The 57,301-nt window shown below is 70.9% G+C and carries 50 protein-coding genes (1 of these 50 cut by a window edge); 19 read left to right on the top strand and 31 right to left on the bottom strand.

The window, feature by feature from the left end; genetic code table 11:
- Both ACWDAG_RS31665 and ACWDAG_RS31660 read left to right on the top strand, forming a co-directional pair.
- Nucleotides 1-580: the 3' portion of a cytochrome P450 gene (locus ACWDAG_RS31665; RefSeq protein WP_450698963.1), read on the top strand. Its footprint begins 725 nt before the window's first position; the window shows 580 of its 1,305 coding nt (coding positions 726-1,305); the start codon falls outside the window, past its left edge; it ends in the stop codon at nt 578-580.
- A 110-nt stretch (nt 581-690) separates the two neighbouring features.
- The gene (locus ACWDAG_RS31660; RefSeq protein WP_450698962.1) at nt 691-837 is read left to right on the top strand and encodes a hypothetical protein; all 147 of its coding nucleotides are present in this window, start codon (nt 691-693) and stop codon (nt 835-837) included.
- Nucleotides 838-858: 21 nt separating this feature from the next.
- Here ACWDAG_RS31660 and ACWDAG_RS31655 read toward each other — a convergent pair whose 3' ends face one another.
- From ACWDAG_RS31655 to ACWDAG_RS31610, 10 genes are all read right to left on the bottom strand, one after another.
- A complete protein-coding gene (locus tag ACWDAG_RS31655; protein ID WP_450698961.1) occupies nt 859-3,903 on the bottom strand; it encodes a BTAD domain-containing putative transcriptional regulator in 3,045 nt (1,014 codons plus the stop codon).
- A gap of 365 nt (nt 3,904-4,268) precedes the next feature.
- Nucleotides 4,269-4,934, bottom strand: coding sequence for a response regulator (locus ACWDAG_RS31650; protein ID WP_450698960.1), 666 nt, complete (start codon nt 4,932-4,934; stop codon nt 4,269-4,271).
- Nucleotides 4,931-6,322: a sensor histidine kinase gene (locus ACWDAG_RS31645; protein ID WP_450698959.1), complete on the bottom strand. Its 1,392-nt coding sequence runs from the start codon at nt 6,320-6,322 to the stop codon at nt 4,931-4,933. The genes ACWDAG_RS31650 and ACWDAG_RS31645 overlap by 4 nt, the downstream gene beginning before the upstream one ends.
- 103 nt (nt 6,323-6,425) lie before the next feature.
- On the bottom strand, nt 6,426-7,109 hold the full coding sequence (locus tag ACWDAG_RS31640) for a response regulator (RefSeq protein ID WP_450698958.1): 684 nt from the start codon (nt 7,107-7,109) through the stop codon (nt 6,426-6,428).
- A complete protein-coding gene (locus ACWDAG_RS31635) occupies nt 7,106-8,488 on the bottom strand; it encodes a sensor histidine kinase (RefSeq protein WP_450698957.1) in 1,383 nt (460 codons plus the stop codon). Before ACWDAG_RS31635 ends, ACWDAG_RS31640 begins: the two co-directional genes overlap by 4 nt.
- Nucleotides 8,489-8,671: 183 nt before the next feature.
- Nucleotides 8,672-9,853 carry an acyltransferase family protein gene (locus tag ACWDAG_RS31630; RefSeq protein ID WP_450699036.1) on the bottom strand — a complete coding sequence of 394 codons (1,182 nt, stop codon included), beginning with the start codon at nt 9,851-9,853 and terminating at the stop codon, nt 8,672-8,674.
- Between the two features lie 139 nt (nt 9,854-9,992).
- Nucleotides 9,993-11,012, bottom strand: coding sequence for an alpha/beta hydrolase (locus ACWDAG_RS31625; RefSeq protein WP_450698956.1), 1,020 nt, complete (start codon nt 11,010-11,012; stop codon nt 9,993-9,995).
- A 312-nt stretch (nt 11,013-11,324) separates the two neighbouring features.
- Nucleotides 11,325-12,209, bottom strand: a complete 885-nt coding sequence (locus ACWDAG_RS31620) for an alpha/beta hydrolase (RefSeq protein ID WP_450698955.1) — start codon at nt 12,207-12,209, stop codon at nt 11,325-11,327.
- Between the two features lie 209 nt (nt 12,210-12,418).
- Nucleotides 12,419-13,621, bottom strand: a complete 1,203-nt coding sequence (kynU, locus tag ACWDAG_RS31615; RefSeq protein ID WP_450698954.1) for a kynureninase — start codon at nt 13,619-13,621, stop codon at nt 12,419-12,421.
- Nucleotides 13,614-14,459: a tryptophan 2,3-dioxygenase family protein gene (locus ACWDAG_RS31610; protein WP_450698953.1), complete on the bottom strand. Its 846-nt coding sequence runs from the start codon at nt 14,457-14,459 to the stop codon at nt 13,614-13,616. Before ACWDAG_RS31610 ends, kynU begins: the two co-directional genes overlap by 8 nt.
- A 250-nt stretch (nt 14,460-14,709) precedes the next feature.
- Between ACWDAG_RS31610 and ACWDAG_RS31605 the strand changes: the two genes are divergently transcribed.
- Nucleotides 14,710-15,192: an SAM-dependent methyltransferase gene (locus tag ACWDAG_RS31605; RefSeq protein ID WP_450698952.1), complete on the top strand. Its 483-nt coding sequence runs from the start codon at nt 14,710-14,712 to the stop codon at nt 15,190-15,192.
- A gap of 54 nt (nt 15,193-15,246) precedes the next feature.
- Here ACWDAG_RS31605 and ACWDAG_RS31600 read toward each other — a convergent pair whose 3' ends face one another.
- From ACWDAG_RS31600 to ACWDAG_RS31565, 8 genes are all read right to left on the bottom strand, one after another.
- On the bottom strand, nt 15,247-15,660 hold the full coding sequence (locus ACWDAG_RS31600) for a DUF3151 domain-containing protein (protein WP_030942162.1): 414 nt from the start codon (nt 15,658-15,660) through the stop codon (nt 15,247-15,249).
- Between the two features lie 91 nt (nt 15,661-15,751).
- Complete coding sequence (locus ACWDAG_RS31595; protein WP_450698951.1) at nt 15,752-17,218, bottom strand: MFS transporter; 1,467 nt, start codon at nt 17,216-17,218, stop codon at nt 15,752-15,754.
- A gap of 82 nt (nt 17,219-17,300) precedes the next feature.
- A complete protein-coding gene (fbaA, locus tag ACWDAG_RS31590) occupies nt 17,301-18,323 on the bottom strand; it encodes a class II fructose-bisphosphate aldolase (protein ID WP_450698950.1) in 1,023 nt (340 codons plus the stop codon).
- Nucleotides 18,324-18,513: 190 nt separating this feature from the next.
- Nucleotides 18,514-19,065 carry an orotate phosphoribosyltransferase gene (gene pyrE, locus ACWDAG_RS31585; protein ID WP_450698949.1) on the bottom strand — a complete coding sequence of 184 codons (552 nt, stop codon included), beginning with the start codon at nt 19,063-19,065 and terminating at the stop codon, nt 18,514-18,516.
- Nucleotides 19,066-19,075: 10 nt separating this feature from the next.
- Nucleotides 19,076-19,882 (bottom strand): aldose epimerase family protein, encoded by an 807-nt coding sequence (locus tag ACWDAG_RS31580; RefSeq protein ID WP_450698948.1) that lies wholly within the window; start codon nt 19,880-19,882, stop codon nt 19,076-19,078.
- 33 nt (nt 19,883-19,915) lie between these two features.
- On the bottom strand, nt 19,916-20,821 hold the full coding sequence (locus ACWDAG_RS31575; protein WP_450698947.1) for an SRPBCC family protein: 906 nt from the start codon (nt 20,819-20,821) through the stop codon (nt 19,916-19,918).
- 182 nt (nt 20,822-21,003) lie between these two features.
- Complete coding sequence (locus ACWDAG_RS31570) at nt 21,004-22,638, bottom strand: polyamine aminopropyltransferase (RefSeq protein WP_450698946.1); 1,635 nt, start codon at nt 22,636-22,638, stop codon at nt 21,004-21,006.
- A gap of 99 nt (nt 22,639-22,737) precedes the next feature.
- Complete coding sequence (locus ACWDAG_RS31565) at nt 22,738-23,274, bottom strand: DUF2617 family protein (protein ID WP_450698945.1); 537 nt, start codon at nt 23,272-23,274, stop codon at nt 22,738-22,740.
- 877 nt (nt 23,275-24,151) lie between these two features.
- Between ACWDAG_RS31565 and ACWDAG_RS31560 the strand changes: the two genes are divergently transcribed.
- The 3 genes from ACWDAG_RS31560 to ACWDAG_RS31550 all read left to right on the top strand — a co-directional run bounded on the left by ACWDAG_RS31560 (nt 24,152) and on the right by ACWDAG_RS31550 (nt 27,003).
- Nucleotides 24,152-24,493 carry an ANTAR domain-containing protein gene (locus ACWDAG_RS31560; RefSeq protein ID WP_450698944.1) on the top strand — a complete coding sequence of 114 codons (342 nt, stop codon included), beginning with the start codon at nt 24,152-24,154 and terminating at the stop codon, nt 24,491-24,493.
- A 29-nt stretch (nt 24,494-24,522) separates the two neighbouring features.
- Nucleotides 24,523-25,713: a pyridoxal phosphate-dependent aminotransferase gene (locus ACWDAG_RS31555; RefSeq protein WP_450698943.1), complete on the top strand. Its 1,191-nt coding sequence runs from the start codon at nt 24,523-24,525 to the stop codon at nt 25,711-25,713.
- Nucleotides 25,714-25,812: 99 nt separating this feature from the next.
- On the top strand, nt 25,813-27,003 hold the full coding sequence (locus tag ACWDAG_RS31550) for a hypothetical protein (protein ID WP_450698942.1): 1,191 nt from the start codon (nt 25,813-25,815) through the stop codon (nt 27,001-27,003).
- A gap of 31 nt (nt 27,004-27,034) precedes the next feature.
- Here the strand turns inward: ACWDAG_RS31550 and ACWDAG_RS31545 are convergent, their stop codons facing one another.
- Nucleotides 27,035-27,568, bottom strand: coding sequence for a YbjN domain-containing protein (locus ACWDAG_RS31545; RefSeq protein ID WP_450698941.1), 534 nt, complete (start codon nt 27,566-27,568; stop codon nt 27,035-27,037).
- A 138-nt stretch (nt 27,569-27,706) separates the two neighbouring features.
- Between ACWDAG_RS31545 and ACWDAG_RS31540 the strand changes: the two genes are divergently transcribed.
- Nucleotides 27,707-27,841: a hypothetical protein gene (locus ACWDAG_RS31540; protein ID WP_450698940.1), complete on the top strand. Its 135-nt coding sequence runs from the start codon at nt 27,707-27,709 to the stop codon at nt 27,839-27,841.
- A gap of 69 nt (nt 27,842-27,910) precedes the next feature.
- On the opposite strand, the gene clpB is transcribed toward ACWDAG_RS31540, so the two are convergent.
- Nucleotides 27,911-30,508, bottom strand: a complete 2,598-nt coding sequence (gene clpB / locus ACWDAG_RS31535) for an ATP-dependent chaperone ClpB (RefSeq protein ID WP_450698939.1) — start codon at nt 30,506-30,508, stop codon at nt 27,911-27,913.
- A 129-nt stretch (nt 30,509-30,637) separates the two neighbouring features.
- On the opposite strand from clpB, the gene ACWDAG_RS31530 reads away from it, so the two are divergent.
- A complete protein-coding gene (locus ACWDAG_RS31530; protein ID WP_450698938.1) occupies nt 30,638-31,051 on the top strand; it encodes a pyridoxamine 5'-phosphate oxidase family protein in 414 nt (137 codons plus the stop codon).
- A gap of 175 nt (nt 31,052-31,226) precedes the next feature.
- On the opposite strand, the gene ACWDAG_RS31525 is transcribed toward ACWDAG_RS31530, so the two are convergent.
- On the bottom strand, nt 31,227-31,523 hold the full coding sequence (locus ACWDAG_RS31525) for a (2Fe-2S)-binding protein (RefSeq protein WP_450699035.1): 297 nt from the start codon (nt 31,521-31,523) through the stop codon (nt 31,227-31,229).
- A 333-nt stretch (nt 31,524-31,856) separates the two neighbouring features.
- Here ACWDAG_RS31525 and ACWDAG_RS31520 point away from each other — a divergent pair, with 333 nt between their 5' ends.
- Together ACWDAG_RS31520 and ACWDAG_RS31515 are read left to right on the top strand one after the other, a co-directional pair.
- Nucleotides 31,857-32,894, top strand: a complete 1,038-nt coding sequence (locus ACWDAG_RS31520) for a helix-turn-helix transcriptional regulator (RefSeq protein WP_450698937.1) — start codon at nt 31,857-31,859, stop codon at nt 32,892-32,894.
- Nucleotides 32,891-33,871, top strand: a complete 981-nt coding sequence (locus tag ACWDAG_RS31515; RefSeq protein ID WP_450698936.1) for a helix-turn-helix transcriptional regulator — start codon at nt 32,891-32,893, stop codon at nt 33,869-33,871. The genes ACWDAG_RS31520 and ACWDAG_RS31515 overlap by 4 nt, the downstream gene beginning before the upstream one ends.
- On the opposite strand, the gene ACWDAG_RS31510 is transcribed toward ACWDAG_RS31515, so the two are convergent.
- Nucleotides 33,834-34,880 carry a LuxR C-terminal-related transcriptional regulator gene (locus tag ACWDAG_RS31510; protein WP_450698935.1) on the bottom strand — a complete coding sequence of 349 codons (1,047 nt, stop codon included), beginning with the start codon at nt 34,878-34,880 and terminating at the stop codon, nt 33,834-33,836. The two genes, ACWDAG_RS31515 and ACWDAG_RS31510, sit on opposite strands and share 38 nt — an antisense overlap.
- Nucleotides 34,881-35,146: 266 nt before the next feature.
- Here ACWDAG_RS31510 and ACWDAG_RS31505 point away from each other — a divergent pair, with 266 nt between their 5' ends.
- The 3 genes from ACWDAG_RS31505 to ACWDAG_RS31495 are packed head-to-tail and all read left to right on the top strand — an operon-like array spanning nt 35,147 to nt 38,476.
- Nucleotides 35,147-36,691 (top strand): circularly permuted type 2 ATP-grasp protein, encoded by a 1,545-nt coding sequence (locus ACWDAG_RS31505; protein WP_450698934.1) that lies wholly within the window; start codon nt 35,147-35,149, stop codon nt 36,689-36,691.
- Nucleotides 36,688-37,620, top strand: a complete 933-nt coding sequence (locus tag ACWDAG_RS31500) for an alpha-E domain-containing protein (protein WP_450698933.1) — start codon at nt 36,688-36,690, stop codon at nt 37,618-37,620. The genes ACWDAG_RS31505 and ACWDAG_RS31500 overlap by 4 nt, the downstream gene beginning before the upstream one ends.
- A 1-nt stretch (nt 37,621) precedes the next feature.
- Nucleotides 37,622-38,476, top strand: coding sequence for a transglutaminase family protein (locus ACWDAG_RS31495; protein WP_450698932.1), 855 nt, complete (start codon nt 37,622-37,624; stop codon nt 38,474-38,476).
- A 66-nt stretch (nt 38,477-38,542) separates the two neighbouring features.
- Here ACWDAG_RS31495 and ACWDAG_RS31490 read toward each other — a convergent pair whose 3' ends face one another.
- Complete coding sequence (locus ACWDAG_RS31490; protein WP_450698931.1) at nt 38,543-39,658, bottom strand: sugar ABC transporter substrate-binding protein; 1,116 nt, start codon at nt 39,656-39,658, stop codon at nt 38,543-38,545.
- Nucleotides 39,659-39,951: 293 nt separating this feature from the next.
- Here ACWDAG_RS31490 and ACWDAG_RS31485 point away from each other — a divergent pair, with 293 nt between their 5' ends.
- Nucleotides 39,952-42,339, top strand: coding sequence for a PA14 domain-containing protein (locus ACWDAG_RS31485; RefSeq protein ID WP_450698930.1), 2,388 nt, complete (start codon nt 39,952-39,954; stop codon nt 42,337-42,339).
- A 75-nt stretch (nt 42,340-42,414) separates the two neighbouring features.
- On the opposite strand, the gene ACWDAG_RS31480 is transcribed toward ACWDAG_RS31485, so the two are convergent.
- From ACWDAG_RS31480 to ACWDAG_RS31460, 5 genes are all read right to left on the bottom strand, one after another.
- Nucleotides 42,415-42,861, bottom strand: coding sequence for a heat shock protein transcriptional repressor HspR (locus tag ACWDAG_RS31480; RefSeq protein WP_450698929.1), 447 nt, complete (start codon nt 42,859-42,861; stop codon nt 42,415-42,417).
- A 5-nt stretch (nt 42,862-42,866) separates the two neighbouring features.
- Nucleotides 42,867-44,042 carry a molecular chaperone DnaJ gene (dnaJ, locus tag ACWDAG_RS31475; protein WP_450698928.1) on the bottom strand — a complete coding sequence of 392 codons (1,176 nt, stop codon included), beginning with the start codon at nt 44,040-44,042 and terminating at the stop codon, nt 42,867-42,869.
- Nucleotides 44,043-44,075: 33 nt separating this feature from the next.
- On the bottom strand, nt 44,076-44,732 hold the full coding sequence (gene grpE / locus ACWDAG_RS31470) for a nucleotide exchange factor GrpE (RefSeq protein WP_099930313.1): 657 nt from the start codon (nt 44,730-44,732) through the stop codon (nt 44,076-44,078).
- Nucleotides 44,729-46,573 carry a molecular chaperone DnaK gene (dnaK, locus tag ACWDAG_RS31465; protein ID WP_450698927.1) on the bottom strand — a complete coding sequence of 615 codons (1,845 nt, stop codon included), beginning with the start codon at nt 46,571-46,573 and terminating at the stop codon, nt 44,729-44,731. Before dnaK ends, grpE begins: the two co-directional genes overlap by 4 nt.
- Before the next feature lie 94 nt (nt 46,574-46,667).
- The gene (locus ACWDAG_RS31460) at nt 46,668-47,702 is read right to left on the bottom strand and encodes an MraY family glycosyltransferase (protein ID WP_450698926.1); all 1,035 of its coding nucleotides are present in this window, start codon (nt 47,700-47,702) and stop codon (nt 46,668-46,670) included.
- A gap of 231 nt (nt 47,703-47,933) precedes the next feature.
- Here ACWDAG_RS31460 and ACWDAG_RS31455 point away from each other — a divergent pair, with 231 nt between their 5' ends.
- Complete coding sequence (locus ACWDAG_RS31455) at nt 47,934-50,216, top strand: (Fe-S)-binding protein (RefSeq protein WP_450698925.1); 2,283 nt, start codon at nt 47,934-47,936, stop codon at nt 50,214-50,216.
- A gap of 71 nt (nt 50,217-50,287) precedes the next feature.
- On the opposite strand, the gene ACWDAG_RS31450 is transcribed toward ACWDAG_RS31455, so the two are convergent.
- From ACWDAG_RS31450 to ACWDAG_RS31440, 3 genes are all read right to left on the bottom strand, one after another.
- Nucleotides 50,288-50,512, bottom strand: coding sequence for a hypothetical protein (locus tag ACWDAG_RS31450; RefSeq protein WP_450698924.1), 225 nt, complete (start codon nt 50,510-50,512; stop codon nt 50,288-50,290).
- Nucleotides 50,513-50,710: 198 nt separating this feature from the next.
- Complete coding sequence (locus tag ACWDAG_RS31445) at nt 50,711-51,037, bottom strand: antibiotic biosynthesis monooxygenase family protein (RefSeq protein WP_450698923.1); 327 nt, start codon at nt 51,035-51,037, stop codon at nt 50,711-50,713.
- Nucleotides 51,038-51,167: 130 nt separating this feature from the next.
- On the bottom strand, nt 51,168-52,214 hold the full coding sequence (locus tag ACWDAG_RS31440; protein ID WP_450698922.1) for an ArsR/SmtB family transcription factor: 1,047 nt from the start codon (nt 52,212-52,214) through the stop codon (nt 51,168-51,170).
- Between the two features lie 145 nt (nt 52,215-52,359).
- Here ACWDAG_RS31440 and ACWDAG_RS31435 point away from each other — a divergent pair, with 145 nt between their 5' ends.
- The 4 genes from ACWDAG_RS31435 to ACWDAG_RS31420 all read left to right on the top strand — a co-directional run bounded on the left by ACWDAG_RS31435 (nt 52,360) and on the right by ACWDAG_RS31420 (nt 57,209).
- On the top strand, nt 52,360-52,887 hold the full coding sequence (locus tag ACWDAG_RS31435; protein ID WP_450698921.1) for a peptidoglycan-binding domain-containing protein: 528 nt from the start codon (nt 52,360-52,362) through the stop codon (nt 52,885-52,887).
- 321 nt (nt 52,888-53,208) lie between these two features.
- Nucleotides 53,209-54,501, top strand: coding sequence for an FG-GAP repeat domain-containing protein (locus ACWDAG_RS31430; protein ID WP_450698920.1), 1,293 nt, complete (start codon nt 53,209-53,211; stop codon nt 54,499-54,501).
- 187 nt (nt 54,502-54,688) lie between these two features.
- A complete protein-coding gene (locus ACWDAG_RS31425) occupies nt 54,689-56,164 on the top strand; it encodes a VCBS repeat-containing protein (RefSeq protein WP_450698919.1) in 1,476 nt (491 codons plus the stop codon).
- Nucleotides 56,165-56,243: 79 nt separating this feature from the next.
- Nucleotides 56,244-57,209, top strand: coding sequence for a YIP1 family protein (locus ACWDAG_RS31420; RefSeq protein WP_450698918.1), 966 nt, complete (start codon nt 56,244-56,246; stop codon nt 57,207-57,209).
- Nucleotides 57,210-57,301: the final 92 nt, after the last annotated feature.

The following is a 57,301-nucleotide window of genomic DNA, read 5'->3' as shown; positions in this document are numbered from 1 at the left end:
CGTGGTGCTCAACTGCGACAACCTGCTGGTGGGCGGTACGGAGAACGTCCGGCTCGCCATGTCGGGCGGGATGCTGGCGCTCCTCGACCACCCGGATCAGTGGGAGCTGCTGCGCCGGAACTTCGACGACGCGGGAGTAGTGGACTCCGCGGTCGACGAGATCCTGCGCTGGACGTCGAGCGCCACGCACATCGTGCGGCGGGCGACCCGGGACGTGGAACTCGGCGGCGAGCGGATCCGCCGGGGCGATCTCGTCGTGTGCTGGCTGGCCGCGGGCAACCGCGACCCGGCGCACTTCCCCGACCCCGACCGCTTCGACATCCGCAGGTCCCCGAACCGGCATCTGGCCCTCGGCGCGGGCCCGCACTACTGCGTGGGCACCCAGCTGGCGCGGCTGGAGATCCGCGCCGTCCTGCGGGAGTTCTTGGCCCGCGTGGACCGGGTGGTGCCGGACGGCCCGGCCGAGCGGCTGGAGTCCATCGTCGTCAACGGCCTGCGGACCCTTCCCGTCCGACTGGTCCCGGCACCCACCCTGCCCGCCGGTACCGGTCCGGGAACGGGGCGGGAACGGTCGCGGTGAGCATTCCGAGTACGCGAAGCAGGCGGGCGCCGACACATCCCGGCCGGCACACGCCCGCCCTCGCACCCGCACACACCCCCACCCCACTCTCGGAAACAAAGGTGTACACAATGCGCTGCAAACTGGCCGTACTCGCCGGAATCCTCGCTATAGCCATCGCCTCGGGGATCGGAGCCCTCACGCACGAGGCCTCCGCGCCCGCGGCCGGCCACGCCGTGCTCGCCAATGGCACCGGCCCGAAGGACACCACCGGCTGAGCTTGCTGCCGGTGGGCCCGCTCACCGGCGTACGCCCGTCATTGAGGCATAGAGCTCGTTCGCGACGAGCCGGTGCTCGGCCGCCTCCCGTACGTCGCCCATGCCGTCGAGGGCCTCGGCCATCCCCTCGACGGCATGGGCCTCCTCGACCAGGTACTCGATGGCTCCGGCGTGGAAGCGCGCGCTGCGGTGCAGTTCCAGGGCCCGCTCGAACTCGCCTCTGCGGCAGTGCACCCGCCCGAGAATGTTGCGGACGGTCGCCTGCCGGGTCGCGGTCCCCTTGGAATGGATCAGGTGCAGGGCCCGTTCCGCGTACCCGACCGACTCCTCGGCGGCACCGAGCCGCTGGCTCACGTCCGCGGCGAGGGCCAGCGCGTGCGCGTACTCCTCCGGCATCCGCGACTCGTCGCCGAGTTCCAGGGCCCGTTCCACCGCGGCGAGCGCGGCCTGGTGCTCCCCGGTGCCGAGCAGGCCCGTCGTCAGATCGGTCAGCGCCGTGATCTCCACGGCGCGGGCGCCGAGTTCCCGGCTGAGCCGCACCGCGTGCTCGGCGGCCACCACGGCTTCCGGGTATCGGCCGAGCCAGGTGTACACGGTGCTCAGGTTGCACCAGGCGTACGCGCCCTGTCTGCCGTCGACCCTGTCGTGGCCCCGTTCGACCGCCCGCTCCAGATAGACCTGCGCCTCGGGGAAATGGCCGAGGCAGCTGTGCAGCAGGCCCAGCAGGCTGAGGGAACCGGCCTCGCTGTTGCGGTCCCCGTGGTCCTTCGCGAGACCCAGCGCCTCCTCCGCCACCGGGATGCCGTCCCGGAACCGGCCCAGCCGCCACCAGGCGGAACCCAGATTCGACAGGCTCACCTCCAGCAGCACGGGATCTCCGAGCCGGCGTGCCGCGGCCACCGCGATCGTCGCCGCCTGCCGGTACTCCTCCAGAAAGCTGCGCGAGTTGAGATGGAAGACGAGGTTCCGGGCCAGGCGCACCGTCTGGTCGAGGAAGCCCAGCCGCTCGGCTCGCGCGACGGCCGACAACAGCGCACCGTGTTCCCGTTCGAAGAACGCCTCCGCCTCGGCGACCTGACCGCTCGACGGCGGCCCGGCCGGCGCCGTACCGCCCGCGTCGCCGGTGCTCCCGTCCGCGACGGCACCGACCGGAAGACGCCCCGGGTAAAGGATCCCGCACGCCTGGTCCGTCACCGCCAGGAAGTGGTCGAGCAGCCTCCCGAAGGCGGCCCGTTCCTGTGCGCTGTCCGCCGCCTCCTCCTCGCGCACCCGCTGTGCGAAGCTGCGCACCAGATCGTGGAAGGTGTACCGGCCGATCTCGTGCTGCTCGACCAGGTGCATGTCCAGCAGATGCTCCAGCACCTCCTCGGCCTCGGACGCGCCGGTGCCGAGCAGGGCGGCCGCCGCGTGGGGGTCGGTCTCCGCGCCCGGGTGCAGCCCGAGCAGCCGGAACGCCTCGCGATGCCTGGCGTCCAGTCCGTGGTACGACATCCGGAGGGTGGCCTCGACGCTGCGGTCACCGGACTTCAGCTCGTCGAGCCGGCGGGTCTCGTCGCCGAGCCGGCCCACGAGATGGCCCAGGGTCCACAGCGGCCGGTTGCGCAGCCGGGCCGTGGCGATCCGCAGGGCGAGCGGCAGGTTCCCGCACAGGGCCGCCAGTTCCGCCGCCGCCTCCGGCTCGCCGTCCACCCGTTCCTCGCCCAGCGCGCCGGTGATCAGCGCGAGGCTGTCCGAGGGCGACATCGTCCCGATGGACATCCACTCGGCCCCGTCGATGCCGACCATGCGGATACGGCTGGTGAGCAGCCCCAGGGAACCGGGGTGGGTGGGCAGCAGCGGGCGGATCTGCGCCGCGTCCGCCGCGTTGTCCAGCACCAGGAGCACCCGCCGGTTGGCCAGGGTGGCCCGCCACAGGGCGATCCGGCCGTCGAGGTCGTCGGGGATCCGCTCCCCCGGCACGCCCAGGGTGCGCAGCAGGGTGCCGATCACCGTGCCGGGCCGTGTCGGCTGCTCGCCCGGGGTGAATCCGCGCAGGTCGACGAAGAGCTGCCCGTCCGGGTACCGGCCGGCCAGCTGGTGCGCGGCCCGGACGACGAGCGCGGTCTTGCCGCTGCCTCCCATGCCGTCCACGGCCACGATCCGCACCGCCCCGTCCTGCGGAGGTGCGGCGTACGCCAGCAGCCGGCTCAGTTCCTGCTCGCGCCCGGCGAAGTCCGTGAGGTCGTGCGGCAGGGTGCACGGTGCCGCCGCCGGCGAGGGCTCGGGCTCGCCCTCCACAGGTGCCTTCGGTACGGCCGCGGGCTCCGCCGACGGCCCGTCCGGCAGGGCCAGTTCGGGGCTGTCCCGGAGAATGGCCTCGTGCAGCCGGGTCAGTTGGGGACCCGGGTCGATGCCCAGTTCCTCGACGAGCAGTTCTCTGGCCTTGGCGTATTCGGCCAGTGCCTCCGCCTGCCGCCCGGAGCGGTACAGCGCGAGCATCAACTGCCCGCGAAACGTTTCTCCTAATGGATGTTCGGCGACGAGCTCGCGCAGATCGCCGATCAGCTCTCGGCTTTCGCCGAGCGTCAGCCGCAGCTCCATCAACTGCTCCACGGCGGCCAGCCGGCGCTCCTCCAGTACGACGGAGGCCGCGGCGATCACCGACCCGCCGCCTCCGGGCATCACCGGGCCGCGCCACAGCACGAGAGCGGTGCGCAGCAGTTCGGCGGCCTCGGCGGGGTGGCCCGCCTCCAGCGCGTTCCGTGCCTCGAGCAGCCGGTCGGAGAACAGGCTCAGATCGAGTTGCTCCCGGGCGACGTCCGCCCGGTATCCCGGACCGTCGGTGACGATCACCGAAGGCCCGTCCGGGATGCGCTGGCGCAGATCGGCGATCGCCTTGCGCACCTGGTGCGCCGCGGTGGCCGGCGGCTCGTCGTCCCACGCGGCCTCCACCAGCCGCGACACCGGCACCATCCGGCACGGGTCGAGCAGCAGGGTGGTCAGCACGCGCATCTGGAGGGGCCCGCCGAGTCGCAGCCGGACTCCTCCGGCTCTGACTTCCAGCGGCCCCAGGATCGCGAATCCCACCTCTCCACGCACACCGTCGTCCACTCCGCGTCCCCCCTCGGCTCTACGCGTGGTGATCTTAAGCGCTTGCCTGCTCGCGGAACATTAAGAAATTCAGAAATGATCTACATGCCTGCAACGGCCGGATGCCCGCGTCCTCAAGGCCCCGGAACCAGCTCCACAGATCACCGGGCCGGCCCCCCGGTTCCCGGCAGAGGTGGACCAAGACCTCGGCCGCCGCCGCGATGAACTGCAGATGTCGGGCAGAGCCAGCAGTATCCGCTGCTGGAAGTGGTCGTCGGGATGACTCAGGCCACCCCGACGACCACTTCCAGCAGACGCCCGCCGCGCCTGCCCTGCAATGAACTCATGCTCGGCTGCCGTCCCTAACCCGGCGTGACCAACCGCGCCTCATAAGCGAACACCGCCGCCTGTGTCCGGTCCCGTAGCCCCAGCTTCACCAGGATTCTGCTGACGTGGGTCTTGATCGTCGACTCGGCGACCACCAGCTGCTCGGCGATCTCCGCGTTCGACAGGCCCTGGGCGATCAGGACCAGGACCTCCGTCTCGCGTTCGGTGAGGTCGCCGTAGGCCGCCATCGCGGAGTGCATCGGGCGTGGGGCTTCCGACAGTTTCGAGAACTCCGTGATCAGGCGCTTCGTCACCGAGGGGGCCAGCAGGGCCTCACCGGAGGCCACCACCCTTACGCCGTCGGCCAGTTGGCGGGCCGAGGCGTCCTTCAGGAGGAAGCCGGAGGCTCCCGCGCGCAGGGCCTGGTAGACGTACTCGTCGAGGTCGAAGGTCGTCAGGACCAGGACCTTCGCCGTGCTGTTGGCGGCGACGATCTCCCGCGTCGCCTCGATGCCGTTCAGTTCCGGCATGCGGATGTCCATCAGGACCACGTCGGGGGTGAGTTCGCGGACACGGTCGACCGCCTCGCGGCCGTTCACCGCCTCGCCGACCACCTCGATGTCCGGCATCGCGTTGAGCAGGACCGAGAAGCCCTCGCGCACCATCATCTGGTCGTCCGCGATCAGGACGCGGATCGTCATGCTTCTCCTTCGCTCGCGGCGGCGACCGGCAGGAACACCGTCACCTCGTAGCCTCCTTCGTCCGTCCGGGCCGCGGTCATCTCGCCGTTCAGCATGGTGACGCGCTCCCGCATGCCGGTGATGCCGTGGCCGGCACCCGGCGAGGGCTTGACCAGGGAGGGGTTCGGTGGCGGATCGTTCACTATGCGCAGTCCGAGGCCCCCGAGGACGTACGACACCTCCACCTTGGCAGCCGCGCCCGGTGCATGGCGCAGGGTGTTGCTCAGCGCCTCCTGCACTATGCGGTACGCCGACAGCTCGACGCCCTGCGGGAGTTCGCGTATCGCTCCGGTGGTCGTCCTGTCCACGTGCAGGCCCGTCTCCCGCACATTGGCGAGGAGTCCGTCCAGGTCGGCGAGGGTGGGCTGCGGGGCGTCCGGGGCCTCGTAGTCCTCGGCGCGGACCACACCCAGCACGCGGCGCAGTTCGGTGAGGGCCGCCACCGCGTTCTCGCGGATCGTGGCGAACGCCTTCTCCAGTTCCGGGGGCGGGTTCTCCACCCGGTAGGGAGCGGCCTCCGCCTGGATGGCGACGACCGACATGTGGTGGGCGACCACGTCGTGCAGCTCGCGGGCGATGGTCGTGCGCTCCTCCAGCAGGGTGCGCCGGGAGCGCTCGTGCGCGGTCACCGTCTGCTGGGCGGTCACCTCCTGGCGGGCCTCGTGACGGATGTGCCAGACGGAGACCGCGAGGAGGATCAGGGCGGAGAGGGACAGCAGCTGGGCGGTGTTCGAGTCGAGGGTGCCCTCGGGGCCGGCGGGGAAGATCTCCACCGCGGCGCCGTACACCCCTGTCAGGACCCACATCCAAGCCGCCGTGCGCGGCCTGGTGCGCATGGCAACGATGGTGAGCACGAACAGCTGGCAGACGAAGCTGCCGGGCAGCCACGGCCACGCGTCGCCCCAGCTTCTGCCGACCACAGCGGCTACCGGCGTCGCCGCCATCGACAGCCAGAACGCGCCGACCGGCCGCACCATGGTCAGCAGGATCGGGCCCAGGGCGAGCAGGCTGAGGAACAGGTTGACACCCGCGCTGCGGTAGTCGCTGTGCGACGCGATGAGCACCGCGAAGAGGCCGGCCGCGGTGATCAGGGCGTGCGGCGTCCAGGTCACGTACTCCCGCAGCCGGCCGGAGAAGCGGCGGACGAGCGGGGCGTCGGCGCTCAGGCGCGGCAGCGGACGGTAGGCGAAGGCGTCGTGGAACAGGTCCTGCCGCATTCCGCGCAGGGCGTCCGCCGCCGCCCTGAACTCCGGGCTGTTCGGCTTGTACGGCGCGTACGCCCTGTTCGGAGGCTCCATCTGCCTGGTGGGCTCCGGTGGTGTCGGCTGCGTGTGGGGAGTCTCGGTCACGTGGAAAACCGTAGGCCGTGGCCGGGGCTCGGTCGTCACCAGTGAGAAGGGTCCTTCGGCCTCCCCCTCAGGTACTACGGGTACGGGCCGCGGGATCGACGGGTCAGTAGCCGGACGGCCGTACCAGCCCCGACTCGTACGCGAACACCGCCGCCTGCGTGCGGTCCCTGAGGCCCAGCTTCACCAGGATGCGGCCCACGTGGGTCTTCACGGTCTGCTCGGCGACGACCAGGCGCTGGGCGATCTCCGCGTTCGACAGGCCCTGCGCGATCAGTGCGAGGACCTCCGTCTCGCGCTCGGTCAGGTCGCCGACGCGTTCCTTCAGCGGGGCGCGGGGCTTGTCGTCCAGGCGGGAGAACCGGGTGATCAGCCGCCGGGTGATACCGGGCGCGAGCAGCGCGTCGCCGGCCGCCACCACCCGTACCGCCTCGGCCAGCTGGTCCACCGACGCGTCCTTGAGGAGGAACCCGGACGCGCCTGCGCGCAGCGCCTCGTACACGTACTCGTCGAGGTCGAAGGTGGTGAGCACCAGCACCCTGATGTGCGGTGTCGCCTCGGTGATGCGGCGGGTGGCCTCGATGCCGCCGAGCTCCGGCATGCGGATGTCCATGAGGACGACGTCCGGGGCGAGTTCGGCGACCTTGGCGACGGCGTCCAGGCCGTCGACCGCCTGGCCGATCACCTCGATGTCCGGCTTGGTGTTGAGCAGCACCGTGAAGCCCTGCCGGACCATCTGCTGGTCATCGGCGATCACTACCCGGATGGGGCTGTTGCTGCTGCTCGTCATGCGGTGTCGTCCTTCGGGTCGGTGGCGGGGTCGGGGGCATCGGGCAGGTCCGGGCCGTCGGCGCGCGGGTCGACCGGCAGGAAGGCGGAGACCTGGTAACCGCCGTTCGGCCGGGGGCGTGCGGACAGGTCGCCGCCGAGCATCGCCGCCCGTTCCCGCATACCTAGCAGACCGTGCCCCGCGCCCGGAGACGCCGGAGGCTCGTGCAGCGGACGCGAGTTGACGACTTCCACGCGCAGTCCGAAGGGGACATAGGCGACTTCGACGCTCGCGCTCGCGCCGGGTGCGTGGCGCAGCACGTTGCTGAGCGCCTCCTGCACGATCCGGTACGCCGAGAGCTCCACGCCCGACGGCAGGGGGCGCCGCTCTCCCGTGGTCCGCGTGGTCACGGCCAGACCGGCGGCCCGGGTGTTCTCGACGAGCGCGTCGAGCCGGTCCAGGGTGGGCTGCGGGCTGTGCGGGTCGTTGCCGCCGTCGGCCGGTGTGTCCGTGCCGGGGTCCTCGGAGCGCAGCACGCCCAGCACCCGGCGCAGTTCGGTCAGCGCCTCCAGCGCGTTGTTCCGTATGCCTTCGAGGTTCTCCCTGAGCTCGTCGGGCGGGTTCTCGACGAGATGCGGGGCGACCTGGGCCTGGATGGAGATGACGGACATGTGGTGGGCGACCACGTCGTGCAGTTCGCGCGCGATGCGGTTGCGCTCCTCCAGGAGGGTGCGCCGGGCCCGTTCCTCCGCGGTGAGCGTGGTCAGCCGTCCGACCTCCGCGCGTGCCTCGCGGCGGCTGCGCAGCACAACACCGAGCAGGACGGCGACGGCGGACAGGGCGATCGCGAGCGGGCCCGTCGACTGCTGCGGGCCGGCGGACTGCGGGTGCGGCGACTCCCACAGGATCTGCAGGACGAGGGTGACGAGCACCGTCAGGGCCAGCGCCTCCACGGACACGCGGGTACGCACGCGCAGGGCGAGCAGCAGCAGCACCAGCAGCTGGGAGAGGATCCCGGCCGCGGTCCAGGGCCAGGTGAAGTCGTGCGCCGCGCCGCCGGTCAGGCTGAAGTGCACCGCAACGGCGCCTACTACGGAGCCCGTCGTCGACAGCCACCAGGCCGGGATCGGCCGCCGCAGCGCCAGCGCCACGGCGCCGCCCTGTGCGAGTCCGATCAGGAAGCCATAGCCGAAGCCGAGACGTCCGTTGTCCGTCAGCTGCGCGACACCGCCGAACGTGATCCCGAACGCGGCGACACACAGCACGCCGTGGGGGACCCGCCGCAGCCGCCCGAAGGCGGGCAACGGGTCCGCTCGGGCCGTCCACAGGTCGTCGCGGAGCACGCGCAACCAGCGCAGGACGCGGCCGCCGAACCGCCGCTGGATCCCCGTTTCCGTCACGCGGCAACCCTAAGCGGACCAGGTGAGGTCGACCGCGGTCCGGCAGCGACCAGAAGGGGCGAGGGGCTGTGTCGCCGTGCGGCTCCGCCGCGGGGAGCGACCGGCAGCAATGGCGCCGCAGACGATCGACGACATGTCGCGGCCCCGCGGCGGACCCGAAACCCGGCAGAACCGGCGGAGCGCTCAGGCACGATGGGCGACCCTCGCTCCCGCCCCGTCCGGGCCGCCGTGGCGGCGGATCACCCGGGAGGGACCGCTGCTTCTGCCGCGCGGGCTCCGGTGCTCGTAGGAGTGGAACGCTGTCCAGCAGACCGTGAGCGCGAGAGCGAACACGGGGAGCCAGGCCAGGCGGAACGCCACCCAGCCGAGGCCGTCGGGGGTGGAGTGCAGTCCGGGCAGGTGGCCTGCCGGGAGGGCGGTGGCGGTGGTCGCCATCATGGCCGTCTGGTGCCAGAGGAAGATCGTCATCGCGGAGAGGTTCACGAAGGCCACCGCCGCCCAGGCCAGGGGCCGGCGCATGGTGCGGCGCAGCCGGTCGCGCAGGAGCAGGGCCAGGCCGCACTGGGCCAGGCCGAAGGTGACCGCGGCCAGGGTCGGCGGGTTGAGGTTCGAGATCGTCTGCCCCGGGACACCGACCATCGAGGCCGGGTAGCCCGCGAACGCGACCAGCAGAGCCGTCGCCGCCGCACCTGAGGTGAGCAGGATCCAGCCCGCACGGGCGCGGTCCAGTTCGCCACGGGTCCAGGCCGCGCCCAGGGTGTACGGCACCAGCCAGCCCGCCGCCAGGTTCACCCAGCCGAGGCCCTGCGGGGCGCCGAGGCCGAAACGGAGAAGGTCCACATGGAGGACGACGGCCAGCGGCCACAGGGGGTTGAGCCGGGTGAGGAGCGGGGTCGCCGCGGTCAGCGCCGCGAAGACCAGCAGGAACCAGAGGGGTGAGAGGGCGAGTTTGACCAGGGTGTGGATCGTGTCGGGTTCCGCGCCCGAGAGGAACAGGGCCGTCGCGGCGATCGTCCAGAGGACCAGTACGGCAGCCACCGGCTTGAACAGCCGCGAGAGGCGGGCGGTCAGCCACTGCCGGTACGGCGTGCCCTTGGCGCGGGACGCCGTGTAGCTACGGGTCGCCACATGGCCGCCCACCAGGAAGAACACGGCCAGGGTCTGGAAGGCCCAAGAGATCGGGGCCAGCCACGGCATGTGCTGGAGGGGGCTTGAGGCGTGCAGGGAGCCGCCGTCCGCCACCAGGGCCGTGACCAGCCAGTGGCCGAGGACCACACCGAGGATGGCGAAGGCTCGCAGGGCGTCCACGGCGCGGTCGCGGTCGGCGGGAGTGGCGGCGTCGATGCGGTCGGCGGCCTTGTGCAGGGCACTCTGTCGTGCGGTGCCGTGTCGCTCTCGTAAGGCGTTCTCTCGTACGGGGTTCTCTCGTACGGGGTTCTCTCGTACGGCGCCCTGTTCCACGGCGCCGTGTCGTATGCCGTCCCACACGTGGCGCACGCTCGACTCACGCACGGGTCACCTCCTTGGTGTCGCCGAGCACGATGCGGGTGAGGTTGGCCAGGGAGACCGAGCCCGGCCTGAAGTAGTCGCTGTGGCCGCCGGGGCCCGCCGCGAAGACGCGGGCGCCGAAGGCCGGGGACACGGGGTCCGTGCCGAAGCCGACGGTCCAGCCGAACAGGTCCGCCCTCACATGGGGGACCTCCTCGATCCAGTCGTCGGCGCCGCGGGCCGCCCAGACGCGGGCCCTTGTGTGCAGGGCCGCCGCCGTGTCCGCGCCGCTGCCGGGGCTGCCGACGAAGGCGATGTCCTGCACGTCCAGGCCGGCGGCGGCGCGGGCGCAGACGACCGTGCCGTAGGAGTGGCAGAGGAGGGAGATGTCGGCGTTGCGGCCTGCTATTCGGCGCAGTTCGGCGATGAACTCTCGCAGGTGCGGGGCTGCTTGGTCGGCGCGGTCCGTGGTGAGGACCGTGGTGCTGACCGTGCCGGGGGTCTGGTAGCCGAGCCAGGCGACGACGGCGATGCGGGTGCCTTGCGGGGCCTGCCGGACCAGGCGGTCGTGCAGGGCGACTGCCGTCGCGCGGAAGCGGTCGTAGGTGTCGAGGGAGGTGTCCGAGCCCGGGATCAGGACGGCGATGCGGGTGGCGTGGGCGAGGTCGCCGAAGACCTCCGTGGCCTGGCCCTCGCCCCGGCCGTCGTAGGCGAGGAGGTGTCGGGTGGAGGCGGCCATGGCGCGGTCCGCCGTGGCGCGTTCGTGGTCGCCGTGAGCTGCGGCCATGCGGGACGCCTGGGTGGCGTTGGTGCGGTTGGCCTTGTAGGCCGCGTCGAGGGTGGTTGCCGTGAGGGGGGCGAGGGCTGCCGGGGGTGGGGCGGGGATCTCCGGTCTTGCTGCGCCCGAGAGTGGGGCGACCACGGCGGCGGTGATGAGGGCCGCGAGGGTGGCTCGGCGCCACCTGTGGGTGCGGCGGCGTTTGGGCCGGGGTGGCGGGGGTTCGCTCGCCGGCGCTTGCCGGGTGCCGCCTTTCATTGGGTCGGGAGCCGCCCCAGGCGGCACGAATGCCCGCAGGCTACGGCGGGTACGGCGAGTCGCGCGGCCCGATGCCATCGCCTCAGCCCGCGCGAACGCCCGCAGGCTGTGCCGGGAACGGCGAGTTGAACGGCCCGACGCCGCTGCCTCCCGAACCCCCGTGTCGCGCCCCATGGTCGTCCCCCCTCCAGTTCGCCCGGCCATCGGGCTTGTCTGGAAGGGAAGTTACGGACTGTGATCCGTCGTCCGCGTCACGCCAGGGAGCTGTCCTGAGTCGTAGCTCTCAGGTACTACGGGTATGAAGGGGGCGGGTCACCAGGCCAGTTGAGCGATTTCCTCCGCCACCACCGCGCAGGCGTCCGCCGCCGGGTCGATCAGGGGGAAGTGGCCGACGTCCTCCAGGAGCGTGAGGCCCACGACCTCGCCGGCCTTCGCTGCCGCGTCGGCGTACGACTCGGCGACCGCCTGCGGGACGGTGAGGTCCGTGCGGCCCTGGACCAGGGTGGTCGCGATGCCCGTCGGGAGCAGGAGCGACGGGTCGGCGTACGGACGGCGTTCGGCGAACTTCTCCTCACCGCCCAGCAGTTGACGCGAAGCACCGCCGCACACGTCCAGTTTGTCGGCGACCTCGAAGTCGGCGATCGGGGCCAGGGCGACGACCCCGCGCAGCGGTGCGGGGCGGTCGATGCGCCAGGGGGCGTCGGCGGGGAGCAGATGGCGGGCCGCGACCCACAGGGCGAGGTGCCCGCCGGCCGAGTGCCCGGTGATCACCATGCGGCGCGGGTCGGCCCCCGGAAGGGCCTCGCGGACGAGGGCGGGCAGCGCGTCCAGTGCGGCCGCGGCGTCGTCGAAGGTCTCCGGCCACCGGCCCGCGACAGGGTTGCCGCCCTGGGCCGGGATGGCGCTCCCCCGCCGGTACTCGACACTGGCCACCGCGAAACCCCGCCGGGCCAGGAAGTCCGCGAACGGCGAGATGTGCCGGCGGTCGTACGGCGCCCGCCATGCGCCGCCGTGGAGGACTACGACCAGCGGGGCCAGGCCGCCGGGCGCCACCTCGGTGCGCGGGGCATAGAAGTCGATCAGCTGGTCGGGATGGTCACCGTACGCGGCGGTGGAGTCGGGATCGACCGCCGGGTGCGAGAACGCCGACTCCTCTTCGGCGGCGGCCCGGGCAGCTGCGGCGGCGTCGTCCGGCATGCTCCAACCTCTCAGCGACGTAACAGGTTTGACGGACCAGGTGGGAAATCGGCCGTTGGCGGGGACGGTATCAGGCCGGTGACGTGGGCCGACACGGGGATGTCACGCTCGGTGAGGGGAAACGGTTCTGTAGCCCGCCGGCCGGGCAGTTCCGCGGCCACCGAAGCCACCGCGGACCGCCCGGCCGCACACCGCAGGCCTTCCGGAAGCTATCCGGCGAGACCGTCGAGCGTCTCCGCCAGCACCCGGGCCGCCCGCTCCACGTCCCCGAAGCCGACGTACAGCGGCGTGAACCCGAACCGCAGGACGTCCGGGTGCCGGAAGTCCCCGACCACCCCCCGCTCGATCAGCCGTTTCATCACGTCCCCTGCGTCGTCGCAGCGCAGCGCCACCTGGCTGCCGCGCTCCCCGTGGGCGAGGGGGGTCAGCGACTCCACCCGCCGCTGGGGGACGTACGCAGACACGCACTCCAGGAAGAAGTCCGTCAGCGCCAGGGACTTGGTCCGCACCGCCTCGATCGAGACCCCGTCCCAGACCTCCAGTGCCGCCTCCAGGGCGAGCATGGAGAGGATGTCCGGCGTGCCGACCCGGCCGCGCAGGGCACCGGGCGCCGGCTCGTACTCGGGCCGCATCCCGAAGGGCTCCGCGTGGGAGTTCCAGCCGGGGAGGGGGGAGTCGAAGCGGTCCTGGAGGTCCTGGCGGACGTACAGGTACGCCGGGGAACCCGGGCCGCCGTTCAGATACTTGTAGGTGCAGCCGACCGCCAGGTCGACGCCGTGCTCGTCCAGCCCGACCGGCAGCGCGCCCGCGCTGTGGCACAGGTCCCAGACGGCCACCGCACCCGCCGCATGCACGGCGGCGGTCAGCGAGGGCAGGTCGTGCAGGCGGCCCGTGCGGTAGTCGACGTGGTTGAGCAGGACGGCCGCCGTACGATCGCTCAGGACCTGCGGGACCTGGGACGGGACGACCGGCCGCAGCGTGCACCCCGTCATCCGGGCCGCCGACTCGGCGATGTACCCGTCGGTCGGGAAGGTGGTCGCGTCGACGACGATCTCGTCCCGCCCTTCCCCCGCCAGCCGTACCGCGCCCACAAGTGCCTTGAAAACATTGACACTTGTCGAGTCGCCGACCACGATCTGCCCGGCCGCCGCCCCGACCAGCGGGGCGATCCGGTCGCCGATCCGCTCGGGCGCCGTCCACCAGCCGCTCTCGTCCCAGGACCGGATGCGCAGCTCGCCCCACTGACGCCGTACGACGTCGTCCACCCGCCCCGGGACCGCCGCCGGCAGGGCGCCGAGGGAGTTTCCGTCCAGGTAAACGACCTCGTCGAGCACGAACTGCTTGCGCAGCCCGGCCAGTTCGTCGGAGGCGTCCAACTCGGCTGCGTGTGCGGTCAGTTCATGCTCAGACATGGGACCTCGCCGTCCACAGCTCGGGGAACACGTTCTTCTGCGCGCGCTTCTCCAGCCAGGCGACGCCCGCCGAGCCTCCCGTACCGGCCTTGGCGCCCATGGCGCGGCGGGTGGCGACCAGGTGGTCGTTGCGCCATCGCCACACCAGCTCGGCGACGTCGGTCAGTGCCTCGCCGAGGCGGGCGAGTTCGGCGTTCTCGTCGCCCGCGTAGATCGCGGTCCAGGCGGCCTCGACGGCCTCCGACGGCTCGTACCGGCGCGTGACGTCGCGGTGCAGCACCGATCCGGGGATCGCGCAGCCGCGCCGCGCCATCAGGCGCAGCACCTCGTCGTAGAGGCTCGGCTCGGCGAGGGCCTTCTCCAGTTCGGCGTGGACGCGGGGCGCGCCGCGGTGCGGGACCAGCATGGACGCGGACTTCTCGCCGAGCAGGAACTCCATCCGGCGGTACATCGCCGACTGGAAGCCAGAGCCCTCGCCCAGCGCGCTCCGGTACGAGTTGAACTGCGCCGGGGTCAGCTGGCCGAGCGGCTTCCAGGAGGCGTTCAGCGCCTCCAGTTCCCGTACGGAACGCTTCAGCGCGGCGACCGCGGTCGGCACGTCGTCGGAGCGCAGGGCGTGCGCCGCGGTCTCCCACTCGTGGACGATCACCGTGAACCACAGCTCCATCACCTGGGTCGTGACCAGGAAGACCATCTCTCCGGGGTCGTCGGAGAGGGTGTGCTGGAGGTGGGTGAGCACGTCCGCCTTGACGTAGTCCTCGTACGGCGTCGTGCCTGCGAAGTCGAGATGCGGGGTCTCGGGCTCCGAAGCCTCGTGGGGCTGAGCCTGGTGGGACATCGCTGTCTCCTGTTGTTGCTCCGGGTAGCGGTCCGCCCCTGCCGTTACCGACACGGGGGCCCCGGTCCCCGCCGGGCATCTTCTTCGATGGTCCGCCCGGAACGCAAGGCCCGCCTGGTCACACCCATGCCGCCGACGCGACCGACGTCATCTGCCGAACCGCCGGGAGCAATGGCACGCAGCCACTGCTGCCCCCGCAGTACGCTCGGGCGCCGCGTGACACAGAATCCTTTGACGAAAGGCACGGCAGATGTCTGAGAAGAGCACCTCGCCCGAGGTGGTCTCCGTCCCGGTGGGCCGGGTGGTCGGCGGACGCGAGGAGGTCCGTGACGACGACTGGGGGAAGGTCGAGTCCGTCATACGCCTGGACGGCGCGCAGTTCGACACGGACGCGCTGGCGGGCCTGGACGCCTTCTCCCACTTGGAGATCGTCTACCACTTCGACCGCGTGCCCGTGGCGAAGATCGAGACCGGCGCCCGCCACCCCCGCGGCAACACCGACTGGCCCCTGGTCGGCATCTTCGCCCAGCGCGGCAAGAACCGCCCCAACCGCATCGGCGTCTCCCGCTGCCGCCTGGTGCGCACCGACGGACTCGACCTGCATGTCCAGGGCCTCGACGCCGTCGACGGCACCCCTGTCCTCGACATCAAGCCCTACATGAGCGAGTTCGGCCCCCAGGGCACCACCACCCAGCCCGACTGGGCCACCGACATCATGCGCCAGTACTACTGAGCAGACAGTAGGGCCCGTCTGCCGGGACAGACGGGCCCGCACGCAGGACGGGCCCTAGCCCAGGGTCTGGGCCGCCGTCGGCGAGGAGTCCTTCAGGAACTGGGTGCAGCGCTCGTACTCCTCCTGCTCACCGATGGATCCGGCGGCGCGGGCGAGGGCGTGCAGGGCGCGCAGGAAGCCGCGGTTCGGCTCGTGCTCCCAGGGCACCGGGCCGTGGCCCTTCCAGCCGCTGCGGCGCAGGGCGTCCAGGCCGCGGTGGTAGCCCGTACGGGCATAGGCGTACGACTCCACGACGCTGCCCCGCTCGAACGCGTCGTCGGCCAGCTGGGCCCAGGCCAGCGAGGACGTGGGGTACTTGGCGGCGACGTCCGCGGGCGCGGTGCCGTTCGCCAGGAGCTCGCGCGGCGCCGGGTCGTCGGGGAGGTGGGTCGGGGGCGGGCCCCCGAGGAGGTTTTCGTGAATCGACATGTGAACCAGTGTCGCCCCTGCTGGGGGCTGCCGCCCCCAGGCCCCCGCTTCGGCCCTTGAGGGGCCTCGTCCTCAAACGCCGGACGGGCTGTCATGCGATCCGTTTCCTTGCCCGGTCCCCTTCCAGCGGCGGCGCCGTCACCGAGCCGTGCGTGAGGCACTCCGGGTGCCGGCAGCCGGGCGGGAGCGGACGTACGGTCGCGAAGGCGATGCCCGAGCCGACGACCAGGGCGCCCGCGCACAGCAGCATCGCCCGGTGGAACGCGTCGTCGAAGGCGCCCGGGGAGAGATAGGCGTCCGGGCCCATCCCGGCGAGCAGCGGCAGTGCGGCCACCGCGATCAGGCCGGCCGCACGGGCTGCCGCGTTGTTGATGCCGCTGGCCAGGCCCGCCCGCGCGGTGTCCACGGAGGCGAGGACGGTGGCGGTCAGCGGTGCCACCAGCGTGACCATACCGCTGCCGAGGACGAGGACGGCGGGCAGGACGTCCAGTACGTACGAGGCCCCCGGGCCGACCCGCAACATCAGCAGCATGCCCGCCGCGCACAGCAGCGGGCCGACGGTGAGCGGGATGCGCGGCCCGATGCGGTCGGCGAGGGCGCCCGAGCGTGCGGAGAACAGCAGCATCAGGACGGTCGTCGGCAGCAGGGCCGTACCGGCGGCCAGCGGCGACCAGCCCACGGCGACCTGCAGCTGGACGGCGGTGAGGAAGAAGAAGCCGCTGAAGGCCGCGTAGACGCAGAGCGTGACCAGGTTGACCGCCGTGAACTGGCGGGACGTGAAGATGTCCAGCGGCATCATCGGGTCCGGGCGCCGCTTCTCCACCTGGACGAAGGCCACGCCGGCCGCCAGCCCGGCCACCGCGGTGACGGCGACCACCAGCGAGCCCTGCCGGGCCTCGATCAGCGCATACGTCACCAGTGCGAGCGACAGTGCGCCGAGGGCCGCACCGAGCACGTCGAAGCGGCCGTGTGTGCCGCCGTCGGCGGACTCGGGGACGTGGCGTACGGCGACGGGGGCGCACAGCAGCGCCAGCGGGACGTTGAGGAGGAAGACCCAGCGCCAGCCGGGGCCGTCCACCAGCCAGCCGCCCAGGAACGGGCCGACCGCCGCCCCGATCCCGCCGAAGCCGGACCACAGGCCCACCGCCCGCCCCCGGTCGTCGGGGTGGAAGGACGCCTGGATCAGGGCGAGGGACCCGGGAGTGAGAAGCGCACCGCCGACCCCCTGCAGGGCGCGCGCGGCGACGAGCACGCCCGCACTCGGCGCGAGACCGCACAGCAGGGAGGCCGACGCGAACCACACCACCCCGATCACGAAGATCTTGCGGCGGCCGTAGCGGTCGCCGAGGGAGCCGCCGAGGAGGATCAGCCCGGCCAGCGTCAGCATGTACGCGTTGACCGTCCACTGGAGGGCGGCGAGGTTGGCGTCCAGGTCGCGGCCGATGCGCGGCAGGGCGACATTGACGACGGTCGAGTCCAGCATGGCCATGCTGGAGCCCAGCACGGTGGTCAGCAGGATCCACTTGCCCTGCGGGGAGGCGATCCGGACATCGGGCATGCCCCCAGGTATACGCCGAGCCCGGCGTCGAGGCACAGACGCCGGGCTCGTGGGTTCCCTGGGGCCGCACGGGCCCGAGGGGTTACTTGATCTTCGTGCCGGCCGAGCGCAGGTTCTGCGTGGCCTCGACGACACGGGCGGCCATGCTCGCCTCGGCCAGCTTGCCCCAGGTGCGCGGGTCGTAGGTCTTCTTGGAGCCGACCTCGCCGTCGACCTTCAGGACGCCGTCGTAGTTGCGGAACATGTGGTCGGCGACGGGACGCGTGAAGGCGTACTGCGTGTCCGTGTCGATGTTCATCTTGACCACGCCGTTCTCCAGCGCGGTGCGGATCTCCTCCTCCGTGGAGCCGGAGCCGCCGTGGAAGACGAAGTCGAACGGGGACTGCTTGCCGAACTTGGCGGCCACGCCGTCGTTCAGCTCCTTCAGCAGGTCGGGGCGGAGCACGACGTTGCCCGGCTTGTACACGCCGTGCACGTTGCCGAAGGACGCGGCCAGCAGGTAGCGGCCCTTCTCGCCCAGGCCGAGCGCCTCGGCCGTACGGATGGCGTCGTCGACCGTGGTGTACAGGGAGTCGTTGATCTCGTGCGAGACGCCGTCCTCCTCGCCGCCGGTCGGGGTGATCTCGACCTCAAGGATGATCTTCGCGGCGCGGGCGCGCTCCAGGAGCTCCTGGGCGATGGACAGGTTGTCGGCGAGGGTCTCCGCGGAGCCGTCCCACATGTGCGACTGGAAGAGCGGGTTGCCGCCCGCCTTCACGCGCTCCTCGGAGACCGCGAGCAGCGGACGTACGTAACCGTCGAGCTTGTCCTTGGGGCAGTGGTCCGTGTGCAGGGCGACCGTGACCGGGTACTTCTCGGCCACGATGTGCGCGAACTCGGCGAGGGCGACCGCGCCGGTCACCATCTCCTTGCTGTACTGACCGCCCAGGAACTCGGCGCCACCCGTCGAGATCTGGATGATGCCGTCGCTCTCCGCCTCCGCGAAACCGCGCAGGGCCGCGTGCAGGGTCTGGGTCGAGGTCACGTTGATCGCCGGGTAGGCGAACTTGCCTGCCTTCGCCCGGTCCAGCATCTCGTTGTAGACCTCGGGAGTTGCGATGGGCATCTGTCCGCTCCTTGGTATGTGCGGGTTGGCGTGCTGCGTACTACGGCCCTGACCTAGACCTTGGGGGCTGACGTCGTCGTCGGGCCCATCTTTCCAGACTTGGCCTGATGCTTTGCCCGCCGTGTCCGGCTTGTGGACAACGCGGTCGGGGTACCCGGGAGTAGCCCGGCGGGCGCGCCGGCCGGGGTCGTCAGTCCAGGCCCAGGTCGTCCTTGGAGTAGGCGAAGAGGTACGGCACTCCCGCGCCCTCCTGGATCTTCTCGGCGGCGCCGGTGGCCCGGTCCACGATGGTCGCGACGGCGACGACCTCGGCGCCCGCCTCACGCACCGCCTCGACGGCGGTCAGCGGGGAGCCGCCGGTGGTGGAGGTGTCCTCGACGACCAGCACCCGGCGGCCCTTGATCTCCGGACCCTCGACCCGGCGCTGCAGCCCGTGCGCCTTGGCCGCCTTCCGGACGACGAAGGCGTCGACGCGCTTCCCGCGGGCGGCGGCCGCGTGCAGGATGGCCGCCGCGACCGGGTCGGCGCCCATGGTCAGACCGCCCACCGCGTCGAAGTCCAGGTCGGCGGTCAGGTCCAGGAGGACCTGACCGACCAGCGGGGCGGCCTCACCGTCAAGGGTGATGCGGCGCAGGTCGACGTAGTAGTCGGCCTCCAGACCCGAGGAGAGGGTCACCTTGCCGTGCACCACGGCCTTGTCCTTGATCTGCTGCAGCAGCTCGCCACGTACGTCCGTCGTCATGCCTGCCAGCTTAAAGGCGGTGCCAAGTCCAGGTGGTCGAGGCCTCCAGCGGCTCCAGCGGCGTGACCAGACGCGGAAGGGTGTTCAGACCGTTGGGCGGGCCGGTCTGGGGTTCCACGCACACCGCCTCCTGCTGCTCGTCGTAGACGACGACCCACTCCTCGCGGCTGGCGACCTTCAGCTCCAGCTGACCGGGCCAGGTGAGGGTGACGTCGACGCCGCCGGGCATGCCGAAGCAGTCGTCCCAGGGGCCGGGGCGGGGGTCGAGACGGTTGCCGGTGGGCAGGTGGTCGTCGCCGCGCTCCTCCTGCCAGGCGGGCGTGAAGTCCACCTGTACGTCCTTGCCGACTTTGCCGTCCTCGCCCACGAGGGTTCGGTTGAACCAGGGGTGCCAGCCGATCTGGGCCGGGAAGGAGGAGTCAATTGTCTCCACGGACATCGTCAGGGTCAGCGCGTCCGGCGTGAGCGCGAACTGCTGCGTGACACGGCCCGCGTAGGGCCAGGGCTCGACCAGGTCGTACGTGAGGACGGCCTCGTCGGCGTTCACGCGCGCGGTGTGCCAGGCGCCGTCGCGGACGGTGCCGTGGATGGCGTGCGGCGGGGCGTTGAGCGGCATCTGTTGGACGGTGGCGCCGTCCCGGAAGCGGCCGTCGCGGATCCGCCCGCACCAGGGGACCATCGGGAAGCACCCGAACCGCTCGCCCTGGCGGAGCAGTTCGATGCCACCGACGCGCAGTCCTCCGACCCGGCCGCCGTTGCCCGGCTGCACGGTCACCTCCGCGTCGCCCGCGGTCAGCGTGATGTCTTCGTTACTCACGGGACGACCCTACTGGGGCGATCAGGACCGCCGTCAGTGGCGCTTGCGCAGCAGCCGTCCGACGACGATCGCCGACGCGACCACGAGGGCCGCCGCCGGGGCCGCCCAGCGCAGGGAGGAGCCGGCCGAGACCGTCTGAGGTGCGGGGACCGGGGCGTAGCGGCCGCGGGGCGGGGCGTGGTCGACCTCCTCCGCGCTGCGGCCGATCATCGTGCGGCGGGCGTGGGCCGCTTCGGCAGGTGGGGTGCCGGACTCGACCACGTCGTCAGTGTCGTCACTGCCGTCCGTGTCGTCCTCGTCCGTGTCCTCGGCGAGCGGGTCCAGGGACGGCGGGGGGACCTCGGTGTCGTAGACCGAGGTGTGCTCCGAGGGCTCCGCGGCGGGGGCGGGCGCGTCGTCGGCGTCCGGGGTCGTCTCGAAGTCGCTGGTCGCCTTGGGCTCGAACTCCTGGGTGACGAGGGGCTCGGGCTCCTCGGCTTCTTCCGTCGCCGCGGGCTGCTCCTGAGTCCCCTCGGCCTCCGCGCCCGCGGCCAGGTTCTCCGCGAAACGGTTCAGCAGGCGGGTCGCGGCCGACGCGACCTGGTCGGCCGGCAGTTCGGTGAGACGGCCGTCGGCGGAGGCCGTGCCCTCGAAGGTCAGCCGACAGCCGCCGTCGGCGTCCTCGACGCGGAGGGTGAGGGCGAGCTTGACCGAGCCGGTGCCGCGGGTCTCGGTGGCATCGCCCTCGGCGGCATACGAACCGTCGTCCTGCGAGGTGACGCGGACGGTGCCGCGGTAGGTGACGGAGTGGCTGCCGACGCGCATTTTCAGCCGTCCGGTGACGGGCTCGGCGCCCGCGTCCTGCTGGAGCCCGGGAACCGCCCGGGCCACCTGCGCGGGGTCGGCGAGGGTTTCTTTCAGCCGTGCGGCCGGAACCGGAACGAACACCTCATGCTCCATGTCGGCCGAGCCTACCTAGATGGCCGGGTCATGCACCCCTGTTGGTCGAAAGTGACCGCGCGTCGGTGTCGGGCCTGCTGGGGGCCGCCGCCTCCGGGCCCCCGCTGTCGATCGGCGCTGAGCCGTCCCCGGGCGTCACCTCCGGGACGGGCCGCCGTCCGCGGGGCCTGTTCTGGCCGGCTTCAGTAGCGGGGGTGCACCAGCGTCGACGCCGGCAGGCCCGGGACGCGGGTCGCCGCAGCGGCCCTGCCGTCCGCCGTCAGGGACCGCTGGGTGAGAGTGCGCGGGTGCGGCTCGTGCGGGTCCAGACGGAGGCGGGGGCGGGTGTCCACGCAGGCCAGGACGAACCCCCAGTCGCGGGCCGCGCGGGATGCGTCGGCCGTGCGGTCGGGGCCCGCGGCGAATCCGGGGTCGCGGCCGCCCACCCGGTAGGGGGCGGTGTGCAGGCCGGCGGCGCGCAGGGTCGCGACGACCGTCCAGAACACGCGCGAGCGGGTGGTGAACGGACCGGTGTGCACCACCAGGCGGCCACCGGGCGCGAGGACGCGCCGGGCCAGGCCGTAGAACTCCTGCGAGTACAGCTTCGTACTGGCCGTGATGCCCGGGTCGGGGAGATCCGAGATCACCACGTCGTACGTCGAGGTGGGCGCCGTGCGCAGCCAGTGGAAGGCGTCGGCGGTCACCACGCGCACGCGTGGGTCGTCGTAGGCGTGGCGGTTCAGTTTCGAAAGGCCCGGGTCGCGGCGGGCCAACCGCACGACCCCCGCGTCGAGTTCGACGACGTCCACGCGGTGCACGCCCGTGTGGCGCAGCACTTCGCGGGCGGCCAGGCCGTCGCCGCCGCCGAGGATCAGTACGCGCGCGTGCGGGCCGTTCATCGCGGGGTGCACCAGGGCTTCGTGGTAGCGGAGTTCGTCGCTGCCGACCCGGAGGCGGCCGTCGAGGAAGAGGTCGAGGGGGCGGCCGCCGGTGCCGCCGGTGAGGACGACCTCCTGGGTGCCGGTCCGCAACGCCACGCGTACGTCGTGGCCGTACACCGCGTGCCGGGCCGCCTGCTCGAAGTCGTCGACCAGGACGGCCGCCGCCGCGAGGACGCCGAGCACGGCGAGGTTGGCGATCAGCAGCAGCCAGCGGGCGCGGCGGGTGAGGTCGCGGCGGAACAGGCCGAGGACGAGGGTGCCGCCCGCCACCGCGTTGACCGCGCCCGTGATCAGCGCACCGGTCAACTGACCCAGCAGGGGCAGGAGCAGGAACGGGAAGGCGAGACCGCCGACGAGTGCGCCGACGTAGTCCGCGGCGAACAGGTCGGCGACCGCGCCGCCCGCGTCCTGCCGCCTGATGCGCTGGATCAGCTCCATCAGCAAGGGGACTTCGGCGCCGATCAGCAGACCGATGGTGAGGGAGAAGGCGACCAGCAGCCAGCGCGGCCCGCTCGCCCACAGCCCGCCCCAGTCGCCGGTCCACGCGAACACCGCGTACAGGGCCATCGCGCTGCAGCCGCCGACGAGCGCGAGCGTCGCCTCGATCGCGCCGAAGGCGGCCGCGGCACGCCAGCGCAGGCGCTTCGCGGCGAGCGAGCCGATGCCCATGGCGAACACCATGACCGACAGGACGACCGAGGCCTGGGTGACCGAGTCGCCGATCAAGTACGAGGCCAGGGCGACGAGTTCGAGCTCGTACACGAGTCCGCAGGCCGCGCAGACGAAGACGCATGCGAGCACCAGGAACCGTCCGGTGCTCGGCTGGACGGGCAGCCGCGCCGGGCCCGCCCAGGGGGGCGGGGAGCCGGGGGGTGCCGGCGCGTGCGGTTCGATCACGACTGCGACGTTACGTCACTGCAACTTCACGCTTCGTCACCCACACGTGTGGAACTGCCGGACAGTTCCGCACCGCGTGTTTGAGGCCGCGTGTTCGGGTCAGGCGCCCAGCGGACTGACCTGCGGGGCGGGAACCCGGACTCCCACCCGCGTCCGCGTCGCCACCAACTGCCCGTCCTGCGGGTACGCGTGCCAGGTCCGCCAGTGGACCTGGCCCTCGTACCACTGGGCCAGCAGCGCGGTGAACGCGTGCGGACTGCCGGGGAAGACCCCCGCAAGGCCGTGCGGATGGTCGGAGACCAGCGCGAGCAACTCCTGCGCGCGCCCCGCGAACGACCCCGGTGACAGGAACTCCACCCGGGCCGCGAACTCGTACTCCCAGTCGCCCATCCGCTTGGCGACGCCCAGCGGCAGCGGTGTGCTGCTGCCCGGCATGCACGCCACCGTCTCCGAACAAGTGCCCCGCTCTTCCTCCAGGAGCACCTGGTGGGACGCGCCCAGGAGTCTCAACTGGAGCTTGGCCCCCGCCAGTTCGAGGTCGAGCGTGGCCAGGGCCGGAAGCGGCTCACGCCCAAGGGCCCAGGCGAGGTCGGCCGCGCGCGTGTCGGTGTATGAGGTGTTCAGGGTCGTGAGCATGGGTCGGCTCTCCGCTGGCACACAAAGAAAGGTAAGGAGGAAGGCGTGGGGGGTCCGGCACACCGGGCGACGCCGGGGGATCGGCCCAGTCGGGAGGTCAGGAAGGTCTCAGCAGGACGTCCTAGGACCGCACCGGTGTTTTAGAGGGAATCATGAACGGTGGCGCCGTCACAGCGTTTTTACCCAACTTCGTGGGGTTTCCATCCCTCAGAGGGCTCCACTGCTCAACTGTTCAACCACGGCGTACGCCACGGCGGCCATGGCGCACGCCGGAGCACACGAGCACCCGCCGGGGCGTGGGCTCCGGCGGGTGCTCGAGGGGTGTGACGGGGGGATATGCGGTTCCCCCTGGACGAGCTCGGCTGCCCCGTGTCAGCTGCCTCCCCCGCATCCACCGCCGCCACCGCAGGACGAACCGCCCCCGCAGGACGACCCGCCACCACAGGAGGAGTGACCGCCCCCGCAGGAGTGGTGCCCCCCGGAGTGATGACCTCCGGAGTGGTGCCCACCCGACGACCCGCCGTCGCCGGCCCACCAGCTGCTGCTCCCGCTGCTGTCACCGCTGTACGACCCGCTCCGGCTCCCCCCGCCGAACGACTTCGCCCCGCCCTTGCCCGCAGCCTTGGCGACGATCGCCACGAACGCGATCCCGACCGCCACCACGATGAAGCCGATGACCATGGCGCCACCGTCCTTTCGCTATCCCCCGAAGCAGCCCCCCGTGGGTGCCTCGCTTCTTGCGTGAACGGGGGATGCCCGGCGGTCTTGGTGGTCAAAGCAGAGTTGAGGAACTTCAGAGCATGCGTGTACGAGCCCCTTCCGGGGGCACCAGCACACCAGAGCCCAGTCCCCGCCCTGAATAAGTGGTGAGCCAGCCATGGCCTTCTTTGCGGTCTCCAGGTCGCAGCCCCTGAAGTTTCTGTCCGCCACCGAGCTGGCCATGGAGAAGGAGCGGCTCGAAGCGGAGTGCGCCCAGCTGGAGCAGGCGGTCAGTTCGCATGCCGTGGTCGACCAGGCCATCGGTGCCGTCGTCGTCATCGGGCGGATGGCGCCGGAGGAGGCCTGGCGGGTCCTGCGCGACGTGTCGCAGCGCACCAACACGAAGCTGCGGGTCGTCGCCGAACATGTCATGGCGTTCACCCAGGGTGCCGGGATGCCGGACGCCGAGCGGGTCGAACTGCGGCGGGCGATCGCCCGGTACCAGTCGTGGAAGCGGTGAGTTGAGGAACCCCGCGGCCTGGGCGCAGGATGACCGGCATGACCTCCAGCACCCGCCCCCTCCTCAACCGCCGCCTCGCCGAGTTCGGGACGACGATCTTCGCCGAGATGTCGGCCCTGGCCGTGCAGACCGGCGCGATCAACCTGGGCCAGGGCTTCCCCGACACGGACGGCCCCGAGGAGGTCCGCGAGGCCGCCGTGCGGGCGTTGCGCGACGGGCGCGGCAACCAGTACCCGCCCGGCCCCGGCGTCCCCGAGCTGCGCACCGCGATCGCCGCGCACCAGGAGCGCCGCTACGGGCTGTCGTACGACCCCGACACCGAGGTCCTGGTCACCGCCGGCGCCACCGAGGCCATCGCCGCCGCCCTCCTCGCCCTGCTGGAGCCCGGCGACGAGGTGATCGCCCTGGAGCCGTACTACGACTCGTACGCGGCCTGTATCGCCATGGCGGGCGGGACGCGCGTGCCGGTCACCCTGCGCCCCCACGAGAGCAGCTTCCGCCTCGACCTCGACGAGCTGCGTGCCGCCGTCACCGACCGCACCCGCCTGCTGCTCGTCAACACCCCGCACAACCCCACCGGCACGGTCCTCACCCGTGAGGAGCTCACCGCGATCGCCGAGCTGGCGGTGGAGCGCGATCTGCTGGTCGTCACGGACGAGGTCTACGAGCACCTGGTCTTCGACGAGGCCGAGCACCTGCCGCTCGCGACCTTCCCGGGCATGCGGGAGCGCACGGTCACCATCGGCTCGGCCGGCAAGACCTTCTCCTTCACCGGCTGGAAGGTGGGCTGGGTGACGGCGGCCCCGGGACTGGTCTCGGCGGTCCGCTCCGCGAAGCAGTTCCTGACGTACGTCTCCTCCGGCCCCTTCCAGTACGCCGTCGCCGAGGCGCTGGCGCTTCCCGACAGCTACTTCGCCGCCTTCCGTGAGGACATGCTCGCCAAGCGGGACCTGCTGGCGGCGGGCCTCGCGGACGCGGGCTTCAAGGTCTTCCAGCCCGCCGGCACCTACTTCATCACCACCGACATCCGCTCCCTCGGAGAGACCGACGGCTTCGCCTTCTGCCGTGCCCTGCCGGAGCGCGCCGGGGTCGTCGCCATCCCGAACGCCGTGTTCTACGACCACCGGGAGGCGGGCGCCCCGTTCGTACGGTTCGCGTTCTGCAAGCAGACGGAGGTGCTGGAGGAGGCGGCGAAGCGGCTCAAGGCGCTGGCGGGCTGATCCGGGACCTGTCACGCCGCCACGCCGAGCACCGCGAGACCGTACCCGGCCGGACGCCCAGCGCTCGCGGATGCCCCGTTCACCCTGCAATGTGCCGGTGTGACCCACGCCAGCACCCTCACTCGTTCCGCCGTCGCGGAGCCTGCCGCCCGGGGCCGTGTCCATGCGACCCGGATGGCAGCCATGGCGACCGCGCTCGGCCTGTTCCTCGCCGTACGGCTGCTCGGTGTCGCCACGCTCGCCCTGGTGGCCCGGGCGACGACCGGGCGGGACGCGCTCGGGCTGCTCGGGCGGTCCTGGGACTCCGTGTGGTACCTGGGGATCGCCGCCCACGGGTACGGCCGCATCCAGCACCCCCGTACGGGTGTCATGTTCAGCGACATGGCGTTCTTCCCGCTCTACCCGGCCCTCGTGCGGGCCGTGCGAGCCGTGAGCCCGCTGGGCGGAGGCGCGTCCGGACTGGTGGTGTCCTGGGCCGCGGCCGCCGTCGCCGCCTGCGGGATCTACGCGGTCGGTGCCCGGCTGCACGGGCGGGCCGTCGCGCTCGCGCTGGTGCTGCTGTGGGCGCTGCTGCCGCACTCCGTCGTGCTGTCCATGGCGTACACCGAGCCGGTGCTGACCGCGTTCGCCGCCTGGTCGCTCTACGCGGTGCTCGCCGGTCGCTGGCTGTGGGCGGGCTCGCTGGCGGCCCTTGCGGGACTGGCCCGGCCCAACGGGTTCGCGGTCGCCGCGGCGGTGCTCGCGGCTGCCGCCTGCGAGGTGTGGCGGCAGCGCGGGAAAGTTTCCCACAGGCTGTGGACGGGCGCCGCGATCGCACCGGCCGGGTGGACCGCGTACATCCTGTGGGTCGGGCACCACGAGGGCAATCTGCTCGGCGGGTACTTCGCCGTGCAGCGGCGATGGGGGTCCCGGTTCGACTTCGGGCGGGGCTCGCTCCAGTTCGTACGGCACCTGCTGCTGCACGGGGAGCGGTTCGTCTTCCCGATGACGATGGTGATCGTGGCGGCGGGCGTCGTGCTGTACGCCCTCCTGCTCGTCGACCGCGCCCCGCTCCCGCTCCTCGTCCACAGCGGCGTACTGCTGCTGATCGCCCTCGGCGGCTCCGGCTTCTTCGAGTCGAAGCCCCGCTTCCTGCTCCCCGCCTTCCCGCTCCTGCTGCCCCTGGCCCGCGCCCTGGTCCGCACGGCGAGAGCCCGGCCGTGGCACGCGACCGTGGTGGTCGGCGCCCTGGCCGGGCTCTCGTTCGTATACGGGGCGTATCTGGTCGTGATCGCCCAGATGCCCCTCTAGAGCTGCAGAGCTGTGGAAGCGGGCGGGAGGACTACTCCTCGTCGTCCTCGGGCTTCTCGTCCGCCTCGTTGATCTCCTCTTCGAGGCCGAGCTGCTCGATGAGCCACTTGTCGAACTCGATGGCGGCTCGCACCCAGCTGACCGTGGAGGACACGAAGTGCTCCAGGCTGACGCCGGTGCCGATCAGCATCTGCGCCTCGCCGATCAGACGGACGGTGCCGTCGTCGTGGGTGTGGCTGTAGACCTTGGGCCACAAGGTCCGACGGTTCCAGTCGTCGATCGACTCGAGCAGCTGCGGCTTCTCGTCGATCTGGTGGGGCCGGTCGTAGAACGTCCGCACCGAGAAGACCTGCTGGTCGTCCTCACCGCGGAACATGAAGTACGTACGGAACTGCTCCCACGGCGCCGCGAGGTCACCCTCGTCGTCGACGACGTACTTGAGCTCCATCTGGTCGAGGAGCTGCTTCACGAGGTCCTGATCCGGGACGACGGGGCCCGCCGGTCCTTGGGGCTGCGGCTCGGGCTGGCCCCCGAAGTTCGGAATCGAGGACGGGTCGATGCTCACCGTGTTTTTCCCTTCGTACGGATTCAGTCATCCTCCCTCACCTGGGGAGGGGGATGGCAACCCCGGCCGGTACTGTCAGCCCTCAGCTGACAGGATCCGGCCGCTGACCGACGGCCGGCGCGCGAAGGGGTGGGGGCCATGGCAGTGACACACGGCGAGGAGACGGCGGGACGGACCAGGTGGGGGGTGGTGGCCGCCATTCTGGCGCTGCCCGCGCTCCTCGTGGCCGGCTTCGTCTCGCTGTTCGTGCTCTGGGTGCTGACCAGCAACTGAACCAGCAGCTGAACCAGCAGCTGACGGGCCGGCCCGGGGAGCCCCCGCCGGAAGCTCCCCGGGCCCGGCTCAGAGCGTCTTACCGGTCGCCGGTCCCACGATCAGCCCGTCGCCGAAGGAGTCCACCCGGACCGTGTCGCCGTCCTTGACCTCGCCGGAGAGGATCTCCTTGGCGAGGCGGTCGCCGATGGCGGTCTGGACCAGGCGGCGGAGGGGGCGGGCGCCGTACGCCGGGTCCAGGCCCTCCGTGGCGAGCCAGTCCAGCGCCTCGTCGGTGATCTCCAGGGTGAGGCGCCGCTCCGCCAGGCGCTTGGCCAGACGGTCGATCTGGAGCTTGGCGATGCGCTCCAGCTCGGGCTTGGTCAGCGCCGAGAAGACCACCAGGTCGTCGAGGCGGTTGAGGAACTCCGGCTTGAAGGACGTCCGGACCACCTCCAGGACCTGCTCCTTCTTCTCCGCCTCGCTGGTCAACGGGTCGACCAGGAACTGGCTGCCGAGGTTGGAGGTCAGCACCAGGATGGTGTTGCGGAAGTCGACCGTACGACCCTGACCGTCCGTCAGACGGCCGTCGTCGAGCACCTGCAGCAGCACGTCGAAGACCTCGGGGTGGGCCTTCTCGACCTCGTCCAGCAGGACCACTGAGTACGGGCGCCTGCGCACCGCCTCCGTCAGCTGGCCGCCCTCCTCGTAGCCGACGTAGCCGGGCGGGGCACCGACCAGGCGGGCCACGCTGTGCTTCTCGCCGTACTCCGACATGTCGATGCGGACCATGGCCCGCTCGTCGTCGAAGAGGAAGTCCGCGAGCGCCTTGGCGAGTTCGGTCTTGCCCACGCCCGTCGGGCCCAGGAAGAGGAAGGAGCCGGTCGGGCGGTCCGGGTCGGCGATGCCCGCGCGGGTGCGGCGGACGGCGTCCGACACCGCCTGCACGGCCTCCTGCTGGCCGATCAGACGCTTGCCCAGCTCCTCCTCCATACGCAGGAGCTTCTGTGTCTCGCCCTCCAGGAGACGGCCGGCGGGGATGCCGGTCCAGGCGGCTACGACGTCCGCGATGTCGTCGGAGCCGACCTCGTCCTTGACCATGGTGTCCTTGGCGGCCTCCTCCTCGGCCTCCGAGGCGGCCTCCAAGTCCCTTTCCAGGGCGGGGATCTCGCCGTAGAGGAGCTTGGAGGCGGTGTCGAAGTCGCCGTCGCGCTGGGCCCGTTCGGCCTGTCCGCGGAGCTCGTCGAGCTTCTCCTTCAGTTCACCGACGCGGTTGAGGGACTGCTTCTCCTTCTCCCAGCGGGCGGTCAGGCCGCGCAGCTCCTCCTCCTTGTCGGCGAGGTCGCGGCGCAGCCGCTCCAGGCGCTCGCGGGAGGCCGGGTCGGTCTCCTTCTCCAGCGCCAGCTCCTCCATCTTCAACCGGTCGACGGCGCGCTGGAGTTCGTCGATCTCGACGGGGGACGAGTCGATCTCCATGCGCAGGCGGGAGGCCGCCTCGTCGACGAGGTCGATGGCCTTGTCGGGCAGGAAACGGGAGGTGATGTAGCGGTCGGAGAGCGTCGCGGAGGCGACGAGTGCGCTGTCGGCGATCTGGACCTTGTGATGGGCCTCGTAGCGGCCCTTGAGTCCGCGCAGGATCGCGATGGTGTCCTCGACCGTGGGCTCGGCGACCAGCACCTGCTGGAAGCGGCGCTCCAGGGCGGGGTCCTTCTCGATGCGCTCGCGGTACTCGTCGAGGGTCGTGGCGCCGACCATGCGCAGCTCGCCGCGCGCGAGCATCGGCTTCAGCATGTTGCCGGCGTCCATGGCGGAGTCGCCGCCGGCGCCCGCGCCCACGACGGTGTGCAGTTCGTCGATGAAGGTGATGATCTGGCCGTCGGAGTTCTTGATCTCCGCGAGGACGGTCTTGAGCCGCTCCTCGAACTCGCCGCGGTACTTCGCGCCCGCGACCATCGCGCCGAGGTCGAGCGCGACCAGCCGCTTGTCCTTGAGGGACTCCGGTACGTCACCCTTGACGATCCGCTGGGCGAGTCCCTCGACGACGGCGGTCTTGCCGACGCCTGGCTCGCCGATGAGGACCGGGTTGTTCTTCGTACGGCGCGACAGCACCTGCACGACACGGCGGATCTCCTGGTCGCGGCCGATGACCGGGTCGAGCCGGCCCTCGCGTGCCGCGGCCGTGAAGTCCGTGCCGAACTTCTCCAGGGCCTTGTACTGGCCCTCCGGGTCGGCTGTGGTCACCCGGCGTCCTCCCCTCGCCTGCTGGAAGGCCTCCTGCAGCTTCTTCGCACCGGCCCCCTGCCCGGACAGTACGTCACCGGCGGCGCCGCCCTTCGCGGCGATGCCGATGAGCAGGTGCTCGGTGGAGAGGTACTCGTCGCCGAGGTCCTTGGCGCGCTCGGCGGCGTCCGCGATCACGGCGAGCAGCTCGCGGTTGGCCTGCGGGGGCGCGACGGTCGAGCCGGTCACGCTCGGCAGCCCGGCGAGGATCTTCTCCGCGCCGGCGCGTACGGCCGCCTGGTCGGCGTCGACGGCGGCCAGCAGGTCGGTGATGTTCTCGTTGTCCTGGCCCTGGAGCAGGGCCAGCAGCAGGTGCGCCGGGGTGAGGTCGGCGTGCCCGTCGGTCAGGGCCCGCTGCTCGGCCGCCCTGAGGGCGTCCCGGCTCCGGTTGGTCAGCTCGGCGTCCACTGTCGCGTTCTCCTCCTGATGTCAGCCGTCCGCCACAAGTCCAGTACTGACTCAGTCAGCGTACACAAAGTTGAGTCTATTCCGCTCAAGGGGGCCCCGGGGAGAACCTTGCGACTAAGTTCCGGAGCCATGGCGACCTATTCGCAGGACCCCGGCGCCCCCGACGCCGCGTACCTCGACTTCTGGCGGGAACGGCACCTGTGCACGCTGACCACCCCGCGCCCGGACGGCAGCCCGCACGTGGTGCCCGTCGGGGTCACATACGATCCCGGCGCCGGCCTTGCTCGGGTGATCACGAACAGGACGAGCACCAAGGTGCTGAACGTGCTGGCCGCCGGCGACGGGGGTGCCCGGGTCGCGGTGTGCCAGGTGGACGGCCGGCGCTGGGCGACGCTGGAGGGCCTGGCGGTCGTACGGACCGAGCCGGAGCGGGTCGCGGAGGCGGTGCGGCGGTACGCCGAGCGCTACCGGCGCACGCCCGGGCCGAACCCGTCACGCGTGGTGATCGAGATCGAGCTGACACGGGCGATGGGCCTCGTATGACGGCTGTGACGGCCGTGACGGCAGGGACTGTTTTCGGCCAGTAGTCATCGGCGGTCGAATATGCCGATACCCGGAAATGTCCCGCAAAACTGCAGCGGCGTCACCGTGTTCAGGTCACGGTGACGCCGCTGCGGGGGGAAGCACCTGAGCGAACTGTTACGACGGGGGATTCGCGTCAGGCACTGCGGGGGGTGGCTGAGATGGTCCGAACATCGGGGGTTTCCGGTTCCACCAGCCGGTGGTCTCGTTGGTCGAGGTTCACAAAGATCATTCCGTACCGGACGGCACATCGCACAGGCTGCGGCGCCCCCCGAGGCCGCCGCAGACACCGGTACGCCCGTACGTCCTCGTCCTCGTCGCGCGTGACGACGACCGGCTCACCGAAGACGGTCACCATCAGCGAGTCACCGGAGTGGGGGATCGCGGTGACAAGGTCGATGAAGTGCCAGCCGGAGCGGTAGGCCGTGGCCATTTCGCGGCGGAAGGAGCGGTCGTCGGGTGGGGTGCTCACGATCAGCTCCACACACTGTCGTCCGGGTGGGCAGGAGCGCCACCCGTAGCCGCGGTGGCGGGTGTGAGCGACCAGACACTGTCCGCCCGAATGTCACCCTTCGCGCCAGAGAGGCCACTCAGCGTTCCGAAGGCCACAACGGCGGAGAAGGCGGCGACAAGCACCGAGCGAAGCATTCTCTTACGCATAGTCGGCTTCGTCCTCACTTGAAGGTCCCCTCTTCCCCCGTCTTGAGTAAGACGATGGCTTATTCGGGCACGTCATGGCCACACGATCGGTGCATCATGTTCCTGCATGTTCAGGACCCTGGGGGGTGGAGATTTGGGATCGAATCGGACTAAAGCGAAGCATTCCCACGCCGTGACGGAGCTGTGTGAGGAAGGGAGCCGTCTCTACGCGAACGCGCTTCGCACGGGACGTATCGCCCGCGCGGACGTGGAGCCCGCCCCTTGTCTGATGGAGTTTGCCCTGCTCCACCCTGATCCCGACGACGCGAACTGGCTGCGCCCCGTTCCTCCGGGGATCGCCCTGGCTCAACGGCTCAATCCCATAGAACGCGAGATCGCGGAACGCCGGCGGCTCTCGATCCAGGTGGCCGACGCTTTCGAGCCGTTCATGGCTCTCAGTGCCCAGGTCACGGCGTCGACCCACTCGATCAGCGTATTGGAGGGCCTCGACCGCATCAACGCGGCGCTCGACCTGGCGATCTCGCAGTGCCGGAACGAGATGCTCACCGTCCAGCCGAGCCAACGCCACCCGGAGCGCAGGCTCATGGAAGCCCTGGAGCGCGACAAGCCGCTGATCGAACGAGGGGTGCGGATCCGGACCCTCTACCAGCACACGGCCCGCTACAGCCCGGAGCGGCTCGCCTGGGTGGACCACTTCGCCGACGGGAAGGCGGAGTACCGCACCATCGACGAGCTGGTGGAGCGCCTCATCATCTGCGACGAGACCGTCGCGTTCATCCCCACCCGCGACGACCGGCAAGTCGCCCTGGAACTCCGTCATCCCGGTCTCGTCCGGTACCTGATCAAGGTGTTCGAGTTCATGTGGAGCCGTGCCGTCCCGCTGAGCGCCGGCGCCCCCTACGAAACCGCTCCCGACGGCATCACGGACATCCAGCACTCCATCGCCAAACTCCTCGTGGAGGGTCACGTCGATGAGGCGATAGCCCGCCGACTCGGCATGAACGTACGCACCTGCCGAGCCCACATAGCCAAGCTGGCGACCGCCCTCGGCAGTGGCAGCCGTGCCCAACTCGGCTTTCTCATAGCTCAGTCGGGGATCCTCAACTCGGACCAGCCGATACCGGAGGGAGAGGACCACCCGTGACCGGGGCGCATGTGCACGGCGTGGAGGACCTGTGTGCCGCCGGGACAGGGCTGTACGAGCGAGCGGTGAAGGAAGGCAGGGTCCGCGCCGAGGACGCCGCACCGGCACCCTGCCTGGTGGACTTCGGGCTGCTGCACCCCATGGTCGAGGACCTCGACTGGCTGGAACCCGTCTCTCCCGCTGTCGCACTGCGCCGGCTGCTGCGCACCTCCGAGGACCGGATCGCAGACGAGCGGCGGCGCGGCGAGCGACTGGTGGAAACCTTCGAACCGCTCCTGCGGATCGACGCCCGTGCCAGGGAAACCACAGACACCCCGACGCTCACGGTCCTCAGCGGTATCGAGCGCATCAACGCGGCCCTCAACCAGGCGCTGGCCGACGCCTCCCGCGAGCTCCTCGCCATCCAGCCGCACACCACCCACACCCATCTGCCTGCCGAGCGCCGCGCCGCGGCGCTCGCCCGCGACCAGCTGCTACTCGACCGCGGCGGCCGTATCCGCACCCTTTACCAGCACACGCTCCGCCACTCGCCCCCGGTCCTCGCCCGCTACGAACAGCTAGCAGGGGACGTCGAGGCGCGCACGCTGGACGAAGTGACGGATCGGCTGCTCGTCGTCGACCGGGCCGTCGCCTTCGTGCCCGCGAACGCGGACCGCTCGCTCGCGCTGGAAGTGCGCAATCCCGCCCTCATCGCCTTCTTCGTCACGACCTTCGACCGGCTGTGGCAGCTCGCCACCCCCATGTACCCCGAGGTCGTCCACCGCCCCTCCCTGAACGGCGTCACCCCTCGCCAACGCGCCATCGCCGCCCTCCTGATCGAAGGCCACACCGACGCCGTCATCGCCAACCGCCTCGGCATGAACATCCGCACCGCCCGCGTCCACATCGCCAAACTGGCCGCCACCCTGGGCAGCCAGAGCCGGGCGCAGCTCGGCTACCTCATCGGACAGTCGGGGATTCTTGACCCGGAAGGGTGACCGACGAGCCGACGTCCGCCGGATGGCGGGGCCCGTCGAGGCCCACCTGGGCGATGCGGACGCCGAGTTGGGTGCGGCTGGCCGCGCCCAGGGTCTCGGAGAGCCGCGCGATATGGGCACGGCAGGTGCGCACGCTTATGCCGAGCCGCTCCGCGATCACCGCGTCCTGGTGGCCCTCCGCGAGGAGCGCCGCGATGGACTGCTCGCGGTGCGAGATGCCCTCGATGCCGGTGTCGGGCAGCGGGGCGGTGAGGGGGATGGCCAGGCGCCAGAGCCGTTCGAAGACCGTGACCAGGTACTCGACCAGTGCCGGGTGGCGCAGCTCCAGCGCCAGGGTGCGGTCCGCGTTCGCGGGGATGAACGCCACCGTGCGGTCGAAGAGGATCAGCCGGTCGATCACCTCGTCGAGGGTGCGGGCCTCGACCGAACCACCCATCAGTTCAAGGTAGTTGAGCAGTCCCTGCCCGTGCCGGGCCACATGCGTGTACAGGTCGCGCATCCTGACGCCCCGCCCGCGCAGCGCCAGCGCCCGGTGCAGGCCCTCGGTCAGCTCGTGCTCGGGGCGGATGCCGCCGGGCTGCACGGTGAGGACCTCCGTGGTGCACGCCTCCGTCGCCTGGTCCATGGCGGCCTGGATACGGGAGAGCCCGTCGAGGACACGGATCGCGGCGCCCTCGCCGACGCCCGGGCCCGCCTGCGTGGCGGGGCCGAGGCCCGCGTACCGCTCGACGGCGGCGACCGCGGCGCCCACCCGTCGCTGGCTCGCGCTGACCTCGTCGTACACCCCGCGCAGCAGTCTGGTCATGACCTCCTGCGGGGACGTCGGGACCAGCCAGTCCATGTCGTCGGGGTCCGGGTGCAGCAGGGCCAGCTCCAGCAGGCACGGCACCGGTTCGGCGTCCTGCCGCGCCACCCGGCCCCGCCGTACGGCCCGGGAGTACACGCGGTCCCCGGCGTCGCACAGCCGGTCGGCACCGTGCGGATGCTCATCCGTCCCGTGCCCGGCCATCGCCCATCCCACCCCCGGTTCCACCGTCTGTCGCAGCGCAACTATGCGCGGCCCGGACCAGCTCCGCAACACGGCTCGGCCCGAAGCGAGCGGCCAAAACCCCCTATACGTCCGGCTATTTCCGGCCCTCCGCCGGGCGGCTTGCAACAACCTGACGGTGCTGCGCACTGAAGGGGCGCGGGCGCACCCGCGGAGCGACTGCCCGCGCAAGCTCCCGGAAATGCGCCAGTGATCACCTCGTTACACCCCGCCTCTAACGTCCCCTCATGGCGGACATATTTGACGCATACGCGTTGGCCGACGCGTGGGACGAAATGTTTGAGCGGCCGGGTGAGGTCAGAACCGCCTACGAGCCGGTACTGGCAGCGCTGCAACCCATCGAGCCGAGCGAACTCCGGTTCCGGGCCGACCAGATGGCCAGGGCCTTCACGGACCGCGGCGTGACCTACGCCTTCGCGGGCGAGGAGCGGCCCTGGCCGCTGGACCTGGTGCCGCGCATCCTCGACGCCCTCGAATGGGATCTCATACAACGCGGGGTGAGCCAGAGAGTCAGGGCCCTGGAGGCCTATCTCGCCGACGCCTACGGACACTGCCGTGCCTTCGAGGACGGCGTCGTGCCCTGGCGGCTGCTGCTCAACTCCCCGCACTTCCATCGGGCGGCACAGGGCGTCGAGCCACCGGGCGGCGTCCGCATCCACGTCGCCGGCATCGACCTCGTACGCGACGAGGCCGGGGACTTCCGGGTGCTGGAGGACAACGTACGGGTGCCCAGCGGGGTCAGTTACGTCATCGAGAACCGCCGGGCGATGACCCGGATCTTCCCGTCGCTCTTCGCGGAACAGCACGTGGTGCCGGTCGACGGGTACGCGCAGAAGCTGCTCGCCGCGCTGCGTGCCGCCGCCCCCGACGGTGCGCAGGACCCGCGGGTCGTGGTCCTCACGCCGGGCCCCAGCAACGCCGCCTACTTCGAACACGCCCTGCTCGCCCGGCTGATGGGCGTGCAGCTGGTCGAGGGGCACGACCTGGTCTGCCGGGGCAACCGCGTGTGGATGCGCACCACGCGCGGTGAGGTGCCCGTCCATGTCGTATACCGGCGCCTGGACGACGACTTCCTCGACCCGCTCCACTTCCGGCCCGACTCGGTGATCGGCTGCCCCGGCATCATGGGCGCCGCCATGGCGGGCAACGTCACACTCGCGAACGCCGTGGGCAACGGGATCGCCGACGACAAGCTGCTCTATACGTACGTCCCGGATCTCATCCGCTACTACCTCTCCGAAGAACCGATTCTCCCCAATGTCGAGTCCTACCGGCCCGACGAGCCAGGTCAGTTGGAGGCTGTCCTCGACCAGATCGACCAGCTGGTCATCAAGCCCGTCGACGGCGCCGGCGGGCAGGGCATCGTGATCGGCCCCAAAGCCGACAAGGACACCCTCGAACGCACTCGCAAAGCCGTCATCGCCGATCCGCGCGGCTTCATCGCCCAGCGGCCGGTCGCCCTGTCCACCTCCCCCACCCTCGCGGGCGAGCGCATGGCACCCCGTCACATCGACCTCAGGCCGTTCGCCGTGAACGACGGCAACGATGTCTGGGTGCTGCCCGGCGGGCTGACCCGCGTCGCCCTCCAGGAGGGCAACCTGATCGTCAACTCCAGCCAGGGCGGCGGCTCCAAGGACACCTGGGTGATCGCGGAGGGCCCCGCCGAGCAGCCGGCGCCCGAACCGGCCGCCGCGCTGCCCTCCGTCGCCCCGCGCCGGCTCGGACCCGACGGCTCCCCCGCCGTCGTACAGGAAGGGGCACAGCAGCAGTGAACGACGTGATCCTCTCCCGCATCGCCGAGGCCCTGACCTGGACCGGCCGCTATGTCGAGCGCGCCGACGCCACGGGCCGCATCCTCGACGCGTATCTGCACCGACTGCTGGAGGACCCCTGGCGCGACGAGGACGCGGCCTGCCGGTCGCTGTACGCGATCCTCGGCATGGACGCGGGAGCCGGGCCCTGCGACATGCAGCAGGTCCTGGACCAGCTGGCCTTCGACGCCCGCTCTACGGGATCGATAGAGGGCGCACTGGGGGCGGCGCGGCTGAACGCGCGCAGCGCCCGTGAAGCCATCTCCTCCGAGATGTGGGAGTGCCTCAACTCCACCTGGCACGCACTGGCCGACCAGCGGATGGCGGCCCGCCGTACCGGCCCGTACGCCTATCTGGAGCTGGTCCGCCGCCGGGCCGCGCTCTTCTTCGGGCTCGCCGACTCGACCATGAGCCGGGACGACAGCTGGCAGTTCGTGGTGCTGGGCCGGAGCCTGGAGCGGGTCGACATGACCGTACGGCTACTGTCGGTGCGCGTGCTGGACGCCGCGCACGCGCCCGACTGGCCGACGCTGCTGAGCGCTTCGGGTGCCGATGAGGCATATGCCCGGGTGTACGGGGGTTTCGGCGACACCCCGCGAGTGGCCGAATTCCTGCTCCTTGACCGGGCCTTCCCGCGCTCCGCGCTGCACGCGCTCACGACGGCGGAGGAGTGCCTCACCGCTCTCGGCCGCCCTCGCCAGGACCCCGCGCGCCGGCCCATCGGCCGTCTGCGCACCCGCCTGGAGTATCTGGACACGCACGCTCTGGAGAACCAGCTGCCCGCTCTGCTGGCCGACCTGCAGCACGCCTGCATGGCGTCCGCGGACGCGGTGGCCGAGCGGTTCTTCCCGTACCAGGGGCCCATCGAGTGGGCCCAGGAAGGAGCGTGAGATGACCGCCGAACGCGTACGCCGCCTCCGTATCAAGCACACCACCCGGGTCTCCTACGCCCAGCCCGCGGCCTCCTCGCACAACGAGGTCCGCATGACCCCGCTGACGCTCCCGGGCCAGACCACCCTGGACGCGCGGGTCACCGTCAACCCCACGGCCCCCACCTGGTCGTACTGGGACTACTGGGGCACCCAGGTCACCGGCTTCGACCTGATGGACCCGCACGGCGACCTCACCATCACGGCCTCCAGCCTGGTCGAGACGTCCCCGCCGGAGGCGCTGCCGCCCGCGCCCACCTGGGCGGAGGTGGCCGAACGCATCGCGAAGTCCCGTCTGCTGGAGTTCGCGAGTCCGACCGGGCGTACGACGGTCCCGGCGAAGCTCGTGAAGAAGGCGCGGAAGGCCGCGGCCGGCCTCGACCCGCACGAGACGGCGGTCGCGGTCTCGGCGCTGGTCGCCGACCGGGTGTCGTACCTGCCGGGCGCCACCAGCGTGAACACCTCGCCCGCGGAGGCCTGGGAGCAGGGCGCGGGCGTCTGCCAGGACATCACCCACCTCACCGTCGCGCTGCTGCGGGGTGTGGGGCTGCCGGCCCGTTACGTCTCCGGCTATCTCCACCCCGAGCGCGAGGCCGAGCTCCACCGGCCCGTCGCCGGGCAGAGCCATGCCTGGATCGAGTACTGGGCGGGCGACTGGTGCGGCTACGACCCCACCAACCGCACCCGCGCCGACGAGTCCCATGTCGTGGTGGCCCGCGGCCGCGACTACGACGACGTCACCCCGCACAAGGGCATCTACCGGGGTGTGGCGGGCGGTCCGCCGGACGTGTCGGTGGAGTTCACACGGGTGGGGTGACCCGGAACGACGGCAAAGGGCCGGGGCGCAGCCGCCCCGGCCCTTTCGAGTACCGCCCGCCTCCGGCTACTTGAGGCCGATCGCCGAGCACTCCGAGGCGTACTTCGACGTGCAGATCTGGGAGACCTTGTAGATGCCGTCCGCGACGACCGTCGACTTGATGTTCTTCCTCGTCAGCGCGGTCACGGTGACGAGCTGCGCGGGGATGCCCTTGTCGGTGGGGCTGTCGACGGTGTCCTGGGTGAGGGCCTCGAACTCGATCTCCTTGCCCTGCACCTTGGCCACCGCCATCTGCGCGGCGGCCGCGGCCTCCTGCGGGTACGACTTGTACACGCTCATGTACTGCTCGCCCGAGACGATCCGCTGCACGGCCGCGAGTTCCGCGTCCTGGCCGGTGAGCGGCGGCAGCTTGGTGACCCCGGCGTTCTCCAGGGCCTTGACGATGCCGCCGGCCATGCCGTCGTTGGCGGAGTAGACGGCGGCGATGTTGCTCTTGCCGATCGCCTCGATGGCCGCCTTCATGTTGGCCTGGGCGTTCTTCGGGTCCCAGTCCGTGGTGTCGTACGACTTGGCGATCGTCACCTTGCCGTTGAGCTCGGACAGGGCGCCCGCCTTGAACTGCTTGGCGTTCGGGTCGGTGGGCGAGCCGTTCATCATGACGATCTTGTCGGAGGTGTCGACCCCGCTGCCCAGCGCCTCCAGCAGGGTGCGGCCCTGGACCTCGCCGACCAGCTCGTTGTCGAAGGAGATGTACGCGTCGATCGGGCCCTCGGCGAGCCGGTCGTAGGCGATGACCGGGATACCGGCGTCCTTCGCCTTCTTCACCTCAGCGGCGATGGCGTGCGAGTCCACGGCGTCCAGCAGGATGATGTCGACCTTGTCGTCGATCATCTTCTGCATCTGGGCCGTCTGCTTGGCCGCGTTCTGGCCGGCGTTCTGGTAGTCGACCTTGCCCTGCTGCCTGGTGAGCGAGGCGACCTGCTTCTTGATGATCGGGTAGTCGAAGTTCTCGTACCGCGTGTTGGCCGTCTCCGGAAGCAGCAGACCGACGGTGACGTCGTTGCCCTTCGTGGGGCTCGCCGAGCTGCTGTCCCCCGTCACGTTCAGCACGCCGCAGGCGGAGAGCGACAGAGTCATCGTGGACGCTGCCACGGCGATGGCGGTACGACGCGTGGGACGCATGGAGCTCACTTCTGATGCCTTCCGGACGCGGGCGCAAACGTGCGACCCAGGTGACTGAAAAGCCAACGCGGAGCGGCCCCCAGGCGTCAAGCGCAACTACTTAACGAGTGCGCAACGCAACACTCCGCCGACCATGTAAAGACAGGACGGAAACGCCTCCAAAGGTTCTTTACGGACTCTCCATGCAACCGCAGGCAATCGGCAGGCAAAGATCCGTACAACCAACGCGATTCCTCACGAGTCATGATCACGGCAGCTCCCCTCAGCCGCTCCCATCCCGACCAGAGGACCGAATGATCCCAGCCAGACGCACGACTGCCGCGGCCGCGACCGCCGTCGTGCTCGCGACGTCCGCAGGCCTGCTCTGCGTGACCACCGCCCCCGCCTCCGCCGCGACCACGTGCACCTCGCCCGTCTACAAGCGGCAGTTCTTCGCGAACACCGCCTTCTCCGGCACCCCGAAGAAGACGGACTGCGACTCCGCGATCGGCGAGAACTGGGGGACCGGCGCCCCTGCCTCCGGTCTGCCGTCGAACAACTTCGGCGTCCGCTGGAGCGTGACCCGCGACTTCGGCTCGGGCGGCCCGTTCTCCTTCGCCGCCTCCTCCCAGGACGGCGTCCGCGTCTACCTCGACGGCGTCCGCAAGATCGACCTGTGGAAGAACACCTCCACCACCGTGTCGAAGACCGTCAACGTGACGATCCCGTCCGGCAAGCACAGCCTGCGCGTCGACTACGTCAACTGGACCGGCTCCGCCACGGTCAAGTTCACGTACACCCCCCGTACCTCCCCCACCGTCGACAAGGTCAAGCCCCTCACCCCGACCGGGACGTCCGTGTCGTACGACACCACGACCCGCAAGGCCAAGGTCTCCTGGGCGAAGAACAAGGAGATGGACCTCGCCGGGTACAAGGTCTACCGCCGGCTCAAGGGCAGCAGCACCTGGACGCGGCTGACCACGACCACGGGCACGTCGTACACCGACGCCCCGCCCGCGACCGGCGCCACGTACTACTACGAGGTCCGCGCCTACGACAAGGCCGGCAACACCTCCACCGGCAGCGCCGACCAGCCCGTCACCACCGTCGACAAGACGCCGCCCGCCGCGCCGTTCGTCGAGATGGACGCCTGCCCGGCCGACCAGCCCTACGCGGGCCCGGAGTTGGTCACCACCGCGGCGAACGCGGCCGACATCGCGCTGTACGAACTCCAGCGGCTCAACCCGGCCACCAACGCCTGGTCCACCGTCTACACCGGCACCAAGGGCGCGACCTGCGACACCGGTCAGCCGGCCGACGGCAGCAAGGTCACCTACCGGGGCCGGGCCAGGGACGCCGTCGGGAACTGGTCCGTGTACTCGGCGGCCACCACGTTCACCACGTTCGACATGACCCCGCCGGCGACCGCCGCCGACGCCCGGGTCGAGTACCGCGCCGGCGTCCCGCACCTGGTGTGGTCCGCCGTCCACGGCGCCGCCTCCTACCAGGTCCTCCAGTACGACCCGGCGACCGGCGGCTACTCCAACGCGCTGCCCGGCACCGGCACCACCACGGCGCACACCGATGTCGTGCCGCGCCAGCTGCTCGCCGCCGCCGACTCCTACCGGTACGCGGTCCGCACCCAGGACACCAAGGGCAACGCCTCCGCACCGGTGGAGGTCGCCCTGCGCATGGCGGACCGGCCGGAGGCGATCGCCCCGTACGAGACCACCGCGACCCGCTCCGCCAAGGGCGTGTACGTCTCCTGGGCGAGCGCCGACCCGTGGACCCACGACACCGCCCCGCTGCTCACCTACCGGATCGAGCGGGCCGACCCGGTGACAGGCGAGACGACCGTCGTGGACAGGTGCGGGCCCGACGGCACGGATCCCTCGGTGAGCTGGTGGTGGGCGAGCGACGACGCCCCGTCCTACGCCGGCCGCCAGGTGCTGCGCGGCAGCTGCGAGGACGTCTCCGGCGCCTCCGAGACGACGTACGAGTACCGGGTCGTCACCGTCGACCCGTACGGACACGCCTCTCGGCCCGGTCCGGCGGCCACCGAGACGACCCCGGACACCAAGCGTCCTGACCCGGTGCAGAACCTGACCGCCGAACAGGTCCCGCTCGGCGTACGGCTGTCCTGGACCCCGCCTGCCGACGACGACGTCTTCACGTACTACGTGTGGCAGGGCACCACCGACCCGGAGACCGGCGAGACCGTCTGGAAGCGGAACTGCTGGAAGGGGGAGTCGCTCGCCGAGACCGAGATCCTCTGCCCGACGGTGCCGGACGGCGCGGCCCACGTCTACCGGGTGGCCGCCGTGGACGCCCTCTGGGACGAGGGGCCGGACTTCTGGCACACGGCCGACATCACGGTCACCCTGCCCGACACCCGGCCGCCGGGCTGGACGGGCACCACGGTCTTCGAGGACCAGTACCCCGAGCTGTACGTCGGCTGCAACGAGAGCAACGGCCTCGGTGACTGCTCCCAGTACGCCTCCTACCGCGTGGAGCGCTGGGACCCGGCCACGTCCGCCTATGTCACCCTGTCCGAGGGCACGACGGGCGACGCCACGTTCTATATGGACACCACCGTCCACGAGGACACGCTGAGCCTGTACTACTACCGCGTGATCCGTCTGGACTCCTCGGGCGCGGAGGCGGACACACGGTCGACCGCGTACGGCATCTGGGAGAACTGACCCTGCCCGCCCGGACCTTGACATGAGAAGGGCCCCGGAGGTTCTCAGCGAACCTCCGGGCCCCTTCTCATGTGCTCAGTCCTGGCGCCCCTTCGGCCGCCACACCACCAGCGCGCTGGTCTGCTGGACCTCCTGGTACGGGACCAGATCGCGGCGGTACGACGCATGCACCGCCGCCTCACGCTGCTGCATCGCCGCCGCCGCGCCCTCGACGGCGGCCTGGAGTTCGGCCACCCGCTGCTGGAGCGCGGCGACCTGGTTCTCCAGTTCGATGATCCGCTTGATGCCGGCCAGGTTGATGCCCTCGTCCTGCGACAACTGCTGCACGGTGCGCAGCAGTTCGATGTCGCGGGCCGAGTAGCGGCGGCCGCGGCCGGGGGTGCGGTCGGGCGAGACCAGGCCGAGGCGGTCGTACTGGCGCAGGGTCTGCGGGTGCAGGCCGGAGAGCTGGGCCGCCACCGAGATGACGTAGACCGGGGTCTCCTCGGTCAGTTCGTACGGGTTGCGTCGACGGCCGTCCATCTCTCTCATGCTCCCTTCGCGGCCTGGAACAGCTCCGCCCGCGGGTCCTCGCCCGCGGTCGCCTCGCGATACGCCTCCAGCGCGTCACGAGCCTTCCCCGTCAGATCCGCCGGGACACTCACCTCGACGGTGACCAGGAGGTCGCCCCGGGTGCCGTCCTTGCGGACCGCGCCCTTGCCGCGGGCGCGCATGGTGCGGCCGTTGGGCGTGCCGGGCGGCAGCTTCAGGGTGACGGGCGGGCCGCCCAGGGTGGGGACCCTGACCTCGCCGCCGAGCGCCGCCTCCGCGAACGTCACGGGGACGGTGACGGTGAGGTTGTCGCCCTTGCGGCCGAACACGGGGTGCGCGTCGACATGCACGGTGACGTACAGATCGCCCGCCGGGCCGCCCCGCTCGCCCGGTGCGCCCTTGCCGCGCAGCCGGATGCGCTGGCCGTCCGAGACGCCCGCGGGGATACGGACCTGCATCGTCCGGGAGGACTTCGCACGCCCCGAGCCCTTGCAGACCTCGCAGGGGTTCTCCGCGATCAGGCCGCGGCCCTTGCAGTCCGGGCAGGGGTCGGTGAGCGAGAAGCCGCCGCCGGACCCCCGGGCGACCTGGCCGGTGCCGACACACGTCGGGCACACCCGCGGGTTGCCGTTGGCGTCGCCGGTGCCGGAGCAGGCCTTGCAGGGTGACTGCGAGGACATGCGCAGCGGGACCGTCGCCCCCTCGATCGCCTCGGTGAAGCTGAGGCTGACCTCGGTGTCGATGTCCTGGCCGCGCCTGGGCTGCACCCGGGTGGTGCCGGAGCTGCCCCGGTTGAACAGGCCCCCGAAGACGTCACCGATTCCGCCGCCGAATCCTCCGGAACCCCCGCCCTGGGCGCCGCCTCCGAAGAGGTCGCCCAGGTCGAAGTTGAAGGAGCCGCCTGCGCCGCCCGGCCCGGGGCGGAAGCCGCCGTTGCCGAAGAGGGCGCGGGCCTCGTCGTACTCCTTGCGCTTCTTGGGGTCGCCGAGTATGTCGTTCGCCTCGGAGATCTCCTTGAAGCGCTCCTCGGCCTTGGCGTTGCCCTTGTTGGCGTCCGGGTGGTTCTCGCGGGCGAGCTTCCGGTACGCCTTCTTGATCTCGGCCTCGGTGGCGTCCTTGGGGACGCCGAGGACCTTGTAGTAGTCCTTCTCGATGAAGTCCTTGGTGCTCATCCTCGACGCCCCTCCTTTCTCATCGGTTCAAGCTCAGCCCTCGTCCGGGCCACCGCTCTCCTTGTCGTCGGCCGCCTCGGTCGCTTCTTCGGCCTTGACGGTCTGGGCGCCGGGCTGCGGTTCGGCGACGGCCACCCGCGCGGGGCGGATGGTGCGCTCGCCGAAGCGATACCCGGGCTGCAGAATCGCCACGCACGTCGTCTCGGTGACGTCCGGCGCGTACGAGTGCATCAGGGCCTCGTGGATCGTCGGGTCGAAGGGCTCGCCCTCCTTGCCGAACTGCTGCAGTCCCATCTTCGCCGCGACGGTCTCCAGCGACTCCGCGACGGACTTGAATCCGCCGACGAGTTCGCCGTGGTCCCGGGCGCGGCCGATGTCGTCGAGCACGGGCAGGAGCTCGGTCAGGAGGTTCGCGATGGCGATCTCCTTGACCGTGATCCGGTCCCGCTCCACACGGCGGCGGTAGTTCTGGTACTCGGCCTGGAGCCGCTGGAGGTCCGCCGTGCGCTCGCCGAGCGCCGTGCGCACCTGGTCCAGCTGGGCCGTCAGACCGGCGACCTGTGCTGCGTCCCCGGCCGGGGCCGCCCCCTCCCCCGAGGAGGGGGAGGCGGCCTGCGGCTCGGCGTCGTCGGGGGTGGCGCCGGAGGGGACGTCGGGCTTCTCGTCGAAGCCCGGGGTCTCCTCCGTCACGCGGCACCGTCCTTGCGCTCGTCGTCCACGATCTCGGCGTCCACGACGTCGTCGTCGGCCTTGGGGGCCTCGGCGCCCGCGGCGCCGCCGGCGGCGGCCTGCGAGGCCTGGGCGTCGGCGTACATGGCCTGGCCCAGCTTCTGCGAGACGGCCGCGACCTTCTCGGTGGCGGTGCGGATCTCGGCGGTGTCCTCGCCCTTGAGCGCGGTCTTCAGCTCCTCGACGGACGCCTCGACCTCGGTCTTGATCTCGCCGGGGACCTTGTCCTCGTTGTCCTTGAGGAACTTCTCCGTCTGGTAGACGAGCTGCTCGCCCTGGTTGCGGGTCTCGGCGGCCTCGCGGCGGGCGTGGTCCTCCTCCGCGTACTTCTCGGCCTCCTGGCGCATCCGGTCGACCTCGTCCTTCGGCAGCGAGGAGCCGCCGGTGACGGTCATCTTCTGCTCCTTGCCCGTGCCCAGGTCCTTCGCGGTCACGTGCATGATGCCGTTGGCGTCGATGTCGAAGGCGACCTCGATCTGCGGGACACCGCGCGGGGCCGGCGGCAGACCGGTCAGCTCGAACATCCCGAGCTTCTTGTTGTACGCCGCGATCTCGCGCTCGCCCTGGTAGACCTGGATCTGCACGGACGGCTGGTTGTCCTCGGCGGTGGTGAAGATCTCGGACCGCTTGGTCGGGATCGTCGTGTTCCGCTCGATGAGCTTCGTCATGATGCCGCCCTTGGTCTCGATGCCGAGGGACAGCGGGGTCACGTCGAGGAGCAGGACGTCCTTGACCTCACCCTTGAGGACACCGGCCTGCAGGGCGGCGCCGATGGCGACGACCTCGTCCGGGTTGACGCCCTTGTTGGCGTCCTTGCCGCCGGTCAGCTCGCGGACGAGCTCGGCGACGGCCGGCATACGGGTGGAGCCGCCGACGAGGACGACGTGGTCGATCTCGTTGATGGAGATGCCGGCGTCCTTGATGACGTTGTGGAACGGCGTCTTGCAGCGCTCCAGCAGGTCGGCCGTCAGCTGCTGGAACTGGGCCCGGGTGAGCTTCTCGTCCAGGTGCAGCGGGCCCTCGGCGGACGCCGTGATGTAGGGCAGGTTGATCGAGGTCTCGGTGGACGAGGACAGCTCGATCTTGGCCTTCTCGGCAGCCTCGCGCAGACGCTGCAGGGCCATCTTGTCCTTGCCGAGGTCCACGCCGTGACCGCTCGCGAACTGCTTGACCAGGTAGTCGACGATGCGCTGGTCCCAGTCGTCACCACCGAGGTGGTTGTCACCGTTGGTGGCCTTCACCTCGACGACGCCGTCACCGATCTCCAGGAGGGACACGTCGAAGGTGCCGCCACCGAGGTCGAAGACGAGGATCGTCTGGTCGTCCTTGTCGAGGCCGTAGGCGAGCGCGGCCGCGGTCGGCTCGTTCACGATGCGCAGGACGTTCAGACCGGCGATCTCGCCGGCCTCCTTCGTCGCCTGGCGCTCGGAGTCGTTGAAGTAGGCCGGGACGGTGATGACCGCGTCGGTCACCTTCTCGCCCAGGTAGGCCTCGGCGTCCCGCTTCAGCTTCTGCAGGATGAACGCGGAGATCTGCTGCGGGTTGAAGGGCTTCCCGTCGAGCTCGATCTTCCAGTCCGTGCCCATGTGGCGCTTCACGGAACGGATGGTCCGGTCCACGTTCGTGACCGCCTGGCGCTTGGCGACCTCGCCGACGAGCACCTCACCGTTCTTCGCGAAGGCGACGACGGACGGCGTGGTCCTGGCACCCTCGGCGTTGGTGATGACGGTGGGCTCGCCGCCCTCCAGAACGCTGACGACGGAGTTAGTCGTGCCCAGGTCGATGCCGACCGCACGTGCCATGGTGAATTCCTCCAGCTGACTTGAGTGGAACGGACTCAAGTGTGCACGACACCCGGCGATGGGTCAACAGACCTGAGTCATGCCGACTCAACTCTTATCCGTTCCTTACACGCAATGGCCCGCTGACCTGCGTCGATTGCGTGGGGACGGACCGCCGGAGACCGTACACAGGCACCCGAAGGAGCATGAGGACGACGACGAGCGACACCGCCCCCACCCAGTACACGGCGGACGGCGCGGTCCACCCGATATGCATGAGCACCCCGACGAACACCCCGGCGAACGCCCCGATTCCGGGCAGCACGGTCGCCCCCTGCGGAGTGAGCCCCAACCGCCGCAGCCGGTGGGCGACATGGTCGGGTCCGCCGCGCAGCAACGGCCGCCCGGCCAGCCGCCGCGACAGGACCACGAGGAGTACGTCGGCGCTCGCCAGGGCGGTGAGCGAGAACAGCACTCCCGCACTGGGGGCGAGCCCGTAGCCCGCCCGGGTGAACACGGCCGACGCGGCGAGCAGGAACCCCGTGAACAGCGACCCGCAGGCGCCGAGCCCCACGCGCGCGGGCGGCCAGTTGTGCATGAGGAACCCTGTCAGCGCGGCGGCCAGCACGCTCAGCAGCACCGCGAGCCCGTCCATCAGCTCGGCCGCCGCGCAGGCGCCCACCCCGAAGGCGGTGAGCACACCGACGGTCCCGGCGAGGGCGTCCGCATGGTCGAGCGCCTTGAACCCGACGGTGACGAAGACGATCCACCCGACGGCGAGCAGCCCCACCGGCACTCCGGTCTCCTCGTACGGCACGACACTGGCCGCCGCGACGGCCGTACCGGCGACCAGGACCCGCGCCTTGACCCGCCCCACGTCCGCGACGAGCCCGAGCACGGCGACGGCACCGCTCGCGACGAGCAGCCTCCCCACCCCGGCACCGAGGGGCGCGACACCGGTCCGGTCCATGGCCACCGCCACCGCACAGGTGGCGATCACCACGGCCGTACCGCCGAGCAGCGGCACGGGCCGCTGCCGCTGCCGTCTCCGCTCGACGATCCCGAGGCGCAGCGCGGGCACCCGGAGCAGTGCGGTGAGCACGGCGGCGAGCAGCAGGGCGGTGGTGGCGGCGGCGATCCCGTATAGCACGGGTCTAAGTTAGGCGCAAATGTACCAATTTGGCGTGAATAACACGATCGCATCGTCGCAAGCCCGACAGCAGGCCTGGCCACGGGCCTGATCGCGGACCCTTAAGGCAACCCTCAGCGACGCAGATCACCGCACGCCCGACTACAGTGCGACGGATGATGGGGGTAGTCTCAAGCGGACTACATAAGTTACCGCTTAGTAATGACCCTCGCAGTCCCGAGGAGCCCCCAAATGCAACTCGCCGCGATCATCGTGTCGCTGGTCCTGACCGTGGTCGGCGTTGCGCTGCTCGCACGCGCCATCGGTCAGTTCGTCCGGTACTTCAAGCTGGGCCAGCCGGTGCCCGCCGGCAGCCGGACCGACAACCCGTACGCGCGCAGCGTGACCCTTGTCCGGGAGTTCCTCGGCCACACGCGGATGAACCGCTGGGGCATCGTGGGCTTCGCCCACTGGTTCGTGGCGGTCGGCTTCCTGACCCTGCCGCCGACCCTGGCGCAGGCCTTCGGCCAGCTCTTCCAGGCCGACTGGACGCTGCCCGTCGTCGGCGACTGGTTGCCGCTGGAGATGTACACCGAGTTCATCGGTGTGATGACGGTCCTGGGCATCCTCGTACTGATCGCGATCCGCCTGTCGAACCTGCCCTCCCGCCCGGGCCGCAAGTCCCGCTTCGCGGGCTCCAAGTCGGGTCAGGCGTACTTCGTCGAGTACGTCATCCTCACCATCGGCCTGGCGATCTACGTGCTGCGCGGCCTGGAGGGCGCGATCCACCACGTGGAGGGTTACGAGGCGTCGTACTTCGCGTCGTACCCGCTGGTGGTGGCCTTCAAGGGGCTCGGTGTCAGCACGCTGCAGAACCTGGTCTACCTGGTCGCGATGATCAAGATCAGCACCTCGTTCATCTGGATGATCGTGGTCTCGCTGAACACCAACATGGGTGTGGCCTGGCACCGCTTCCTGGCCTTCCCGAACATCTGGTTCAAGCGCAACGCCGACGGCTCCACGGCCCTGGGCGCCCTGCAGCCGATGACCTCGGGCGGCAAGCCGATCGACTTCACCGACCCGGGCGACGACGACGTCTTCGGCGTCTCCCAGGTCGAGCAGTTCTCCTGGAAGGGCCTCCTCGACTTCTCCACCTGCACCGAGTGCGGCCGCTGCCAGTCCCAGTGCCCCGCCTGGAACACGGGCAAGCCCCTCTCTCCGAAGCTCCTGATCATGTCGCTGCGCGACCACGCGCACGCCAAGGCCCCGTATCTGCTGGCCGGTGGCGGCAAGACGATGGAGGGCGAGGAGAAGGCGTCCGAGGAGCAGCTGGCCGACGTGCCCGCCGCGGCTCTCGCGGAGGCCGAGCGCCCGCTGATCGGCACCGCCGAGGAGAACGGCGTCATCGACCCGGACGTGCTGTGGTCCTGCACCACCTGCGGCGCCTGCGTCGAGCAGTGCCCGGTGGACATCGAGCACATCGACCACATCGTCGACATGCGCCGCTACCAGGTGATGATCGAGTCCGCGTTCCCGTCCGAGGCGGGCACGATGCTCAAGAACCTGGAGAAGAAGGGCAACCCCTGGGGCCTGGCCAAGAAGCAGCGCCTGGAGTGGCTCAAGGAGGTCGAGTTCGAGGTCCCGGTCGTCGGCCAGGACATCGAGGACCTCACCGAGGTCGAGTACCTCTACTGGGTCGGCTGCGCGGGCTCCCTGGAGGACCGCGCCAAGAAGACCACGAAGGCCTTCGCCGAGCTGCTGCACATCGCGGGCGTCAAGTTCGCGATCATGGGCGGCGACGAGAAGTGCACCGGTGACTCCGCCCGCCGCCTGGGCAACGAGCCCCTGTTCCAGGAGCTCGGCATGGAGAACGTCATGGCGCTGAACATGGCGTTCGGCGAGGAGCTCGACGACGACGGCAAGGTCGTCCCGGAGTCCGCCAAGCCGAAGTCGGCGAAGAAGATCGTCGCCACCTGCCCGCACTGCCTCAACACCATCGGCAACGAGTACCCGCAGCTCGGCGGCGACTACGAGGTCATCCACCACACCCAGCTGCTGCAGCACCTGGTCGACGAGGGCAAGCTGGTCCCGGTCACCCCGGTCGAGGGCATCATCACCTACCACGACCCCTGCTACCTGGGCCGCCACAACAAGATCTACACGCCCCCGCGCGAGATCATCGCCAACGTCCCGGGCCTGCGCAACGAGGAGATGCACCGCCACAAGGAGCGCGGCTTCTGCTGCGGCGCCGGTGGCGCACGCATGTGGATGGAGGAGCGGATCGGCAAGCGCATCAACAACGAGCGTGTTGACGAGGCGCTTTCGCTGAACCCCGACATCGTCTCGACGGCCTGCCCGTTCTGCCTGGTCATGCTGACGGACTCGGTCAACGGCAAGAAGAACGACGGCAAGGCCAAGGAGTCCATCCAGGTGGTGGACGTCGCCCAGCTGCTCCTCGAATCCGTCAGGACGCCGGTCGACCCGGCCGGCGAGGAGGAGACGGAGACCGCGCCGGAGCCGGAGCCGGTGAAGTAACGGCTTCTACGATTGTTGCGGCGCCCCCGGTCTCGTATGTCCTACGAGACCGGGGGCGCCGTCGTATGCACTCATGCGGTGCCGACAGGCTCCCACCACGAGGACAGGGTCCTCGCGCTGTCCGGCAACCCGATCTCGTACGCGCGGACGCCGAGCACCAGGGCCTGCGCGTCCTTGGCCTCCGCTTCCAGACGGTAGCCGTTCAGACGAGCGAACTCGCGGACGGCCAGCCAGGCGAACTGATAATTGCCCCGAGGCACCGAGCAGGACACCGCCACACTCGCCGTACTCACCACGGCCCTGCCGTACGCACTCGTCCCCTCACGGAACCCGCAGGAGTCAGCCGCAGAGAACGCGGCCGTGGACCGACGACTCGGCCAGGCCCTGCACGCCTGCCTGGGCGTTCCGCTCAACTGCCCTGCGTGCGAACCCTCGTAGACGAACAAGCCGGGGCCGACACCCCATGACGTCGGCCCCGGCGCAGCGCGCAAACGCTACGCGCCCTTCGGCCCCGCCTGCTGCACCACCTCGAAGGACCACAGCGTGGAGCCGGAGGCGGCGGGCTTCGGGCGCTCGGCGCCCTCGCCGCCGCCCTGGTGGGCGGACTTCATCGGCCCCTCCATCCAGGCCTGGAAGGACTCCTCGTCCCGCCACCGCGTGTACACGAGGTACTGGTCGGTCCCCTCGACCGGCCGCAGCAGCTCGAACCACTCGAAGCCGTCCGAGTTCTCCACGGCGTGGGCCCGCGAGGCGAACCGCTTCTCCAGGACCTCGCGCTGTTCAGCAGGAACGGCCAGTACGTTGATCTTGACTACGCTCATGGCTCCATCCTGACAGCACGGGCCCAGCGCCCGATCACAGGCCGTACCGCTCCGATCGGCTCAGCTCACCGGCACAGCCCAGCTCAGTGCAGAACCCCGGCCGGAGCCGGAGCCGGTGAAGCAGCGGTCGCTACCGTCCCGTTCCGTGTCCCTCGGGCCCGGCCGGGGCCCGAGGGGTATCGCCGTTTCCGCGCTCCGCGCCACGCGCCTGCCGTAGCAGCGCGGCCCCGAGCGGGGTCAACGTGTGCAGGACCGTCGGGCCGACCTGCTGGCTGGTCGTCAGCCCGGCGTCCCGGAGTACCCCGGTGTGCCGGCTGGCGGCGGAGGGCGAGACCCCCACGGCCTGCGCGAGCTCTCCGGTGGTCAGGCCGTCCGCGACACACCGCAGGACGCGAGCTCGCGTGACCCCCAGCAGCGCGCCCAGGGGCACTCTTTCCCCGGGGTGCGCCTCCTCCGGCACCGTCGGGTGGTTCAGCGGGTACGAGAGCACCGGCGGCAGACCGGCGTCGGCCAGGGCGACCGGCGTCCCCCACGAGAAGTAGGTCGGCACGATCCTGATCCCGCGCCCGCGCAGATGGAGATCACGGTCCGTCCGGTAGTCCATTTCGAGGACCGGCCTTCGCCAGCGCACCCGAGGCCCCAGGCTCGACAGGAGCCCTTCGACCCCGTGGGTCAGCAGCGCGCGGGCGAGGAGGCTGCGGTGCGCGACGATCCCGCCGGCCATGCGCTCCGCGAACGGCGCGACGGCCGTCTCGTGATACCGCAGGATCAGCTCGGTGAACTCCCGTCGCTCGGCCTTCTCCCCCAGCCGCAGCGCCCAGGACGGCACGGCGGACACGCGGTCGAGGAGCCGTAACTCTGCGAGCACATCCCCCCGGGGCAGGCGGAGGATGCCGTCGAGGGCCGCCTCGATCCCGCCCTCGGACTCCGACGGCGTCAGGAAGTCGGGCAGGTACGGCCCGAGGGGATACAGGGCGAACAGCACCTGGCGCACGGGCCGGGCCAGTCCGGCGGCGTTCAGGTCGGCGCGCATCGTCCGATGCCAGGCGGCGAACTGCCAGCGTCCCCCGCGGGACTGCAACCGGTGGAGCGTCGAGAGCACTTCCCACATCGGATCCGGCTCCGTGGCGACACGGACGCGGGCGAGGTCGACCTCGGTGAAGTGAATACGGAGCACGCGATTCCCCCCGAAGAGCTTCACATTTGCGCCCAGCCGCAAGAGTGTGTCGCCACTGACGCATCCCTGCCAAGGTTCCGCCAGGCCAACTGGCCACAGTGGCCCGAATCAGACGCTCCACCGTCGCCCGAACCGGGAGGAACGCGTGACCTCGAAGAGATCCAGGCAGACTGCCTGCACAATCGGCGCCCTGACCGCCGCCGTCCTCGCATTGAGCGCCACCCCGGCGTCCGCAAGCGGCACCTACAGCGGCTTGGACTACGTCTACGGTTCCGGAGTCTTCACCGACGACTGGGACAACGAAGGCATCGTGGACACCAGTCACAACACGTCCTCCAACGCGACCTGCCTGTGGCAGAAGATCCTGTGGGCCGACGGCGAGCTCTCCATCTCCGACATCGACGGAGTCTTCGGGAGCAGGACCAAGGCCGCGACCGAGAGGTGGCAGACCAAGTTCCAGGTGACGAGCGACGGCTCGGCCGGGAAGAACACCTGGACCGCGGCAGGCAACTGGCTGCGCAACTCGAGCAACGGGTTCGACGGCAACGTGGCCAGGTACATCGGCACCGAGGTCATCATCGACGTCACGCGCGACAGCAACGGCTACTACCACTTCGCCGACGGCACCGGCGCCGGCCGCATCGCGGGTTACAACTACCGCACGTGCAGCTAGGCAGGACGGGCGAAGTCCCCAGCGGTTCAGCCGCGCCCTGAAGGGGCACGGGGCCGTGTCGATGTGCGGCCCCGCCGCGATGGGGTCCCCCCGCTTCGAGCGAAGCCGAGAAGTGGAGGAGCGACCTGCCACGACGACGCCACAGACGACCACCAGCACATCGCCGCACTGCCCGCGGAGCGCTCAGCCCCGACGATCCGCCGTGCGCGAAGGACGACCGGCGCCCTCGCGCACGGCAAGGCCCCGCCCAGGACTGCCGCCACACCTCGAACACGTGCATCATTGATCGGTCGTTGTCAATCATGCTGACGAGGTGAACGGGTGCGCGTGCAGAGAGGTGTTGTGTGTACGGCGGCCCTCTGCAGCACCCTTCTGCTCGCCGCCTGCGGCCCCGGTGGGGACGCCCAAGCCGCCCGCCCGACCCCCGTCCGGGTCGCGGACGCCCCCGCCAAGCTGCCGATACCCCGCGGCAAGGGCAGCAAGACTCCCGACGACTTCAACGGCGACGGCCACCGCGACCTCGTCCTCGACTCGCTCGTGAAGGTGCAGAGCCATACCGACGACGCGGGCATCGGCGTCGTCTACGGCAGCGCGCACGGACTCACCCCGGGGGCACGGCAGTTGCTCAGCCCCGCCAGGTACGCGGCCCGCACGAAAGGCCGGCTCCCCGCGGTCTTCGACGCGGAGGCGACCTGCGACCTCGACAAGGACGGCTTCACCGACCTGATCGTCTCGACCGACCCGCCCTACGACGGCCAGGGCAGGCCCCCGGTCCCCCTCCAGGTCCTCTTCGGCGCCCCCGGCGGCCTGACCCGCGCCGTCAAGCTCACCGTCCCCGCCGCCGCCCGCTTCGGCAACGACTGGCCCGACCGGCCGGTGTGCGGCGACTTCGACGGCGACGGCGCCCAGGACCTGGTCCTGCACGCGTCCGGGGAGCAACTGAGCTATCTGCGCGGCCCGTTCAGCCGCAAGGGCGCTCCCCGCGCCGCCGGCGCACCCGTCCCGTCACCGGGCGAGGTCCCCACGGGCCCCGCGGCCGACGTCAACCGCGACGGCTACGACGACCTGGTGGTCCGTGCGGCGGAGGGCGAGAGCAAGGCGTCCGTCGTCCTCGGCGGACCCGCGGGCCCCACCCGCACCGGCACCGTCCTGCCCAAGGGCATCGACGTCGCCCTCGGCCGCTTCGGCAGGGGCGCCGCCCTCGACGCGGCGGTCGGCACCCCGGACGAAACGTCCCTGCGCTACGACCTCCCGACCGCCACCCGCGCCGGCCTCGCCTCCCCCGGCGCCATGCTCGACACCGCCGACTTCGACGGCGACGGCCTGGCCGAACTCGTCTCCAGCGGCTCGGGGTTGAAGGTGTTCCGGGGCCGTACGACGGGCCTGTCCACGGCGGCCACGGTGACCGTCGAGCCGCCGGCCCAGGGCACGACCAGGGTCCTCGCGGTGGGCGACTACGACGGGGACGGCCGGGCCGACCTCGTCGTACGGACGTATCGGAGCGAGACGAAGGACACGGTCGCCGTCCATCCGGGCGCGAGCGCGAAGCAGGGACTGCTGACACGGAAGCCGACCGTCACCTTCTCGACGTCGGAGTTCCTGGCGGACCACTGACGTCACAACAGCCCCGGAAACAAAAACCGAACTCACGTACAACCCTTGGGCACCACCAGAGGTCTTCTGATCACCGCCGAACCTGCGCGACCTCTGGGACAACTCCCCCGCGAACACGGCTCGGTGCGCACCCCACCGACTGTGGATGCCTGCCAGGCATCCCCCGCATGCCGCAGGAGAAACCCGCATGCACAAGCCTCTGCGACTCGCCCTCGCGACGGCCACCGCCGTCGCTCTGACGGGCGGTCTGCTCACCTTCACGGCCGCGACGGCGACGGCCGCGGACTCCACGCAGGTCCCGAAGGCCGACTTCAACGGCGACGGCATCGGCGACGTCGCCTTCTCGGCCTCCGGCGCCTATGTGAACGGCCTGAAGAACGCCGGCCAGCTCGTCGTCCTCTACGGCACCGCCACGGGCATCTCCTCCGCCAAGCGCACCACCCTCAGCCAGAACAGCGCCGGCGTCCCCGGCTCCGCCGAGGCCGGTGACGCCTTCGCCTCGGACACCGCGTACGCCGACTTCAACGGCGACGGCTACGACGACCTGGCGGTGAGCTCCCCGCACGAGAAGGTCGGCACCGACACCGACGGCGGCACCCTCGCGATCCTCTGGGGCTCCGCATCGGGCCTCACCGGCAAGGGCGTGACGGTCTCCGACCCGGCCCCGTCCACCCACGACCTCTGGGGCAAGACCCTCGCGGCCGGCGACTTCGACGGCGACGGCAAGGCCGACCTGGCCGTCGGCAGCTCCGCCTCCACCATCTACGTCTTCAAGGGCGGCTTCAGCGCCACCGGCACGCCCGGCGGCAGCTACACGATCAAGCCCGCCATCCAGAGCGGCGGCGGCGCCAACGGGCCCCTCAACCTGACCGCCGGCGACATCAACGGCGACAAGCGCACCGACCTGGTCGTCGACGGCTTCGAGACGCAGACCGCCTACGGCTGGAACCGCAACTACTACGTCCCCGGCAGCGCGAGCGGCCTGAAGGTCGCCTCCGCCAAGGCGCTCAAGCCGGGCGTGATCACCGCGATCGGCGACATCAACGGCGACGGCTTCGGCGACATCGTCACAGGCGCCAACTGGGACGCCACCACGTCCGACGGCACGACCATCCCCGACTCCGCCAAGGGCGGCAAGGTCTGGATCACCTACGGCACCGCCTCCGGCCCCGGCACCTCCACCGGCATCACCCAGGACACCGGCAACGTCCCCGGCGGCTCCGAGTCCAGGGACATGTTCGGCTACGAGCTCGACCTGGGCGACGTCAACGGCGACGGCTTCCTCGACCTCGCGATCGGCGTGGCCGGCGAGGACTTCGGCAGCAACGCCGACACCGGTGCGGTCACCGTCCTCTACGGCACCTCGAGCGGCCTGAACACCACCTCCGGGGCCCAGTCCTTCGCCCAGTCCACCCCGGGCGTACCGGGCGACGACGAGGACGGCGACATGTTCGGCCTCGACCTCAAGCTGGACGACGTCACCGGCGACGGCAAGGCCGACCTGACCGTCGGCTCCGCCGAGAACGGCGGCGACGGCGCGGTGACCTACCTGCCCTCCGACGGCACCAGGATCACCACCACCGGCTCCCGCGCGATCACTCCGAACACCTCGGGCGTCTCGACGACCGGCACCCCGTACTTCGGCGCCAACTTCGCCGACTGACCAACCCCCGTACCGGAGCCGGGCCCTCACCCTCGGGCCCGGCTCCTCCCTAGGGGGTCCTTCACCGTCCCCTTAAGGGATGTCACAGCTCGGCAGCAAAGCCGGGCCCGAAGCACCGGGCCCGCCACCTCACTCTCCGGGACCAGGTACGTTCGAAGACGTGGCTGGATTCAGGATCGGACGCGGCGCCCGGAACAACGGCGCTCCGCAAACGCGACCGCAACAACCCCCGTACGGACAGCAGGCGCCGCAGGGCCGCCCGTCGTACGGCCAACCCGCGGCACCGCAGTACGGCAACGGCGGCGGCCCGTGGCCGCAGGGAAACGGCGGCGGGTACGGCGAGCCGGAGTACTTCGGCGACGGCGGCGCCTACGCACCGCAGGGCAACCCGGACCCGTACGCGGCCAACAACCCGGGCCACACCCAGGCGTTCACGGTCGGCGAGGACCCGTACAACCAGGGCGGCACCTACCGCGCGGGCTCGGCCCCGGCGGCCCCCACGGGCCCCCGCCTGCACTGGAAGGACCTACTGAGGGGCATCGTCTTCGCCCCCACCCAGACCTTCCTCCAGATGCGCGACTACACGATGTGGGGCCCGGCCCTCATCGTGACGTTCCTCTACGGCCTGCTCGCGGTCTTCGGCTTCGACGGCGCACGCTCGGACGCGATCAACGCGACCTTGGCGAACGCGGTCCCGATCGTCCTGACGACGGCAGTGGCCATGGTCCTCTCGTCCTTCATCCTGGGCGTGGTCACCCATACCCTGGCCCGCCAGCTCGGCGGCGACGGCGCCTGGCAGCCCACGGTCGGCCTCTCCATGCTGATCATGTCCCTGACGGACACGCCCCGCCTGGTCTTCGCCATGTTCTTCGGCGGCAACGCGACCTTCGTCCAGGCCCTGGGCTGGGCGACCTGGGTCGCGGCGGGCGCGCTGCTGACGATGATGGTGAGCCGCTCCCACGACCTGCCCTGGCCGAAGGCCCTGGGCGCCTCGGCGATCCAGCTGATCGCCCTGCTGTCGATCGTGAAGCTGGGCACGTTCTAGTACTGCAACGGTGCTTGTTCTGATTGCTGGGCAGTTTCAGGGACTGTGTCCGCGTCGTTTGTAGTGGCTGATGCGGGCTTGGTGTTGGCGTC

This window comes from Streptomyces sp. NPDC001157, from assembly GCF_053598255.1.
Note: the sequence above shows the minus strand (reverse complement) of the source record. Positions and strands in the feature narration are given on the sequence as shown.

Bases quoted from the DNA above. Each gene is read 5' to 3' on its own strand.
- ACWDAG_RS31485 (WP_450698930.1), top strand. From the start codon at position 39,952: ATGATCCCAGCCAGACGCACGACTGCCGCGGCCGCGACCGCCGTCGTG.
- ACWDAG_RS31625 (WP_450698956.1), bottom strand. From the start codon at position 11,012: ATGAAAGGCGGCACCCGGCAAGCGCCGGCGAGCGAACCCCCGCCACCC.
- fbaA (WP_450698950.1), bottom strand. From the start codon at position 18,323: ATGCCCATCGCAACTCCCGAGGTCTACAACGAGATGCTGGACCGGGCG.
- ACWDAG_RS31640 (WP_450698958.1), bottom strand. From the start codon at position 7,109: ATGACGAGCAGCAGCAACAGCCCCATCCGGGTAGTGATCGCCGATGAC.
- ACWDAG_RS31565 (WP_450698945.1), bottom strand. From the start codon at position 23,274: ATGCTCACGACCCTGAACACCTCATACACCGACACGCGCGCGGCCGAC.
- ACWDAG_RS31600 (WP_030942162.1), bottom strand. From the start codon at position 15,660: ATGTCGATTCACGAAAACCTCCTCGGGGGCCCGCCCCCGACCCACCTC.
- ACWDAG_RS31650 (WP_450698960.1), bottom strand. From the start codon at position 4,934: ATGACGATCCGCGTCCTGATCGCGGACGACCAGATGATGGTGCGCGAG.
- ACWDAG_RS31490 (WP_450698931.1), bottom strand. From the start codon at position 39,658: ATGCGTCCCACGCGTCGTACCGCCATCGCCGTGGCAGCGTCCACGATG.
- ACWDAG_RS31610 (WP_450698953.1), bottom strand. From the start codon at position 14,459: ATGTCCCACCAGGCTCAGCCCCACGAGGCTTCGGAGCCCGAGACCCCG.
- ACWDAG_RS31595 (WP_450698951.1), bottom strand. From the start codon at position 17,218: ATGCCCGATGTCCGGATCGCCTCCCCGCAGGGCAAGTGGATCCTGCTG.
- dnaK (WP_450698927.1), bottom strand. From the start codon at position 46,573: ATGGCACGTGCGGTCGGCATCGACCTGGGCACGACTAACTCCGTCGTC.
- ACWDAG_RS31620 (WP_450698955.1), bottom strand. From the start codon at position 12,209: ATGCCGGACGACGCCGCCGCAGCTGCCCGGGCCGCCGCCGAAGAGGAG.
- dnaJ (WP_450698928.1), bottom strand. From the start codon at position 44,042: ATGAGCACCAAGGACTTCATCGAGAAGGACTACTACAAGGTCCTCGGC.
- ACWDAG_RS31560 (WP_450698944.1), top strand. From the start codon at position 24,152: ATGGCCTTCTTTGCGGTCTCCAGGTCGCAGCCCCTGAAGTTTCTGTCC.
- ACWDAG_RS31425 (WP_450698919.1), top strand. From the start codon at position 54,689: ATGCACAAGCCTCTGCGACTCGCCCTCGCGACGGCCACCGCCGTCGCT.
- ACWDAG_RS31605 (WP_450698952.1), top strand. From the start codon at position 14,710: ATGTCTGAGAAGAGCACCTCGCCCGAGGTGGTCTCCGTCCCGGTGGGC.
- ACWDAG_RS31505 (WP_450698934.1), top strand. From the start codon at position 35,147: ATGGCGGACATATTTGACGCATACGCGTTGGCCGACGCGTGGGACGAA.
- ACWDAG_RS31520 (WP_450698937.1), top strand. From the start codon at position 31,857: ATGTTCAGGACCCTGGGGGGTGGAGATTTGGGATCGAATCGGACTAAA.
- ACWDAG_RS31540 (WP_450698940.1), top strand. From the start codon at position 27,707: ATGGCAGTGACACACGGCGAGGAGACGGCGGGACGGACCAGGTGGGGG.
- pyrE (WP_450698949.1), bottom strand. From the start codon at position 19,065: ATGACGACGGACGTACGTGGCGAGCTGCTGCAGCAGATCAAGGACAAG.
- ACWDAG_RS31495 (WP_450698932.1), top strand. From the start codon at position 37,622: ATGACCGCCGAACGCGTACGCCGCCTCCGTATCAAGCACACCACCCGG.
- ACWDAG_RS31480 (WP_450698929.1), bottom strand. From the start codon at position 42,861: ATGGACGGCCGTCGACGCAACCCGTACGAACTGACCGAGGAGACCCCG.
- ACWDAG_RS31420 (WP_450698918.1), top strand. From the start codon at position 56,244: ATGTCACAGCTCGGCAGCAAAGCCGGGCCCGAAGCACCGGGCCCGCCA.
- ACWDAG_RS31530 (WP_450698938.1), top strand. From the start codon at position 30,638: ATGGCGACCTATTCGCAGGACCCCGGCGCCCCCGACGCCGCGTACCTC.
- ACWDAG_RS31525 (WP_450699035.1), bottom strand. From the start codon at position 31,523: ATGGCCACGGCCTACCGCTCCGGCTGGCACTTCATCGACCTTGTCACC.
- ACWDAG_RS31555 (WP_450698943.1), top strand. From the start codon at position 24,523: ATGACCGGCATGACCTCCAGCACCCGCCCCCTCCTCAACCGCCGCCTC.
- kynU (WP_450698954.1), bottom strand. From the start codon at position 13,621: ATGTCTGAGCATGAACTGACCGCACACGCAGCCGAGTTGGACGCCTCC.
- ACWDAG_RS31455 (WP_450698925.1), top strand. From the start codon at position 47,934: ATGCAACTCGCCGCGATCATCGTGTCGCTGGTCCTGACCGTGGTCGGC.
- ACWDAG_RS31575 (WP_450698947.1), bottom strand. From the start codon at position 20,821: ATGGAGCATGAGGTGTTCGTTCCGGTTCCGGCCGCACGGCTGAAAGAA.
- ACWDAG_RS31510 (WP_450698935.1), bottom strand. From the start codon at position 34,880: ATGGCCGGGCACGGGACGGATGAGCATCCGCACGGTGCCGACCGGCTG.
- ACWDAG_RS31445 (WP_450698923.1), bottom strand. From the start codon at position 51,037: ATGAGCGTAGTCAAGATCAACGTACTGGCCGTTCCTGCTGAACAGCGC.
- ACWDAG_RS31660 (WP_450698962.1), top strand. From the start codon at position 691: ATGCGCTGCAAACTGGCCGTACTCGCCGGAATCCTCGCTATAGCCATC.